The 53,039-nt window shown below is 72.1% G+C and carries 43 protein-coding genes; 17 read left to right on the top strand and 26 right to left on the bottom strand.

Translation table 11 applies throughout. The features are described from left to right. A partial coding sequence (locus tag VFZ92_RS07325; protein ID WP_330875029.1) for a non-ribosomal peptide synthetase occupies positions 1-981 on the top strand: 981 nt, incomplete at its 5' end. 53 nt (positions 982-1,034) lie between these two features. Here VFZ92_RS07325 and VFZ92_RS07330 read toward each other — a convergent pair. The 12 genes from VFZ92_RS07330 to pabB form a co-directional block, all read right to left on the bottom strand. Next, positions 1,035-2,045, bottom strand: a complete 1,011-nt coding sequence (locus VFZ92_RS07330; RefSeq protein ID WP_330875030.1) for a 3-oxoacyl-[acyl-carrier-protein] synthase III C-terminal domain-containing protein — start codon at positions 2,043-2,045, stop codon at positions 1,035-1,037. 14 nt (positions 2,046-2,059) lie between these two features. Beyond that, positions 2,060-4,132 carry a 2-oxo acid dehydrogenase subunit E2 gene (locus VFZ92_RS07335; RefSeq protein ID WP_330875031.1) on the bottom strand — a complete coding sequence of 691 codons (2,073 nt, stop codon included), beginning with the start codon at positions 4,130-4,132 and terminating at the stop codon, positions 2,060-2,062. Next, complete coding sequence (locus VFZ92_RS07340; RefSeq protein WP_330875032.1) at positions 4,129-4,359, bottom strand: acyl carrier protein; 231 nt, start codon at positions 4,357-4,359, stop codon at positions 4,129-4,131. The genes VFZ92_RS07335 and VFZ92_RS07340 overlap by 4 nt, the downstream gene beginning before the upstream one ends. Continuing rightward, positions 4,356-5,267, bottom strand: coding sequence for a thiamine pyrophosphate-dependent dehydrogenase E1 component subunit alpha (locus VFZ92_RS07345; protein ID WP_330875033.1), 912 nt, complete (start codon positions 5,265-5,267; stop codon positions 4,356-4,358). The genes VFZ92_RS07340 and VFZ92_RS07345 overlap by 4 nt, the downstream gene beginning before the upstream one ends. 2 nt (positions 5,268-5,269) lie before the next feature. Continuing rightward, a complete protein-coding gene (locus VFZ92_RS07350) occupies positions 5,270-6,091 on the bottom strand; it encodes a DUF5602 domain-containing protein (RefSeq protein ID WP_330875034.1) in 822 nt (273 codons plus the stop codon). 19 nt (positions 6,092-6,110) lie between these two features. After that, the gene (locus VFZ92_RS07355; protein WP_330875035.1) at positions 6,111-6,845 is read right to left on the bottom strand and encodes a class I SAM-dependent methyltransferase; all 735 of its coding nucleotides are present in this window, start codon (positions 6,843-6,845) and stop codon (positions 6,111-6,113) included. 69 nt (positions 6,846-6,914) lie between these two features. Beyond that, positions 6,915-8,372 carry an FAD-dependent monooxygenase gene (locus VFZ92_RS07360; RefSeq protein ID WP_330875036.1) on the bottom strand — a complete coding sequence of 486 codons (1,458 nt, stop codon included), beginning with the start codon at positions 8,370-8,372 and terminating at the stop codon, positions 6,915-6,917. Between the two features lie 12 nt (positions 8,373-8,384). Further along, the gene (locus VFZ92_RS07365; RefSeq protein ID WP_330875037.1) at positions 8,385-10,196 is read right to left on the bottom strand and encodes an ABC transporter ATP-binding protein; all 1,812 of its coding nucleotides are present in this window, start codon (positions 10,194-10,196) and stop codon (positions 8,385-8,387) included. Further along, a complete protein-coding gene (locus VFZ92_RS07370) occupies positions 10,193-11,971 on the bottom strand; it encodes an ABC transporter ATP-binding protein (RefSeq protein WP_330875038.1) in 1,779 nt (592 codons plus the stop codon). The genes VFZ92_RS07365 and VFZ92_RS07370 overlap by 4 nt, the downstream gene beginning before the upstream one ends. Continuing rightward, complete coding sequence (locus VFZ92_RS07375; protein WP_330875039.1) at positions 11,968-12,408, bottom strand: DoxX family protein; 441 nt, start codon at positions 12,406-12,408, stop codon at positions 11,968-11,970. Before VFZ92_RS07375 ends, VFZ92_RS07370 begins: the two co-directional genes overlap by 4 nt. Positions 12,409-12,437: 29 nt before the next feature. Next, positions 12,438-13,904, bottom strand: coding sequence for a 4-hydroxyphenylacetate 3-hydroxylase family protein (locus VFZ92_RS07380; RefSeq protein WP_330875040.1), 1,467 nt, complete (start codon positions 13,902-13,904; stop codon positions 12,438-12,440). After that, positions 13,901-15,985: an aminodeoxychorismate synthase component I gene (pabB, locus tag VFZ92_RS07385; protein ID WP_330875041.1), complete on the bottom strand. Its 2,085-nt coding sequence runs from the start codon at positions 15,983-15,985 to the stop codon at positions 13,901-13,903. The genes VFZ92_RS07380 and pabB overlap by 4 nt, the downstream gene beginning before the upstream one ends. 190 nt (positions 15,986-16,175) lie before the next feature. Here pabB and VFZ92_RS07390 point away from each other — a divergent pair, with 190 nt between their 5' ends. The 3 genes from VFZ92_RS07390 to VFZ92_RS07400 all read left to right on the top strand — a co-directional run bounded on the left by VFZ92_RS07390 (position 16,176) and on the right by VFZ92_RS07400 (position 20,214). Continuing rightward, positions 16,176-16,865 carry a GPR1/FUN34/YaaH family transporter gene (locus tag VFZ92_RS07390; RefSeq protein ID WP_330875042.1) on the top strand — a complete coding sequence of 230 codons (690 nt, stop codon included), beginning with the start codon at positions 16,176-16,178 and terminating at the stop codon, positions 16,863-16,865. Positions 16,866-17,076: 211 nt separating this feature from the next. Then, complete coding sequence (locus VFZ92_RS07395) at positions 17,077-18,618, top strand: FAD-binding oxidoreductase (protein ID WP_330875043.1); 1,542 nt, start codon at positions 17,077-17,079, stop codon at positions 18,616-18,618. Between the two features lie 99 nt (positions 18,619-18,717). Beyond that, positions 18,718-20,214: an MFS transporter gene (locus tag VFZ92_RS07400; protein ID WP_330875044.1), complete on the top strand. Its 1,497-nt coding sequence runs from the start codon at positions 18,718-18,720 to the stop codon at positions 20,212-20,214. A gap of 69 nt (positions 20,215-20,283) precedes the next feature. On the opposite strand, the gene VFZ92_RS07405 is transcribed toward VFZ92_RS07400, so the two are convergent. Then, positions 20,284-21,078 carry an arylamine N-acetyltransferase family protein gene (locus tag VFZ92_RS07405; protein ID WP_330875045.1) on the bottom strand — a complete coding sequence of 265 codons (795 nt, stop codon included), beginning with the start codon at positions 21,076-21,078 and terminating at the stop codon, positions 20,284-20,286. 89 nt (positions 21,079-21,167) lie between these two features. Here VFZ92_RS07405 and VFZ92_RS07410 point away from each other — a divergent pair, with 89 nt between their 5' ends. The 4 genes from VFZ92_RS07410 to VFZ92_RS07425 are packed head-to-tail and all read left to right on the top strand — an operon-like array spanning position 21,168 to position 24,953. Next, positions 21,168-22,079: an SDR family oxidoreductase gene (locus VFZ92_RS07410; RefSeq protein ID WP_330875046.1), complete on the top strand. Its 912-nt coding sequence runs from the start codon at positions 21,168-21,170 to the stop codon at positions 22,077-22,079. Between the two features lie 44 nt (positions 22,080-22,123). After that, positions 22,124-22,930, top strand: coding sequence for an aminotransferase class I/II-fold pyridoxal phosphate-dependent enzyme (locus VFZ92_RS07415; protein WP_330875047.1), 807 nt, complete (start codon positions 22,124-22,126; stop codon positions 22,928-22,930). After that, positions 22,927-24,516 (top strand): acyl-CoA mutase large subunit family protein, encoded by a 1,590-nt coding sequence (locus VFZ92_RS07420; RefSeq protein ID WP_330875048.1) that lies wholly within the window; start codon positions 22,927-22,929, stop codon positions 24,514-24,516. The genes VFZ92_RS07415 and VFZ92_RS07420 overlap by 4 nt, the downstream gene beginning before the upstream one ends. Beyond that, positions 24,510-24,953 carry a cobalamin B12-binding domain-containing protein gene (locus VFZ92_RS07425; RefSeq protein WP_330875049.1) on the top strand — a complete coding sequence of 148 codons (444 nt, stop codon included), beginning with the start codon at positions 24,510-24,512 and terminating at the stop codon, positions 24,951-24,953. The genes VFZ92_RS07420 and VFZ92_RS07425 overlap by 7 nt, the downstream gene beginning before the upstream one ends. Positions 24,954-24,969: 16 nt before the next feature. On the opposite strand, the gene VFZ92_RS07430 is transcribed toward VFZ92_RS07425, so the two are convergent. The 8 genes from VFZ92_RS07430 to VFZ92_RS07465 all read right to left on the bottom strand — a co-directional run bounded on the left by VFZ92_RS07430 (position 24,970) and on the right by VFZ92_RS07465 (position 36,368). After that, positions 24,970-28,080, bottom strand: a complete 3,111-nt coding sequence (locus tag VFZ92_RS07430; RefSeq protein WP_330875050.1) for an ATP-binding protein — start codon at positions 28,078-28,080, stop codon at positions 24,970-24,972. Positions 28,081-28,188: 108 nt separating this feature from the next. Then, positions 28,189-30,444 (bottom strand): excinuclease ABC subunit UvrA, encoded by a 2,256-nt coding sequence (locus tag VFZ92_RS07435; protein WP_330875051.1) that lies wholly within the window; start codon positions 30,442-30,444, stop codon positions 28,189-28,191. 8 nt (positions 30,445-30,452) lie between these two features. Then, the gene (locus VFZ92_RS07440; protein ID WP_330875052.1) at positions 30,453-31,220 is read right to left on the bottom strand and encodes a cyclase family protein; all 768 of its coding nucleotides are present in this window, start codon (positions 31,218-31,220) and stop codon (positions 30,453-30,455) included. Between the two features lie 2 nt (positions 31,221-31,222). After that, on the bottom strand, positions 31,223-31,624 hold the full coding sequence (locus VFZ92_RS07445) for a Rieske (2Fe-2S) protein (protein WP_330875053.1): 402 nt from the start codon (positions 31,622-31,624) through the stop codon (positions 31,223-31,225). A 19-nt stretch (positions 31,625-31,643) separates the two neighbouring features. Further along, positions 31,644-33,254, bottom strand: coding sequence for an FAD-dependent monooxygenase (locus tag VFZ92_RS07450; RefSeq protein WP_330875054.1), 1,611 nt, complete (start codon positions 33,252-33,254; stop codon positions 31,644-31,646). Then, entirely contained in the window at positions 33,251-34,504 is a 1,254-nt protein-coding gene (locus VFZ92_RS07455; protein WP_330875055.1) for a hypothetical protein, read from the bottom strand. Before VFZ92_RS07455 ends, VFZ92_RS07450 begins: the two co-directional genes overlap by 4 nt. Before the next feature lie 2 nt (positions 34,505-34,506). Then, a complete protein-coding gene (locus VFZ92_RS07460) occupies positions 34,507-35,655 on the bottom strand; it encodes an aminotransferase class V-fold PLP-dependent enzyme (RefSeq protein WP_330875056.1) in 1,149 nt (382 codons plus the stop codon). Continuing rightward, positions 35,652-36,368, bottom strand: coding sequence for a tryptophan 2,3-dioxygenase family protein (locus VFZ92_RS07465; protein ID WP_330875057.1), 717 nt, complete (start codon positions 36,366-36,368; stop codon positions 35,652-35,654). The genes VFZ92_RS07460 and VFZ92_RS07465 overlap by 4 nt, the downstream gene beginning before the upstream one ends. 168 nt (positions 36,369-36,536) lie before the next feature. On the opposite strand from VFZ92_RS07465, the gene VFZ92_RS07470 reads away from it, so the two are divergent. Genes VFZ92_RS07470 through VFZ92_RS07480 form a run of 3 tightly spaced genes read left to right on the top strand, consistent with a single transcriptional unit; the run spans position 36,537 to position 41,308 of the window. Next, on the top strand, positions 36,537-37,625 hold the full coding sequence (locus VFZ92_RS07470) for a glycerophosphodiester phosphodiesterase family protein (protein ID WP_330875058.1): 1,089 nt from the start codon (positions 36,537-36,539) through the stop codon (positions 37,623-37,625). A gap of 48 nt (positions 37,626-37,673) precedes the next feature. Further along, positions 37,674-40,451: an alpha/beta fold hydrolase gene (locus VFZ92_RS07475; RefSeq protein ID WP_414719841.1), complete on the top strand. Its 2,778-nt coding sequence runs from the start codon at positions 37,674-37,676 to the stop codon at positions 40,449-40,451. Then, positions 40,448-41,308: an ABC transporter permease gene (locus VFZ92_RS07480; protein ID WP_330875059.1), complete on the top strand. Its 861-nt coding sequence runs from the start codon at positions 40,448-40,450 to the stop codon at positions 41,306-41,308. Before VFZ92_RS07475 ends, VFZ92_RS07480 begins: the two co-directional genes overlap by 4 nt. A gap of 36 nt (positions 41,309-41,344) precedes the next feature. Here the strand turns inward: VFZ92_RS07480 and VFZ92_RS07485 are convergent, their stop codons facing one another. Beyond that, entirely contained in the window at positions 41,345-41,899 is a 555-nt protein-coding gene (locus VFZ92_RS07485) for a flavin reductase family protein (RefSeq protein ID WP_330875060.1), read from the bottom strand. An 87-nt stretch (positions 41,900-41,986) separates the two neighbouring features. Between VFZ92_RS07485 and VFZ92_RS07490 the strand changes: the two genes are divergently transcribed. The 4 genes from VFZ92_RS07490 to VFZ92_RS07505 all read left to right on the top strand — a co-directional run bounded on the left by VFZ92_RS07490 (position 41,987) and on the right by VFZ92_RS07505 (position 46,379). Beyond that, positions 41,987-43,057, top strand: coding sequence for a GNAT family N-acetyltransferase (locus VFZ92_RS07490; RefSeq protein WP_330875061.1), 1,071 nt, complete (start codon positions 41,987-41,989; stop codon positions 43,055-43,057). Then, entirely contained in the window at positions 43,057-44,286 is a 1,230-nt protein-coding gene (locus VFZ92_RS07495) for an MFS transporter (protein ID WP_330875062.1), read from the top strand. The genes VFZ92_RS07490 and VFZ92_RS07495 overlap by 1 nt, the downstream gene beginning before the upstream one ends. Before the next feature lie 90 nt (positions 44,287-44,376). After that, positions 44,377-45,381 (top strand): aspartyl/asparaginyl beta-hydroxylase domain-containing protein, encoded by a 1,005-nt coding sequence (locus tag VFZ92_RS07500; RefSeq protein WP_330875063.1) that lies wholly within the window; start codon positions 44,377-44,379, stop codon positions 45,379-45,381. Between the two features lie 68 nt (positions 45,382-45,449). Next, positions 45,450-46,379, top strand: a complete 930-nt coding sequence (locus tag VFZ92_RS07505; RefSeq protein WP_330875064.1) for a GNAT family N-acetyltransferase — start codon at positions 45,450-45,452, stop codon at positions 46,377-46,379. Between the two features lie 45 nt (positions 46,380-46,424). On the opposite strand, the gene VFZ92_RS07510 is transcribed toward VFZ92_RS07505, so the two are convergent. Further along, positions 46,425-47,222, bottom strand: a complete 798-nt coding sequence (locus VFZ92_RS07510; RefSeq protein ID WP_330875065.1) for a S1 family peptidase — start codon at positions 47,220-47,222, stop codon at positions 46,425-46,427. 253 nt (positions 47,223-47,475) lie between these two features. Here VFZ92_RS07510 and VFZ92_RS07515 point away from each other — a divergent pair, with 253 nt between their 5' ends. After that, positions 47,476-48,234 (top strand): SDR family oxidoreductase, encoded by a 759-nt coding sequence (locus tag VFZ92_RS07515; RefSeq protein ID WP_330875066.1) that lies wholly within the window; start codon positions 47,476-47,478, stop codon positions 48,232-48,234. Between the two features lie 50 nt (positions 48,235-48,284). Continuing rightward, positions 48,285-50,252 (top strand): alpha-glucuronidase, encoded by a 1,968-nt coding sequence (locus tag VFZ92_RS07520; protein ID WP_330875067.1) that lies wholly within the window; start codon positions 48,285-48,287, stop codon positions 50,250-50,252. Here the strand turns inward: VFZ92_RS07520 and VFZ92_RS07525 are convergent. From VFZ92_RS07525 to VFZ92_RS07535, 3 genes are read right to left on the bottom strand one after another with little or no spacing between them, the layout of a single operon-like run. Next, entirely contained in the window at positions 50,246-50,761 is a 516-nt protein-coding gene (locus tag VFZ92_RS07525) for a beta-galactosidase trimerization domain-containing protein (RefSeq protein ID WP_330875068.1), read from the bottom strand. The genes VFZ92_RS07520 and VFZ92_RS07525 overlap by 7 nt on opposite strands. A 46-nt stretch (positions 50,762-50,807) precedes the next feature. Beyond that, positions 50,808-51,494, bottom strand: coding sequence for a glycosyl transferase (locus tag VFZ92_RS07530; protein ID WP_330875069.1), 687 nt, complete (start codon positions 51,492-51,494; stop codon positions 50,808-50,810). Then, the gene (locus VFZ92_RS07535; protein ID WP_330875070.1) at positions 51,491-53,002 is read right to left on the bottom strand and encodes a GH39 family glycosyl hydrolase; all 1,512 of its coding nucleotides are present in this window, start codon (positions 53,000-53,002) and stop codon (positions 51,491-51,493) included. Before VFZ92_RS07535 ends, VFZ92_RS07530 begins: the two co-directional genes overlap by 4 nt. Positions 53,003-53,039 lie beyond the last annotated feature (37 nt).

Consider the following 53,039-nt stretch of genomic DNA (forward strand, 5'->3'; position numbering starts at 1 on the left):
CCGAACGCCCGCACCATGAACCTCGCCGGCGAAGCGCTCTCCCCCGAACTCGTCCGAGAACTCCACCAACACCCCACCATCCGGACCCTGCACAACCTCTACGGGCCCAGCGAGGACACCACCTACTCCACCCACGCCGTCACCGACCCGAGCCACCACCGCACCCCCATCGGCCGCCCCGTCGACGGCACCCGCGCCCACGTCCTCGACGCGACCCTGCGCCCCGTCCCCATCGGCTCGGTGGGCGAGCTGTACCTCGAAGGCCTCGGCATCACCCGCGGCTACCACGACCGCCCCGCACTCACCGCCGAGCGCTACCTGCCCAACCCCCACGGACCAGGACGCCTCTACCGCACCGGAGACCTCGCCCGCTGGCGCACCGACGGACACCTCGACTACCTCGGCCGCACCGACAACCAGGTCAAGATCCGCGGCCACCGCATCGAACCCGGCGAGATCGAAACCGTCCTCAAAGCACACCCGACCGTCACCGACGCGGTCGTCACCGTCAAGGACGACCACCTGATCGCCCACGTCGTCGGCGAGGTCGACCTCGCCGCGCTGCGCGGCAGCCTGCCCCACCACCTCATCCCCCACCAGGTCATCACCCTCGACGCACTGCCGCTGACCCCCAACGGCAAGGTCGACCGCACCGCGCTGCCCGACCCCACCCCGGTGGCGCCGACCCGGTACGAACCACCCACGACGGCGGCCGAGAAGCTGCTCGCCGACATCTGGGCGGAACTGCTGGACCGGGGCGAGATCGGTGTGCACGACAACTTCTTCACCCTCGGCGGGCACTCGCTGCTCGCGAGCCGCATGGTCAGCCGGGTGACCAGCCGCACCGGCGGCTCGCTGGACCTGCGCCTGGTCTTCGACCACCCGACGGTGGCCGAGCTGGCCGTCCACCTCCCACCGCTGCCGGAACAGCCGCGGAGCACCACGATCCCGCGCCTCCAGCGCACCCTGGGCGGCTCCTGACGCACCGCGGCCCTCCGGCCAGGCCGGAGGGCCGCGACGTGGTGGAGCGGGCGCTACCAGGACAGGATCGCGGACGCCCAGTGCATCCCTCGACCGTTCGCGGCCAGCGCCACCAGGTCACCGGCCACCGGCTCACCGGACTCGTGCAGCGAGGCGAGGACGAACAGGTGGTCGGCCGCGCCGAAGTGGCCGTTCTGGGCGGCCCAGCACAGGTTCGTCCGCTCCACCGGCACACCGACCAGGTCCGCCTGCGCGGTCAGCACCCTCGTGTTGTCGTTGAGCAGCACCAGCCACCGCAGGTCCTCCTCGGTGACGCCTGCCCGCTTGCACGCGCGGTGCACGGCCCGCGCGGTGCGGTCGTCGATCTCCTCCGCGAAGGCGGTGCAGCGTTCGGTGTCGTAGTCGAAGTGCGCCATGACGTCCCACGCGTCGCGCACCGCGGGCACGGGCCCGCCGGGCGCGAACGGCTCGGCGGCCCCGCCGGTGTCCATCCGGAAGAAGTCCGCGTAGGCGCCGTCGGTCTCGGCGTGCGAGGCGAGCCAGCGCAGCGACCGGGCTCCGCGGACGGCGACCGCCGCGGCGGCGCCGTCGGAGAACAGCAGCGAGTGGGTGCCGAGGCGGTTCCAGTAGGCCTCGGCCGTGCGGTTCGCGGCGATCACCACCGCCGTCCGGTAGTCCGGGTGGGTGGCGAACCTGCCCGCCAGCGCGTCGAACGCGGTGACGCCGCCGACGCACCCCTGGTCGACCAGCACCGCTTCCGCGCGGCGCAGTCCGAGCCGGTGCGCGACGGCGGCAGCCGCGTCCCAGTACAGGTACTCGGCGATGTCGGTGACCGCGAGGACCAGCAGGTCCACGTCGCGGGCCTGGAGCCCGGCCGCGGCCAGCGCCGCGGTCCCGGCCTCGGCGGCGAGGTCGGTCAGCCCGACGTCGCCGCCCGCCCGGTGCACGTGGTCGTAGCCGTAGCCGAGCACCCGCTCGACGTCCTCGGTGTACTCGGCCACCACCTCCTTGACGGCGACCTTCTCCCCCTTGGCCGTGCCGAACGCGACCAACCCGTACGTCACCGCGACCTCCCTGTTCAACTGCTGACGAGCTTCTCCAGCCGGTCCGGCTTGCGCAGGCAGTCCGCGACGAAGCGCAGGAACCGCACGGCGTCGGCGCCGTTGACGACCCGGTGGTCGTAGGCGAGGCCGAGCACGACGACCGTCGTGGCCACCGGTGCGCCGTCGTCGAGGACGACCTGGCCGCGCAGCCCGCCGACGGAGACCATGCAGAGCTGCGGCCACATCACGATCGGCTGCACGAGCAGCACGTCGTCGTCGGTGTTGAGGGACACGGTGATCGCGCCACCGGTCAGCTCCGCGGCGGCGAACTCGCCGCGCCACGCCTTCATCCGGAAGTCCATCAGGTCGTCCGAGACGTCCACCAGCGACCGGCCCGCGCAGTCGCGCACGACCGGGGTGTAGAGCCCGTGGCCCGCGTCCAGGGTCACGGCGACGTCGGCGGTGTCGGTGAGGGCCACCGTGCGCTCGTCGACCAGGCTGCCGAACAGGTGCCCGAAGTCGGCGTGCGCCAGGCCGACGGCCTTCACGACGGCGTCCGCGACACCGACGTCGGCGCCGCTCTCGTCGGACAGCCGCCGCAGCCGCTCCAGCAGCGCGTCGACCCGGACCTCGATCGCGGTGAACGCGGCCGGGACCTCGCGGTGCGCGCGGGTGACCACGGCGGCCGTGCCCTGCTGGGCGCGGTCGAGCAGGTGGACGTGCGGGCGGGTCGGGGCCCGCTCGGCGTCCGGCGCCGTGCGGACGGCCTCCGTGCGGACGGCCTCCGTGCGGACGGCCTCCGGGGCCGGTCCGGGGCCGCCGATCTCGGCGAGCAGCGCGCCGAACTCCACCTCGGTCCCCGACGGCACGACGATCCGGAGCACGCCTGCGGCGTCCGCGGCGATCTCCTCGACGGCCTTCGACGTCTCCAGCTCCACCAGGGGCGTGCCGGGTTCGACGGTCGCGCCGTCCTCGACCAGCCAGTCCACCACCAGGTAGGTGGCGTCGTTGTTGTTCAGCTTCGGGGCCGTCACCGGGACACCGGACGCGGCCTCGGGCTCCACGACGACCGGTGCCGTCGTGGGCGTGGAGCGGCGCGCGCCCAGTGCGGCGGTGACCGCCTCCACGATGTGCCGCTCCCCCAGCAGCACCCGCTCCTCCAGGTGCCGGGCGGTCGGGATGATCGAGTCGGCCGACGACAGCCGCAGCACGGGCGCGGCCAGCCTGGACCACAGCCGCTCGTGCAGCACGGCGGCGACGTCCGCGCCCCACGTGCCACCGGCGGTGCTCTCCTCCGCGACGACCACGAGCCCGGCGCCCGCCACCAGGTCCAGCACCGGATCGACGTCGAGGGGGTGCAGCAGGCCGGGCACCAGCAGGTGGACCGAGATCCCCCGCGCGCGCAGCGCGTGCGCCGCGGCGACGGCTCGGTGGGCCACGCCGCCGGGGCACAGGAGCACCACGTCGGCGGGCGCGCCGTCGACCGGTGTCACGTGCGCCCAGCCGGGGGCCGCGCCGACGAGGGCGAAGCGGAGGTCGGCGTCGACCACGCCGTCGCGGTAGAGCCGCCGGGTGTAGAGGACCTTGTCCTCGAACAGCATCGACGGCCCGTGGTCCAGCGCGTGCGCGACCAGCGGGTAGGCCTCGTGGAACGGGGTGGTCTCGTACAGCGCCAGGTTGGGGATGCCGATGAAGTGCTTCTGCACGCTCTGGCTGTGCGTCGGGCCGTAGCCGCGGTTGCCGCCGACCGGGCAGCGCAGCAGCACCCGCATCGGCTTGCGCCCGCCGTACATGGTGACGGACTTCGACACGAGGTTGAGCACCTGGTCGAACATGAGCGCGGCGAAGTCGCCGAACATGGCCTCCAGCACCACCTGGTCGCCCGACAGCGCGAGACCTCCCGCCACACCGGCGATCCCGGCCTCGCTCAGCGGCGTCGACAGCACCCGGTCCGGGTGGCTCGTCGAGAGGCCCCTGGTGACCTTGAAGGCCCCGCCGTACGGGTCGACGACGTCCTCGCCGAGCAGGTACAGGTCCGCGCGCTCGTCGAAGAGCCTGTGCAGGGCCGAGTTCAGGCTCTCCACCACGCGGGGCGCGAGCTCGGTCATGGCGTGATCCCCCTGTCCGACAGCACGTCCCGCAGCGCGCGCACCGAACGGCAGGACCGCGCCTCGCGCGGGGTGAGCCGGACGCCGTACGCCTTCTCCACCCCGACCACGATCTCGACGTGCCGCAGGCTGCTCCACGCGGCCGTGGTCGCCGTGCCGGTGTCGTCGTCGACCGCGTCCACGGGCACCCGGAGCACGGTCGCCACCAGGTTGACCAGCTCGCTCATCGGACCGCTCCCGCCTCCGCCAGGTCCGCCCACGTCGAGGGCGGACGCGCCTCCACCTCGGCGACCAGCCGGTCGACCTCGGTCCTGACCCGCTCGTCGACGGCCGTGAACCGCGGGCCGAGCGCGGTGGCCAGCTCCGCGTACCAGTCGGCGGCCCGCAGGGCCTCGACCTCCTGCGCGGAACGGGTGTCGTCGCCCTTGCTGTGCGGTCCGAGCCTGCGGGTGGTGAACTGCACGACCGCGGGCCGGTGCTCGTGCCGGACCCGGTCGACGACCGGGGCCAGCTCGGCGCGGATCGCCGGGATGTCGTGCGTGGTGATCTCGGTGAAGTCCAGGCCGAACGCCCGCACGCGGTCGCCGATGGTGCCCGCCAGCTGCGCGGTGGTCGGTGTGGACTGCGCGATCCCGTTGTGCTCCACCACGACCAGCACCGGCACCCGCCACAGCGCCGCCATGTTGAGCGCCTCGTAGACCGCGCCCTCGCCCCAGGTGCCGTCGCCGATGTAGGCGGCGGCCACCCGGTTCGCGCCGGTGCGCTTGTAGTGCAGGCCCATGCCCACCGCGAGCGGCAGGCTCTGGCCCTGCACCCCGGTGGACAGGAACCCGTCCCGGTGGACGTGCTGGCTGCCGCCGACGCCGGAGCACACCGCCCCGGCCCGGCCCATGATCTCGGCCAGCATCCCCGCGGGATCGCGGAAGTGGGCGAGGTAGTGGCCGTGGCCGCGGTGGTTGCTCAGCACGAAGTCGCCGTCGAGCAGCGGCGCCAGCGCCACCGGGACGTACTCCTGACCGAGGCACGTGTGGGTCGTGCCGTTGACCTTGCCCTCGCCGAACACGCGGAGCAGCGCCAGCTCGAAGTGCCGGATGCCGACCAGCAGTTCCACGTCCCCGTCGGACAAGGCGTCCATCGTCAGGACGCCTGTCGCTTCACCATGCGGCCGATGGAGACCACGTACTCGTCGGTCGGCTGGTCGTAGCGGATGGTGTAGTCGGTCGGGTAGTAGCCGTCGAACTGCACGGCGGCGGGCTGCTTGACCGGCGCGGTGACGTCCGGCTTGGTCAGCAGGAACTTCCGGGTGGCCAGCGGCTCCAGGAAGATCTGCTTGCCGTCCCACGACCCGTGCACGAACACCTCGGTGAACTCCGGCTTGCCGGGGCCGAACTCGCGGTTCTTGTCGAGCCAGTGCAGGCCCATGCCGGGCACGGTCTTCTCGACCGGGTCGCCGGGTTCGGCGATGTAGTCGACCGCCACGTACTTCGGGTCCAGCAGCTTGTTCGCCTTCGCGGGCTGACCCTTCGGGTCGATGGTCGCCATCGCCTCGTTGGCGTCGATCGTGTAGAAGTGGAACGCGATCTGCGGCTCGCCGAACAGCTCGGCGGGCTTGCGGCCCTTGGGGTACCAGTTCACCATCGCGTTCTTCACGACGGTCGGGCCCGCCTCGTCCGGGAAGCTGACCATCCAGTGCGACGGCGCCTCGCCCTGCGGCAGGCCGTCCAGCGCCGCGGCGGTCAGCCGGATGCCCATCTCGGTGGGGTTGCCGGACTTGTCGATGGTGACGTAGGGCTTCATCATGCCGAGCCCGAGCGCCACGGTGTCGCCGAGGACCGTCATGTCCCCGTTCTCCGCGGTGCTGGCCCTGCTGGGCGCGCACCCCGCGATCCCCGCCGCGGCGGTGCCGACCGCGAGGATCATCGCGAGGCCGCGGCGTGCTCGTCTGCGTGACGTGGTCATTGACGCTGTCCCTTCCAGCTCAGTTGGTGCCGTAGACGGAGATGTGGCGCAGGTCGCCCGGCGTGTAGTCGGCCTTCTCCCAGTCGGAGTACCGCTCCAGCAGCCGCAGTCCCGCCTCGTCCGCCATCTCGTCGAGCTCGACGGCGGTGTAGTACCGGAACTTGACCGGGTAGAGCTGGATCCCGTGGGGCGTGAGCAGGACGTTCTGGATGCTGAGCACCTGCTCGTCCGGCTCGCGCATCGCCGCGCTGAGCACCACGTGGGTGACGTCGAGCAGCGACGTCGTGACGTACTGGTCGTGGGTGAAGCGGGTGTCGTCGACCTCCATCGACTCCACCACGAGACGGCCACCGGGGGCGAGCTGCTTGCGCGCGGACTGGAGGAACCGCCGCTGCGCGTCGGCGCGCAGGAGCGAGCCGAACGTGCCCTGGGCGAGGTACACCAGCGAGAACTGCCTGCCGAAGTCGACGTCGTTCATGTCGCCCACCTCGACGGTCACCTTGTCGGCGCCCGGCTTGGCCCTGAGCTGGTCGACCATCTCCTTGCTGATGTCCACGCCGTAGAGCTCGACGCCCGACTCCGCCAGGGGGATCCCGATGCGGCCGGTGCCGATGCCCGGCTCCAGCACCGGGCCGTCGCCGACGTAGCCGCGCAGGAAGCCGACGATGCCCGCGACCTCCTGGGGGTCGTCGTTGACGATGTCGAACACCGCAGCGATCGCGTTGCCGTACGACTCCGCGGAATAGTTCTGCATGATGCTGCGTCCCCTAACGTTTCGGTGGCTCTGCGTTTCCCGTACCCACGAGTGTTCGCGGGGGGACTCTCAGACCTCTCTCGACGCGTACCGCCGCGCGGGCTCGCCGCACCAGCGGCGCAGCGCCGCGTCCAGCTCGGGTCCGGCGGCCCCACCGGCCCACGCGACGTGGCCGTCGGGGCGCACCAGCACCACGGGGGGACAGCGCCTGGCGAGGGGTTCGGTCAGCCGCACCGCGTTCACCCGGTCCGCCCACGGCCCGGCCTCCGCGCCGATCAGCACGAAACGACCGTCCCGGAAGGACTCGAACAGCCGTCCGCCGGTCACCGGCCGGTCCGGCACCCGCCGCCCGACCCACGAACCCCGCCCGTCGCCGGGGTAGCGCAGGGTGAGCCCGGCGAGGTGCTCCAGGTTCATCCGCTGCAACGCCTTGACGCGCACCAGCTTCATCACCGCCCACCTGATCAGCCTGGCGCCCGCGCCGTTCGACGTCTCGAAGCGGAACGAGAGGTCGGTCTTGCGCAGCGTCTCGGCGGCGATCGGGTACCGCTCGGCCTCGTAGCTGTCGAGCAGTCCCGGCGGCGCCCAGCCCTCGATCTCGGCGCGCAGCTTCCAGCCGAGGTTGAACGCGTCCTGGATGCCGGTCTGCAACCCCTGGCCGCCCGACGGGATGTGCGTGTGCGCGGCGTCCCCCGCGAGCAGCACGCGGCCGACGCGGTAGCTCTTGGCGTGCCGCTGGGAGCTGCGGAACCGGGACAGCCACACGGGGTCGTGCGGTTCCACGTCCATCCCCAGTATGGCCGTGCAGCTCTCCCGCAGGTCCTCAAGCGGGAGCGGGAGGTCCGCGGGCAGCTTCATCTTCTCGTGGTCGAAGACGATCACCCGGAACGTGTCGTCGCGGAACGGGAACACCGCGACCATGCCGCGCTTGGTGATCCGCGCGAACGCGGGCGGCGACGGCGGGTTCCCGAGCCTGCAATCGCCCATGATCACGGAGTCGTCGTAGTTCCAGCCGTCGAAGTCCACGCCGATCGCGGCGCGGACGGTGCTGTTGACCCCGTCGCAGCCCACCAGGTAGTCGGCGCGTTCGACCGCGGTCGTGCCGTCCGCGCCGCGCACGTCGACCTCGACGCCCGTGTCGTCCTGCCGGAGCCCGACGACCTCGACACCGGTGCGCAGCACGGCGCCCGCCCTCACCGCGGCGTCCTGGAGCACGCCCTCGGTGCGGTGCTGCGGGATGATGAGGCTGTAGGGGAAGCGGGTGTCGAGCAGGCCGTAGTCCAGGTAGCCCGTCTCGTCGCCGACCGGCGGGTTCGGGCACGGCCTCCCGTGCTCCAGCACCCCCTCCACCCGGCCCCGCATGTCCAGCAGCTCCATCGTCCGGGGCTCCATGGTGAACGCGCGCGACAGCTCCGCGCGCGTGCCCCGCTTCTCCAGGACGTGGCAGTCGATCCCGGCCTCGGCCAGTTCCGCGGCCAGCGCGAGGCCGGTGGGCCCCGCGCCGACGACGATCACCCGTGGCGACAACGCGATCACTCCTTAGGCTGTGGGGGTCCGGTAGTGCATCCGCATGTCCGCGGACGACTCCAGCAGGTCGGCGAGCGGGCCCGCCGCGATCACGCGGCCGTCCTTGAGCAGCAGCACCTGGTCGGCGCGCTCCAGCACCGCGGGCCGGTGGGAGACCGCGAGGCACGTGGTGGACGTCGCGAAGATGCGCCGCCACAGCTCCTGCTCGGTCTCCACGTCCAGCGCGCTGGACAGGTCGTCCATCACCAGCAGGGACGGTTCCCGCGCGAACATCCGCGCGGCGGCGGTGCGCTGGACCTGGCCGCCGGACAGCCGCACCCCGCGCACGCCGATCTCCGTCTCCAGACCGTCGTCGAGGCGCTCCAGGTCGGGGCCGAGCACGGCGGTGTGCACCGCGCGGTCGACCCGGCCGTCGTCGGGCAGGCCGAGCAGGACGTTCTCCCTGATCGTCCCGGACAGCAGCGTCGGGTTCTGCGGCGTGTACGCCACCCGCGGCGGCACCATGAAGTCGCCGGGGTCGTCGACCCGCTCGCCGTTCCAGCGGATCTCGCCGTCCTGCACGGAGTACAGGCCGAGCACGCCGCGCAGCAGCGTCGTCTTCCCGGACCCGACCTCCCCGGTCACCACCGTCACGGTGCCCGGTCTGATCGTCAGCGACACGTCGCGCACCCCGCGTCCGGAGCCGGGGAAAACGTGGGTCAGCGACCGGACCTCCAGCTCCCGCAGCGGTTCCACCACCGGGAGGGGGTCCGCCGGCGGCGGCTCCGCCTTCAGGTGCAGGGGGTGGTGGTCGACCAGCGTCATCGGCGGGGCGCCCTGGAGCAGGTCCGCCGCGCGCACGAACGACACCCCGGACTGCTGGTAGGTGCGGACCAGGTAGCCCATGAAGTACGTGTACTCGGCGACCTGCATCAGGTAGGTCGCGAAGAGCACGAAGTCGCCGGTGGTGAAGTCGCCGGACCGCATCTGGCCCGCCGCCACCAGCAGGACGAGACCGGCGCCGAGGCTCGCGGTGCTGTTGAACACCGAGTCGATCGCGAGGCTCTGCACCTTGTCGCGGATCATCGCGGTCTTGCGCACCCGGTTGTCGCCGCGCAGCCGCTCGACGACCTCGTCCTTCTTGTCCGCCGCCTTGATCGCGCGGACCGCGACCACGATCTCACCGATGGTGCCGGTGACCCGCGCCGTCGCCTCGCGGCTCTGCTCGCGGACCCGGTACGCCCGCGCCCTGGCGAACTGCGCCAGCGCCAGCACGACCGCGAGCGGCACCATGACGATGACGGTGATCGTGACGTCGACGGTGAGCAGGATGGCGAGGCCGCCGACGGCGAAGATGATGCCCGCCAGCATGTCGAAGCCCCAGCCGCCCATGAGCGCGATGGCGTCGCTGTCGTCGCGGACCGTCGAGATGCTCTCGCCGACGGTCTTCGGCATCGCCTGCGCCCCCGGCAGCTTGAACACGCGGTCGAGCAGGTTGCGCTGCACCAGGCCGCGCGCCCGCAGGTACCAGCCCGCCCAGGCGACGGTGGCGCCGATGATGGCCGTGCACCGGGCGAGCCCACCCGCGACGATGATCGCCACGACCGTCCACACGGTGGTGCCCGGCGCCGCCCGCCCCTCCAGGACGTCGAACAGCAGCTTGCCCAGCACGCCGGGCAGCAGCGGCCACAGGTGGAACACCACCCACCCGGCCGCGGCCAGCAGGTAGCGCCACGGGCTGTAGGTGATCAGCCGCCAGAGGAACGCGAGCGTCGGCGGGATCGCCGCCCTGTCCTTCGCGGCCCTGTCCTTCGTGGACCGCGCCCTCGTCGTCGTCCGGCTCATCGCAGCACCTGCCCGATGCGGTGGAGCTCGGCGAGCCGGGACCCCGGATCGCCGAGCAGGTCGGAGGTGGCGCCGCTCTCGACGACGGCGCCGCGGTCCAGCACGAGCACGCGGTCGGCGCGCAGGATGGTGTCCAGCCGGTGCGCGATGACGATCGCGGTGCGGCCCGCGAGCATCCGGTCCAGCGCACGTTCGAGCATCGCCTCGGTGACCAGGTCGAGCTTGCTCGACGGCTCGTCGAGGATGATCAGACCGGGATCCTTGAGGAACACCCTCGCGAGGGCGAGCAGCTGCGCCTGCCCCGCGGACAGGGTGCTCGGCGAGATCCGCGACGACAGCCCGTCGGGCAGCGTGGCGAGCCACGGCCGCAGCTCCAGCTCGTCCATGATCGCGAGCAGCCGGTCGTCGTCGACGGTGGTGTCGAAGAAGGTCAGGTTGTCGCGCAGGGAGGCGTCGAACACCTGGACGTCCTGCGTGACGAGCCCGACCTGGCTGCGCAGCGAGGTGAGCGTGGCCTCGCGGACGTCGACCCCGCCGAGCAGCACCCGGCCCTCGACCGGGTCGTACATCCGCGACAGCAGGTGCGCGACGGTGCTCTTGCCCGCGCCGGTGCGCCCGACCAGGCCGAGGGTCTCCCCCGGCGCCACGTCGAACGACAGACCCTCCACGACCTTCTCGCGCTCGGCCCCGTCGGTGGAGTAGCCGAACCCCACGTGCTCGAAGCGCACGGACAGCGCCCCGCGCGGCAGCGGTTCCGTGCCGTCGACCACGGTGGACCGGTGGCCGAACAGCTCGGCGATGCGGCGGATCGCGGCGCCGGCCTGCTGGAGGTTCTGCACCTGGAGGCGCAGCACCTCGATGGGCGTGGTCAGCATCGTCGCGTACGCGACGACGAGGTAGACGCCGGAGAACGAGATGGTCCCGTTGCGGTAGAAGATCCCGCCGTAGCCGAAGGCGAACGCCATGCAGGCGGTGAACACCAGCGACAGCACCACCCAGATCGCGCTGCCCCAGCCCTCGGCGCGGACCTTCACCGGCAGCCACGCCCTGAGGTGGCGGTGGAACCGCGCCAGCGCGTGACCGGTGGCGGCGGACGAGCGCAGGTCCTCGGTCGCGCGCACGGACTCGCTGACGTAGCCGAAGAACCGGGCGCTCTGCTCGCGGTCGTCCTCCCACTTGACCGTGGCGACGGCGGCGACCTTGGCCAGCCCGTACAACCCGACCAGCGTCACCGCGGCGAACGTCAGCCCGATGCGCCAGTCCAGGAACGTCAGCGCGGTCAGGATGCCGATCACCAGCAGCACGCTGCCGACGAGGTGCACGATCAGGCTGGAGAAGAACTCGGCGACCTGGTTCACGTCGCCGTCGATCCGCTCGATCAGCTCACCGGGCGAGCGCGACTCGTGGAAGCTCAGGTCGAGGTCCAGGACGTGCGCGGCGAGGTCCTCCCGTGCGGCGTTGGTCGCCGTCCACGAGACCCGCTCGCTCGCGTACGCGGCGATGACCCTGCCGACCTGCCGGAACGCGGCCACCCCGAGGAACAGCAGCGCGATGGCGACGAGCGCGCTCTCCGGGCGGCCGAGCTGGACGGACTCGATGAAGTGCGCGACGATCCGCGGCTCGGCGATCTCCAGGAGGATGGAGAGCACCAGCAGCACGATCATCACCACGACGCTCGCGCGCTGCGGCCCGAGGTAGGCGCGCAGCAGCGACAGGTGGGTGACGGGGCCCGCCCCCGGCCGCCAGGAGCGGCGGCCGGGTACCGGACCGCTCACGGCCGCCTGCGCTGCCGGAGCACGGCGTCCAGCGCGAACGAACCGGGGCCGAACACGGCGATGAGCAGGAAGATCCAGCTGAACATCGCGGCCAGCTCACCGCCGTTGGCCAGCGGCCACAGCCCGCCCATCGGGACGTGCACGACGAAGTAGGCGAACGCCATCGCACCCGAGGCGAGCACGGCGGCGGGCCTGGTGAACAGGCCGAGCAGCACGAGGACGCCGGTGACGAAGGGGATCGCCGATCCCCAGAAGTCCGGCCACGTCGGGAACGAGACCGAGCCGCCCTGGCCGTCGATGCCGCCGAAGGCGCCGAACAGGCCCATGCAGCCGTGCAGGATGAACAGGAACGACATGACCACCCGGAACCCGGCGAGCATCCGGCTCTGGGACGTGGTCGTGGTGCCGGTGACTGGCCGGACTTCGGTGGCGGTCATCGCGGTGTCCTCTCGGGTAGGGGGTGGTGTCACAGGTCGTCGAGGCCGTAGCCGTCGAGGCACCGGCGTGCCAGCGCCGCGTACGCGTCGGGGTCGCCCTCGCGGACGATCGTGGGGAGGTAGACGTGCGGCGAGCCGTGGTAGAAGCGCTCGTACTGGTCGTGGCGTCCGGCGAACTCGCTGCCGAGCGCGTCCCACGCGAGCTTGAGCAGCTTGATCCGCGACTCGGAGTCGTGGCCGGGCGAGCGGACGTACTTCGCCAGCAGCGCGGCCACCTCCGGGTGCCGCAGGTCCCGGAAGGACGACGGGAGCTGGATCAGCCCTCCGCCCGCGAGGAGCTTGATCTCGGCGAGCACCCTGGGGTACAGGTCGGGGCCGACGGCCAGCTGCGCGCACGACATCTCGCGGCTGGGCATCACCGCGCCACCACCACCCGGCACCGGCTCCGCGCCGTCCTCGATGGCGACCGCGATGGCCTTCGCGGTGTTGAGCCACGTCATGAGCTTGCCGATCTGCATCCGCACCGGCGGCAGGTCGTAGGTGTTGTTGGCCCGCGCCACCAGGATCGCGACGCCGGTGAGGAATTCGAGCTTGGTCCACAGGCGGATGGCGCCGTGGTGCACGAAGCTGACGAACGCGGGCGTCCTCCAGAACTGCTGGTGGCACTTGTCCGGCTCGCGGTAGACGAAGACCCGTTCCCACGGCACGAAGACGTCGTCGAACACCACCAGTGCGTCGTTCTCGTCGAACCGGCTGGAGAGCGGGTAGTCGAACACGCTCGTCGCGCGGGCCTCGTAGGACGTGCGGCTGACGAACTTCACGCCGGGTGTGGCGACCTGGACGGAGAAGCTGAGCGCGTAGTCGGCCTCGGCGGGCGACATCCGCTGGGTGACGCCGACCAGGATCTCGTCGGCGAACGCGGCGGCGGTGCCGATCATCTTGGCGCCCCGCACCACGATCCCGTCGCCGCGCTCGGAGACGACCCGCAGGCACAGGTCGTCCTCCTCCTGCTCCGACGGCGGCTTGGTGCGGTCGATCTGGGGGTTCACCAGGGTGTGCGCCTGGTAGAGGTCGTTCTCGGCCATCCGCCGCCAGTGCGCGACCACGTTGGCGGAGCCGTCGAACTCGCCGCCCGCGAAGACCTCCGGCACGGTCGCGAAGCCCGCGACCGCGGACGCCATGTAGTCCGGCGAGCGGCCGAAGAAGCCGAACGTCGCCTCGGACCACACCTTGAACGCCCTGCCCTTGGCCCGCAGCTCGTCCTTCGAGGTCGGGATCAGGTGCGCCCTCAGCACCTTCTCGGTCGACCCCGGCAGCGGCGCGGTGAGCACGTCCTCGTACCGCTCGTCGTGGGTGAGGTCGTACAGGCCCGCGATCGAGCCGAGCGACCGGCGGAAGGCCGGGTGCGTCGTCACGTCGTCGACCTGCTCGCCGTCCAGCCAGATCACCCGGCCGTCCCGCAGCGATTCGAGGTACTCCTTGCCGGTGCGCGTCATCGCGGTGTCTCCATCAGGTGAGGTAGCGGGGCCACCCGGCTGAGGTCGACGCCGAGTCCGCGCATCGGGGCGCGCGCCTTGAGCAGCATCTCGTCGAACTCGTCGGACGGGTCGGAGTCGAGCACGATCGCGCCGCCCGCGCCGATGCACAGGTTCTCCCCGTCGGAGACGGCGGTGCGGATGACGATGTTGAGGTCGGCGGTGCCGTCGCGGTCGAGGAAGCCGATGGAGCCGGAGAAGATGCCGCGCGGCGTGCTCTCCAGCTGGTCGAGGATCTCCATCGTGCGCAGCTTCGGCGCGCCGGTCATCGAGCCGCCGGGGAAGCACGCCCGCACGCAGGCGATGGTGTCGACGTCCTCGCGCAGGGTTCCGCGCACGGTGGACACGAGCTGGTGGACCGTCGCGTAGCTCTCGACCGCCATGTACCGGGGCACGTGCACGGAGCCGATCTCGCAGACCCGGCCGAGGTCGTTGCGCAGCAGGTCGACGATCATCAGGTTCTCGGCGCGGACCTTGGGGTCCTCGGTCAGGCTCGCGCGCGACCGCTCGTCCTGCTCCGGGTCGGCGCCGCGCGCCGAGGTCCCCTTGATGGGCTTGGACTCCACCGTCCGGTCGCGGCCGACGCGCAGGAACCGCTCGGGCGAGGAGCACAGCACCGTGATCCCGCCCAGGCGCAGGAAAGCGGCCTGCGGCGCGGGGTTCGTGCGGCGCTGCACCAGGTACAGCTCCAGCGGGTCGACGTCGAGCGGCAGGGTGGTGCGGGTGGTCAGGCAGATCTCGTAGCTCTCCCCCGCGTGCAACTGGTGCCTGCACGCCTCGACGTTGTCGAGGTAGTCCTGCCGGTGCCGCAGCAGTCCGGGACCGGGGTCGTAGTCGAGGTCGAACGGCTGCCGGGTCTCCGGCAGCGGCACCACGTCGGCGAGCCTGCTCTCGGCGTCGTCGAGCCACAGCTCGGCGGTCGGGTCGTCGGCGCGGCGCGCCAACGCGATCAGGTGGGTGCGGCGCAGCTCGTGGTCGACGACCACGAGCCGGGTGGTCGACATCCACACGGCGTCCGGGGTGGTCGAGCGGTGCCGGTTCGGCGACCCCAGCTCGCCCTTCAGCTCGTAGCCGAAGTAGCCGACGTAGCCGGACGTGAGGTCGAACGGCAGGTCGGGAACACCGTCCACGGGTTCGGCGAGCCGGGCGCGCAGCACGTCGAACACCGACCCGCCCTCGTCGCCGACGCGGTAGGTCAGCACCTCGCCGGACGGCCCCTCCGGCGCGCCGAGGAAGGAGAAGCGCGACAGGCCGGGCTCGACGCGGCTGCTGTCCAGCCAGAACGCGTGGTCGAGGTGGGCGAACAGCTCCGTGAACGCGCCCGCCGTGTCGACCTCCCGGTCGATCTCGCGGTGGCGCAGGCGCCAGCGCGCCGCCTCCGGAGCCACTCGCGCGGCGGGCACGGGCCGCGACACGGGTAGCACGAGGGGTGTGCCGAGCGCCTTCCCCTGTTCCGCCAGCGTCTTCGCCGCGACCCTGCCGAAGTTCTCGATCAGGGCGGCGCCGTGCTCGGAGGCGATGGACTCGGGGTGGAACTGCACGCCCCACATCGGCCGGTCGCGGTGCCGCAGGCCCATCAGCACGCCGTCCTCGGCCCACGCCGTCGGCTCCAGCACCGCGGGCAGGTCCTGGGCGGGCACGCACAGCGAGTGGTAGCGCACGGCCACGAAGTCCTGCGGCAGCCCGTCGAACAGACCCGCCCCGTTGTGCCGCACGCGCGTCAGGTGCCCGTGCCGCGGCTGGGGCGCGCCCACCACGTCGGCGCCCGCGAGCAGGGCGATGGCCTGGTGGCCGAGGCACACGCCCAGCAGCGGGACGTTCGTGTGCCGCAGCAGGTCCCGCACCGCGCCGAGGTCCCGCTCGCGGCCGGGGTGCCCCGGACCGGGCGAGACCACGACCGCGTCGAAGTCGTCGACCGCGAGCGTCGCCCAGCGCGCGTCGTCGTTGGTCACCACCACCGGGGGCGTGCCGTAAACGCCGGCCATCAACTGGAAGAGGTTGTAGGTGTACGAATCGTGGTTGTCGATGAGCAGCGTGCGCATACAACCCCCATTTCAGCCTGGTTATCGGCGTGCCACCTTGGGCAGTAAATTGGAGGCGCGCACGCGGGAACAAGACCGCAAGAGCGTCGTGAGAGCAGCGCAAGACCCTTTCGAATGCGCGCGCTTACTGAAGTGATAACAGGCCGGTCTAGCTTTCGGTTCGCCAGATGTCGAGCAACCGGAGAGTCTCATGACCACAACGGCAATTCCGTCCCAGACCACGAACGGGCACGCGGTCGAGACCGCGCCCGCTCCCGCACCGGCCAAGGTGCCGTCGTCCTCCAGCGCGAGCCCCGCGCTGCTGGGCTTCCCGGCCTTCGCGATCGCGGCGCTGTCGCTCGCGCTGTTCCTCACGGGCTTCAACCAGACCACGATCCCCAGCACGCTCGCCGCGCCGCTGCCGATCATGATCCTGGCCAGCGGTCTGCTGTTCGCCGCCACCGCGTGGGCGATCCGCCGCGACGAAGGCGTCATGGCCTCGATGTTCGGCCTGTTCGGCACCTTCTGGCTCAGCTTCTCGGTGCTGGTCCTCGGCCTGCTGAACAACTGGTTCGGCAAGCTCCCCGAGCCCGCCCAGCGCGGCGCGCAGGCCAACTTCCTGCTGATCTGGTTCGTCACCATGGTCGTCATGACCTTCGCGACGCTGCGGCTCCAGAAGGTCTACACGCTGCTGTTCGTGCTCATCGACTTCTCGCTGATCACGCTGTTCTCCGCGGTCAGCATCGCCCGTCCGGGCGCGGGCGGCGACCCGTTCATCCTGCACCCCGGCGTCGTGGCGCTGTTCGTGATGCCGGTCGTCGGCATGTACCTCTTCGCGAGCGCCGTCAACTCCGCTCTCGGCGGCAAGTCCTTCCCCATGGGAAAGCCGTTCAAGCGCTGACCCAGCAGTGTCGGAAAGGTCTGAGGAAGAAGCTGAACCGGTGGTCTCACTCGATCTCGGCGGCGGGATTCGGAAAACTTCCGCCGCCGAGGTCGGAGGGGTCGCGTTCGGCGCACAGGAAACACCGCTCCACGTCATCGAGAGGCGAGAAATGAACGGACTGACCCGTCGAGGATTCCTGGCAGGTACGGCGATCGGCGGTGCGAGCCTGGTGACGGGTACGTCGGTCGCGGCCGCGAGCGCCAAGCCGGCCGCAGGTGACTGCGGCCCCTTCGGTCCGGTCACCATCCCGACCGGCGACCCCCGCTACAAGAGCATCCAGCAGGCCCACAACACCCGGTACACCGGCGCTCCCGACTACGCGAAGGTCGTGGGCACCCCGCGACAGGTCCTCGACGCGGTCGGCGAGGCGGTGGCGAACAACAAGCGGCTCGCGGTCCGCTCGGGCGGGCACTGCATGGAGGACTTCACCACCACGCCGGACATCAAGGCGCTCATCGACCTCTCGCAGCTCGACGAGGTGTACTACGACGAGGCCAAGCGCGCCTTCGCCGTCGAGCCGGGCGCCACGATCGGCAAGGTCGCCGAGACGCTGTTCAAGGGCTGGGGCGTGATGATCCCCGGCACGGGCTGCGCGGCCGTCGGCGTCGGCGGGCACATCCCCGGCGGCGGCTACGGGTTCTTCTCCCGCCGCCACGGGCTCACGGTCGACCACCTGCACGCCGTCGAGGTCGTGACGGTGGACGCCTCCGGGACGCCCCGGCTGATCACCGCGACGCGCGAGGCCAACGATCCCAACCGCGACCTGTGGTGGGCGCACACGGGCGGTGGCGGCGGCAACTTCGGCGTGGCCACGCGCTACTGGTTCCGCACGCCGGGCGTCTCGTCCACCGACCCCTCCAAGCTGCTGCCCAAGACCGGCAACCAGCGGGCCAGGATGCTCATGTGGTCCTGGGACTCCATGTCGGAGCAGGCCTTCGTCACGCTGATCCGCAACTACTGCGCCTGGTTCGAGCAGAACAGCGCTCCGGGGTCGCCCAACACCAAGGTCTGGGGAACCCTGTTCGCGAACCACGCCTCGGCCGGGACGATCGGGATGCTCGCGGGCGTCGAGGACACCGTCCCCGGCGGCGAGGCGATGCTGAACGCGCACTTCGACACGATCACCGCGGGCGTCGGCGTCCCGCCGATGTCGGACTTCGGCGAGGTCACCTCGTGGCTCGACCCGCGCAACTGGGTCAGCGACCCGGCGGGCAGGCAGAAGAACAAGACGGCGGACCTGCGCAAGGGCTACACCGAGCAGCAGATCTCCGCGATGTACCGGCACCTCACCGACACCAACTACGCGAACCCCAACGCGCTGGTGAACATCACCGGCTTCGGCGGCGCGATCAACGGCGTGGCCCCCGACGCGACCGCCGCGGTGCACCGCGACTCGATCCTGCGCGTCTACTTCACCGCGGGCGGCTGGACCGGGGAGTGGGAGGACCAGACCAACATGACCTGGATCCGCAACCTCTACCGCGACGTCTACGCCGACACCGGCGGCGTGCCCGTCCCCAACGCGATCAACGGCGGCGCGTTCATCAACTACGCCGACAGCGACCTGCGCGACCCCGCGTGGAACACCTCCGGCGTCCCGTGGCACACCCTGTACTACCGGGACAACTACCCGCGGCTCCAGCGGATCAAGAAGCGCTACGACCCGCGCAACGTGTTCAAGCACGGAATGTCGATCGTCCCGGCGTCCTAGCCGGTGACCGCCGTCCCCGCCGGGCCCCAACCCGGCGGGGACCGCTGCTCTCCCCACCCCCGTCAGTCCACGAGGAGCCCCCCTTCACAAGGAGCCGCCATGTCCGCGAAACCGTTGGTCGAAGGCCAACCCGCACGAATCAGGGGCCGCACGGCGGTCGCGCTCGCCGTCGTGGTCAGCTTCTGGGGGCTCATCCTCGTCGACGAGATGGTCGTCAACATCTCGCTGGCCCAGATCGCCGAGGGCCTCCAGCTGACGCAGACCGAACTGGGCTGGGTCGTCAACGCCTACCTGCTCCCGTTCGGCGGTCTGCTGCTCCTCGGGGGCAGGCTCGGCGACATCCTGGGCAAGCGCCGGGTCTTCATCGCGGGCACGGCGCTCTACACGGTGGGCTGCCTGGCCCGCGCCGTCTCCCCGGACGCGTGGGCGCTCATCACCGCGAGGGCCGTGCAGGGCACCGGCGCGGCGCTGGCCACGCCCTGCGTCCTGGCGCTGATCCTCAACACGTTCGGCGAGGGTCCGCTGCGGCGCAGGGCGATCGGCGTCTACACGATCGCGGGCGGCACGGGTGCCGCGGTCGGCCTGCTGGTCGCGGGCGCGCTCGGCTCCGTCGGGTCGTGGCAGGCGCAGATGCTGCTGGCGGGCGTGATCGGGCTGGCCCTGCTGGTGGCCACGCCCGCGGTGGTCGAGGAGACTCCGCGCCAGTCCGGCAGGCTGGACGTGCCCGGCGGGCTGCTGTCGTCGCTGGGGCTGGTGGCGCTGGTCTACGCGCTGGCGAACTCGACGGGCGACGGCTGGCGCAGCGGCCCGGTGATCGCGTGCTTCGTCGGCGGGCTGGTGCTGATCGGGCTCTTCGTGCTCGTCACCAGGCGCACCGCGGAACCGCTGCTGGACCTCGGCCTGTTCGGCGACCGGACCCGCGTCGGCGCCTACCTGGTGCTGCTGCTGATGCCGGGCACCCAGATCGGCATCTTCTTCTTCCTCAGCCAGTACCTCCAGATGTTCCTCGGCTACTCCGCGATGTCCGTGGCGCTGGCGTTCCTGGTCGTGTCGGTCGGCATGGTCGGCGCGGCCGGGCAGGCGGCCCGGCTGGAGCCGAGGCTGGGCGCCAGGGCGGTCGTCGTGGTCGGCGCGCTGATGCTGCTGGCCGCCAACGCGTGGCTCGTGCGGATGGGTCCGGGTGACGGCTTCTGGACCGCCGTGCTGCCGTCCCTGCTGCTCGTGGGTGCCGGGCTGGCGTTCACGATCATCCCGGCCACGATCCGCGCGACCTCCGGGGTCGAGGACGAGGGGTCCGGATCGGCCTCCAGCGTGGTGAACGCCGTGCAGAACGTCGGCTCGTCGCTCTCGCTGGCGATCATCGTGGCGGTCGCGGCGACGGCCGGTGCCGCCGCGGCGGCGAGCCCGCCGTCCGACCTCCCGCCGGAGGCGCTGGACGGGTTCGTGTTCGGCGAGTCGATGACGGCGGGCTTCGCGACGGGCGCCGTGTTCGCGGCCGCCGCCGCGCTCGCCGCGCTGCTCATCCGGTCCCGGCGCGCGGCCGGGGTGGTCGTCGAGCCGAGCCCGGAACCCGCGGAGAGTCACACGACCAGGTGATTCCGCGGTCGAGCGAACGGCCCCTGGAAGAACTTCCAGGGGCCGTTCGCCGTGCCGGGGGTCGTCGCGTCAGTGCGCGCCGAGCGCCTCCGGCACCCGGCGGAACGCCGACGGCGGGCGGTCGAGGTCGATGCCGAACGTGGTGCGGTAGACCTCGACGAGCTCCGGCTCGTCCAGGGTCCGCTCGGTCGTCGTGCCCCGGTCGGTGGTGATCAGCCTGTTGCCGTGCAGCGTGACCCGGCCGGTCGGGGTCTTCAGCGAGCACAGGTCCATGGTGTTCCAGAACGACTCGGGCGACGCGTGGTGCCAGTCCCACGAGGGCTGGAAGTCGCACCAGCGCCGCGGGTGCGCCTCCACCCGGTACTTGGGCGCGCCGTCGAACAGCACGTCGACGTCGCCGTACGGGGCCTCGACCACGCGGAACTCGCCCGCCGGATCGACCTGGGGCTCGTCGGTGTCCATCCGCAGCGGGAACACGTACCCCTGGCCGAACCCGACGTCGAGCATCCACGGGCTGTCGAGGTCGACCCGCAGGACGAGGTGGTCGAGCGCGAACATCGGCTCGCCGTCGGGCTTGAACGGCGCGGCGGCCAGCAGCGTCACCCGGTACCCGAGCGCGCGCAGCAGCGCGCCGAAGGCCCCGTTCAGCTCGTAGCAGCCACCGCCCCGCCGCAGCCGGACGATCTTGTCGACGTACACGTCCTCGTCCAGCTCCACCGGCGTGCCCATCCGGGTGTAGATGTTCTCGAACGGCACCGCGTAGAGGTGCCGTTCGTGCAGTTCCCGCAGCGTGTCGAGATCCGCCGCGCCGGGCATCGGCGCACCGATGCGTTCCAGGTAGTCGCGCACCATCCGCTGGTCCATGCCCCGATGGTGCCAACGCGCACGCGCGCGCCCCGCCCGCGAAGACCGGCTCGAGCGCGAGTTGAGAGGACGCCGATACGGTCGACCGCATGACTCAACCCTTGACAGGCAAAGTCGCGCTGGTGGCCGGAGGGACCCGCGGTGCGGGTCGCGGCATCGCCGTCCAGCTCGGTGCGGCCGGAGCGACCGTCTACGTCACCGGTCGGACGACCCGCTCCGAGAAGTCGGAGATGAACCGCCCCGAGACGATCGAGGAGACGGCCGAGCAGGTCACCGCGGCGGGCGGTGTCGGCATCCCGGTGCGGGTCGACCACCTCGTGCCGGACGAGGTGCGGGACCTGGTCGAGCGGATCGACGCCGAGCAGGGCGCGCTGCACGTCCTGGTGAACGACATCTGGGGCACCACGGCGGTGGAGTGGCAGAAGGCGGTGTGGGAGTCCGACCTGGAGAACGGCCTGCACACGCTGCGGCTCGCCGTGGACACGCACGCCATCACCAGCCACTTCGCGCTCCCTCTGCTGATCAAGTCGCCCGGCGGGCTCGTCGTGGAGGTGACCGACGGGACCGACGAGTACAACTCGGTCAACTACCGGAACTCCTTCTTCTACGACCTCGCCAAGGGCGCGGTGAGCCGGATGGCCTTCGCGCTGGCGCACGAGGTCGCCCCGCACGGGGCGACGGCCGTCCTGCTCACCCCCGGCTGGCTGCGCTCGGAGTTCATGCTCGGCGAGTTCGGCGTGACCGAGGAGAACTGGCGGGACGCGACGAAGTTCCAGCCGCACTTCGCGATCTCGGAGAGCCCGGCGTACGTGGGGCGCGCGGTGGCCGCGCTGGCCGCCGACCCGGACGTGGCCCGCTGGAACGGCCGGTCGCTCTCCAGCGGACAGCTGGCGCGGGTGTACGGGTTCACCGACCTCGACGGCAGCCGGCCCGACGCGTGGCGCTACATGGTCGAGGTGCAGGACCCCGGCAAGCCCGCCGACACCACCGGCTACCGCTGACCGGCGAAGACCGCGCTGAGAGGCGTCCGCGCTACTTTCGGCTGGTGAGGAGCCTAGTCGAGAGCATCGCAGCCCATCACTTCGTCGACGAGGACCGGATCGTCGTGGCAGGCGGCACCGACGAACTCGTCCTCCTGCTGGCCAGGACGCGGGGTCCGGTCCTCGTCGGCGGCCACACGTCCCACGCCCGCCACCTCCGCGCGGCCGGGGTCCCCGTGGTGGAACTGCCCCTGCTGGACTACCGCGTTCCCGCGGCCGAGCTGTGCCTCCGGTTCGAGAGGGGCGTCGGGCTCGCGTTCGTGAGCAACCCCCACGACCTGACCGGCACGGTGCTCAGCGCGGGGTCGGTGCGCCGGATCTGCGCGGCGGCCCGGCACAACGGCGCGCTCGTGGTGTTCGACGAGACCTGCGCGGAGTACGCGCTGGGCCCCGACTTCACCTCCGCCCGCTGGTGGGCGTCCCACGGCCGCGGCGTCTGCGTGCTGCGGTCGTTCCCCGAGGTGCCGGTCGGCTACCTGATCGGCGACCCGGCCGTGGTCGAGCGGCTCGGCGGCCCCGCGGTCGGGGCGGCGGGCCGGTCGGCCGCGTTCGACGCGCTGCCGGACCGGGAGTCCCTCTCCCGCGCGAGGGAGGACAACCGCGCCGCCCGCGCGCTGCTGTGCCGCGGCCTCGCCGAACTGGGCATCGAGTTCATCCCGTCCTCGGCCGACTTCGTGCTGGCCAGGATGCCGGGACGGTCCGACCTGGCCGATGTCGGGTTGGCCGACCACGTCCGGATCCCGGTCGGCCGGGTGGACGAGGTCGCCCACCTGATCGAAGACCTCGGCGGACGGATCGGGGCGGCGCGATGACGCGGGAGACGACCACGGCCAGCGGTGTCCCGCTCCCGCCGTTCGTGGGACCCGAGGACGTGGCACCGGGGCTGGCGGAGCGGCTGGGCGAGCCCGGCGGGTTCCCGTTCACCAGGGGCATCCGCCCGACGATGTACCGCGAGCGCCCGTGGACGATCCGGCAGCTCGCCGGTTTCGGAACGGCGCGGGACACCAACGTCCGCTACCGGATGCTGCTCGACGGCGGCTCGACCGGGATCAACGGCGTGTTCGACTACCCCAGCCTGCGGGCGTTCGACTCCGACGAGCCGCGGGCGGGCGCCGACGTCGGGCGGGGCGGTGTCGCCGTCGACGTGCGCGACGACTTCGACGTGCTGTTCAAGGGCATCCCGCTGGACGAGGTCAGCGTGTCGCTGGTGTCGTCGCAGCCGATCGGCGCCGTCGCCCACCTGGCGATGTTCGTCCGGTCCGCGGAGCGCCAGGGCTTCGACCGGCGGCGGCTGGCGGGCACGAGCCAGAACGACTTCCTGATGGAGACCGCCATCACCATCGCGCCGGAAGCGCTGCCCCCGGCGGGTTCCTTCCGGTTGGCGTGCGACCTGGCGGACTTCGCGCTGCGCGAGATGCCGCGCTGGAACCCCGTCAGCGTGAGCGGGTACAACTACCGCGAGGCGGGCGCCGACGCGACGCTGGAGATGGCGCTCTGCCTCGCCCACGGCCAGGCCGTGGCCCGCGAACTGGTGCGGCGCGGCCACCGCCCGGAGGCCGCCCTGTCCCGGATCTCGTTCTTCCTGTGCGCCCACAACGACTTCTTCGAGGAGGTCGCGAAGTACCGGGCGCTGCGCCGGATGTGGGCGCGGTGGGTCCGCGACGAGTTCGGCGTGACCGACCCGCGCGCGCAGCTCTTCCGCTACCACGTGCAGACCTCCGGCGTGACCAACGCCGCCCGCCACGCGCACGTCAACATCGCCCGCAGCGCGCTCCAGGGCCTGGCGGCGGTGTGCGGCGGCACGCAGTCGCTGCACCTCAACGGTTACGACGAGGCCGTGTGCATCCCGAGCGAGCACGCCGCGCTGACCGCGCTGCGCACGCAGCACGTGCTGCTGCACGAGACCGGTGTCGCCAAGGTCGCGGACCCGTTGGGCGGCAGCCACCTCGTCGAGTACCTCACCGACTCGCTGGAGCACCGGGCGGCCGAGGTGCTGCGGGTGATCGACGGGCTGGGCGGCGTCGTCGCCGCGACCGAGCGGGGCTGGGTGCACTCCGAGCTGGCGAGCACCGCGTACGCCGACCAGATGGCGATCGAGACCGGCGACTCGCTCGTGGTCGGCGTCAACACCCACCTCGACGGCGACGACGAGGAGATGGCGCTGTTCGAACTGCCCAGCGGCAGCCTGGAGCGGCAGACCGCGCAACTGGAGGCCGTCCGCGCCCGACGTGACGCGCGCGCCGCCTCCGCCGCGCTGCGCGCGGTCGCCGAGGCCTGCCGCGACGGGCGGAACACGATGCCGCCGGTGCTCGCCGCCGTCGACGCCGACGTGACCCTCGGCGAACTCGGCGGGCTGTTCCGCGACGAGCTGGGACGATGGGAGTTTCCGCTGTGGTAGCAGCACTTCAGGGCCGCAAGGCGATCGTCGCCAAGCTGGGCATGGACGCGCACTGGCGCGGCGCCATCGTCGTGGCCAAGGCCCTGCGGGACGCCGGGATGGACGTGGTCTACCTGGGCCACACCACCGCCGCCGACCTGGTCGCCGCCGCGGAGCAGGAGGACCCGGTGCTCGTGGGCCTGTCCACCCTGTCCGGCAACCACCTCGACGAGTGCGCGCTCGTGATGACCGCCTTCCGCGCCGCGGGCCTGCACGACGTGGTCGTCGTGGTCGGCGGCACCATCCCCCCGCGCGACCAGGCACGGCTGCGGGAACTCGGGGTGGACCAGGTGTTCGGCGTCGGCAGCCCGCTCACGCACATCGTGGACCAGGTGTCCACCCTGGTCGCCGCCCGCGAACCCCTCCGCCTGGCGGTCGAGGCCCCGAGGAGCGGCTGATCCGTTGCGGCGGGTACTACCGCGGGTGCGGGGCTGTCTTCACCTCGACCGCGTCGAGCACCACGCCCATGGTGGACCGGTTCTCCATGAAGTTCTCCGTCAACACGGTGATGTTGTACCTGGTCACACCATCCGGAACGGCGACGGGCTCCTCGTGTCGCGGGACCTCCTCGAACAGCACGGAGAACTCCTCGAGGAGTCGGGGATGCGCCTCCAGCAACCTGCTGAGCGCTCTGTGCTGGAGCCGCACCACCGACCTGGTCTTCCGCGCCCAGTCGGCGATGAGGGAAACGGCTTCGTAGGGCAGTGCGGCGCCGTGCTCGACCAGGACTCGGCTCATCAGCTCGACAGCCGCGTCCAAGCGAGGTGAGGGCTCAAACCTGGTCGGAAGAAGCAGGTTGACCCCGTGACCGGGGAACAGCGAATCGAGCGCACCGCTGATGAGGACATCGACGTTCTCGGACGGATCGTCGAACCTGCTCGATGTGAGAAGCGCGTCGTTCACGGCGGACCCGTATCGAAGTCTCCGCAGCCGGTCCTCGTCCCCGGTCAGCCGCACGTGGGACATGTCCGCCGTGATCCCACCGCCGAAGGCGTGGTCCAGCGTGATCGAGTCGACGCGCCGGTTGAGCGTGCTCACCAGGTCCTGCCAGCTCAGGACGTCGAGCCCCGCACGCCACAGGTCGACGGTCGAACGCCAGTGGTCCTGGTCGTCCTCACCGGGCCACACCTCGTCCAGCGGCACCTCGCCGTCACCGAGCACGACGCGCAGCAGCACCAGGTTCGCCGAGTACGCGGCGAGTTCGCGGACGTGGTCCACGGGCAGCGGGCGGTAGTTCGCGAACCGGTCGGACCGGTGCCGCTTGCGGTGGTTCACCAGCAGGTCCCTGACCATGCGGGTGATGGCGCGCCGACGCTCGGGGGGAAGCTCTTCGACCAACTCCTGGAGGAACGTCAGGATCGTCCGACGGTTGCTCAGGGGTTGGTGCGACGTCACCGCGAACAGCAGGTCGTCGTAGTCGCGGTCCCGACGCCGACCGCCCGACGGCAGTTGCTGGACGACCACTCCGAGCAGGTGCCGGGCGACGAGGTACTCGCCGAAGGTGGCGTGCAGGAACTCGTAGCTCTTCTCGCTCAGCCGCTGCACGTGCTGGTTCGTCTCGTCCACGTGCACGAAGAAGAACTGCCCGATGGTCCACTTCGCGGCGGTGGACTCCCGGCCGTCTCCCTCGCTGAACGCCGCGGCGTCCGCTGCGAGTTCGGCCTCGGTGATGTTCTGCCGCCCCCTGTTGACCATGCCCAGCGCCACGATCCCGAGCCGCCACAGGTGGTCGTCGACGGCTTCCTCGAAGTCCTCCTCGGAACGGTCGCCGAACGGACGGGTGACCTCACGGCGGGCGAAGGACTCCAGCAGGTGCCCGTACAGCGCGGCCTTGGACAGGTCCGCGCCCAAGCTCGTCGCGTTCGGGTCGGCGGAGTAGAGGGCCAGCATGAACAGCAGCAGGGGCTGCTCGACCAGGTCGCGGTGGACCATCGCGGTGTCGACGTCCAGCGGCCGGAAGGTGCCTGCCCGCGCGCCTGCCCGGTTGGCGTCGTTCCAGACGTCGAGCCACGCCGTGACCTGTTCCTCGTCGAACTCCTCCAGCCGCACCACGGGCGAGCGGTGCGGAATGGTGACCCGGTCGGCGACGACCGTGCGGGAGGTGACGACCACGACCACGGGATGCCCCATGTCCGCTTCCCGCTGCTGGAAGCGGACCACCTCCTGGAGGTAGCCCGCGCGCCTGCTGGAGGAGGCCTGGAGCAGCTCGTCCAGGCCGTCCAGCAGGACGACCCGGACCGTGCTCGCGCTCTGCTCCACCAGCACCGGCCAGCTCACCCGCCCGTGGGTGGTCGCGTGCAACGCCTGTTCGACCTGGTCGTACACCGGCGCGTCGACGTCCACGCGGCGCAGCGGCACGCGCACCACCGTGTACTCCGACAGCGGCAGGCGCGCCGCGAGGACCTGCGTCAGCAGCGACTTGCCCGCGCCGGGGTGGCCGAGCAGCAACAGGGGCCACTCCGCACCGTCCGGTGACGTGAGGTGAGCGGCGAGGAGGACGTCCAGGTCGTCGCCGACCGGCTGGTCCCGCCACCACCGGTCGTCCCACGGAGCCGAGTCGGACGACGGCCGGTCGCAGACTCGGTAGCGCGGGTTCACGTGGATCCGACCGACGGTCGGGAACTCGATGTCGTCGCGGTGCTCGGACTGGTCGTCGGGCACGATCCGCTGGCCGAGCACCGACGTGTTCGCCCGGTGGAGGGTCGTGCGGGAGTCCGGCACGGCCGGTGCCTCCGGTGGCGGGTCCAGGCTGAGCAGCCGTTCGACCCTGGCCAGTGCGGCACCGTGGTGGTCGAGCGCCGCAGCGAGCTCACCGCGGGTGCCGCGCACCTCGTCGCGGGTGGCGGCGTGCTCCCCGAACGACGCCCACACCAGGAATTCGGGCACGTCGGCCGCCATGCGGAGGTAGTGCTCGCGGTACTCGGCGGTCGCGTCCACCACGACCGCCGCGAAGTCGACGCCGCCGTGCCACTCCTGCAAGCCGTCCAGGAAGGACGTGGCGCGCTCCGCGAGTTCGCGCAGCCAGGCCGTGACGGCGGCGGTGTTCTCCTCGAATCCCCGCCTGGCCGACGGGGCGGGCACGGCGGCGGCGTAGAGCTGGTCCACCAGCTTGCCGCCGTGCTCGCCGTCCCAGCCGGCCACCAGGCCGACCTGGTCGCCGGTCGTGAGTTCCAGCGCCTCGAACGCCCGGTCCCCCAGGTGGTTCCGGAGCGCTTCGAAGAAGGACGTCACCACGAGCACGGTGTGCGCGGCCGCGATCAGCTGACGCCGCTCGTAGCCCGCGGTGCCGAGCCGCCGCTGGGACACCGCGCGGAGCGCGTCCCCGGCCAGCGTGAACGCCTGGTTCTTCTGGTCGACGGAGCCCCACACGGCCGCGGCGACACCCGCCGGACCGAGGATGCCGACGGCCGGTGCGGCGAGGACGACGCCGCCGAGCGCGCGGTCCACCGCCTTCAGCCACGGCGGGTCGTCGCTGCCGAGGATCCGCAACGCGCCGCGATAGGTCAGGGGGTGGTCCTTGGGCATGGATGCTCCGCACTCCAGCGCGCCGTCCGTGGGTCACCGAACCTATCACCGCCCCCGCACAGGACAGGTTTTCCGCACTATTGCGTAAACACGTTGTGCCGCAACGGATCAGCGGCGCAGGTACTTCCTCAGGTGCTGCGCCGTGTACGTGTCGGCGTCGGCGACCAGTTCCGCGGGCGTGCCGGTGAACACGACCCGGCCACCGTCGTGCCCCGCGCCGGGACCGATGTCGATCAGCCAGTCGGCGTGGGCCATGACGGCCTGGTGGTGTTCGACCACGACGACCGTGCTGCCGCCGTCGACCAGGCGGTCGAGGAGGGCGAGGAGCTGGTCGACGTCGGCCAGGTGCAGGCCCGCGGTGGGTTCGTCGAGGACGTAGGTCGCGGCGCCCTCGCCCATGTGGATGGCGAGCTTGAGGCGCTGCCGTTCGCCGCCGGACAGGGTGTTCAGCGGCTGGCCGAGGCGCAGGTAGCCGAGGCCGACGTCGGCGAGGCGGGCCAGGACCGCGTGGACCCTGCCGGACGGGAAGAACTCCAGCGCCTCGGCGACCGGCATGGCGAGCACCTGGCTGATGTTCTTGCCCCGCAGCGTGTGCGCGAGCACCTCGGCCGTGTACCGCTTGCCGCCGCAGTCCTCGCACACCGACGACACGCCCGCCATCATCGCGAGGTCGGTGTAGATGACGCCGAGGCCCTTGCACCTCGGGCAGGCGCCCTCGGAGTTCGCGCTGAACAGGGCGGCCTTCACCTTGTTGGCCTTGGCGAAGGAGGTCCGGATCGGGTCCAGCATCCCGGTGTAGGTGGCCGGGTTGCTGCGCCGCGACCCGCGGATCGCCGACTGGTCCACCACGACCACGTCGTCGCGCTTCCCCAGCGAGCCGTGGACCAGCGACGTCTTGCCCGCGCCGGACACGCCGGTGACCACGGTGAGCACGCCGAGCGGGATGTCCACGGACACGTCGCGGAGGTTGTGCAGCGACGCCCCGGTGATGGGCAACCGACCGGACGGCTCGCGCGGTGCGGAGCGCAGCTCGACGCGGTGGTCCAGGTACCGGCCGGTCACCGTGTCCGAGGCCCGCAGACCCGCCACGTCACCGGTGTAGCACACGTGGCCGCCCGCCGACCCCGCGCCGGGTCCGAGGTCGACGACGTGGTCGGCGATCTCGACGACCTCGGGCTTGTGCTCGACGACGAGCACCGTGTTCCCGTTGTCCCGCAGCCGGAGCAGGAGCCCGTTCATCCGCTGCACGTCGTGCGGGTGCAGGCCGACGGTCGGCTCGTCGAAGACGTAGGTGACGTCGCTGAGGCTGGATCCCAGGTGCCGCACGGTCTTCACCCGCTGCGCCTCGCCGCCGGACAGGGTGGACGACTCGCGGTCCAGGCTCAGGTAGCCGAGGCCGATCTCCACCAGCGAGTCCAACGTGGACGACAGCGCGGCCAGCACCGGGCCGACCGACGGGGTGTCGAGGTCGCGGACGAACGCGGCGAGGTCGTCGACCTGCATCGCCGCGCACTCGGCGATGTTGCGCCCGGCGATCCGCGACGACAGCGCGGCCGGGTTCAGCCGGGTCCCGTCGCACGAGCGGCAGTGGGTGAACGTCGCGATCTTGTCGACGTAGGCGCGCAGGTCGGGGCGCAGCGCGTCGCGGTCCTTGGTCAGGAAGTGGCGGCGCATCTTCACCAGCAGGCCCTCGTAGGTGGCCTTGCTGTCGCCCTTCCGCATCTTCGTCGCGGGCCGCTCCAGCAGGTCGTCCCACTCCTGCTCGGTGAAGTCGGCGAGCTTCTTGTCCGGGTCGAAGTAACCCGATCCGGTGATGATCTGCCAGTACCACGAGCCGATCCCGGTGTGCGGTGCCGTGATCGCGCCCTCGTTCAGCGACTTCCGGCGGTCCAGCACGGCGTCCACGTCGATGTCCGAGACGTACCCGTGCCCCTCGCAGACCGGGCACGCGCCCTCGGGGGTGTTGAAGCTGAACGCGCTGGACGGGCCGATGTGCGGGTCGCCGAGCCTGCTGAACACGACCCGCAGCATCGTCTGGGCGTCGGTCGCGGTGCCGACGGTCGACCGCGAGTTCGACCCCATCCGCTCCTGGTCGACCACCAGCGCCACGCTCAGGTTCCTCAGCGCGTCGACGTCCGGCCTGCTCATCGACGGCAGGTGGCCCTGGACGTACGCGGTGTAGGTCTCGTTGAGCAGCCTGCGCGACTCGGCCGCGATCGTGCCGAACACCAGCGACGACTTCCCGGAACCGGACACACCGGTGAAGACGGTGAGCCTCCGCTTCGGGATGTCGAGCGAGACGTCCGCCAGGTTGTTGTGCCGCGCACCGCGGACCTCGATCACGTTGTGGCTGTCGGAACCCATGCCGGACATCATGAGGGTCGTTCGACCAGCGCGAGGACACGGGTGGGGCTGCCCGAACCGCGAACGATCGGCAGCGGGCCCGCCACCAGCACGGCGCCGGTGGGCGGCAGCAGGGCCAGGTTGCGGAGCTGGGTCAGGCCGTACTTGCCCGCGCCGTGGAAGAACCAGTGGCACGGGTAGGGCCGGTCGAACTCGCCCGCCAGCCCCGCGTCCGTGCCGACGGTCTCGACCCCGATGCCGGTCAGCGGCGTCTCCTCGGCCAGCCAGCGCGCGCACTCCTGGTCGACGCCGGGCGTGTGCCCGTCGTTGAGGAACCGGGCCGGATCGTCCCGGTAGGCGTCCCAGCCGGTGCGGTAGAGCAGCCAGCCGCCGTCCGGGAGCGGGCCGTGCTCGGCCTGCCACCGCTCGACGTCGTCCCTGCGCAGCAGGAAGTCCGGGTCGGCGGCGGCGCGCGCGGAGAGGTCCAGCACCGCCGCGGGGCCGACCAGCCGGGCGGGCGGCACCTCCGACACGTCCTGCGACCCCTTGCCGGACAGCCAGTGCACCGGCGCGTCGAAGTGGGTGCCGGTGTGCTCGGACAGCCGGATGTTGTTCCAGTACACCGTCGGCCCGGCCGCGTCGTAGTCGCTGATGACCTCGCGGGAGAACGGCCACGGCTGGCCGCGGTCCGGTGGCAGCGCGATGATCGGCGTCCGCTCGGACAGCGGCGCCGTGAGGTCGACGACCTCGACGGCACCGCCGCGCAGCGCCCCCACCAGGTCCGTGAGCACGCCCATCGCTACACCGTCCGGATGTCGTCGCCGTCGAACTCGACGTCGAACTGCGGCAGCGGCTGCTTGGCCGGTCCGCCGGTGACGGACCCGTCGGCCATGGAGAACGTGCTGTGGTGGCAGTCGCAGTTGATCGTCCCGTTGCCGAAGCCGGTGATGGCGCAGCCGCGGTGCGTGCAGACCGACGAGAAGGCCTTGAACACGCCCTCCTGGGGTTGGACGACGACCACGCCCTGTTCAGCGAAGATCTGCCCGCCGCCGACCGGGATGTCCGACGCGGTGCCCAGCGGCGTGCCGGGCGGCGGCGGCTCCGCGGTGCGGACGACCTCGCCGCAGGCCGCCACCGCGGTACCCGCGATCACCGCACCGGTGCCCGCGATCACCGCGCGCCTGCTGTAGGTGTTGCCCATGTCCGGTTCCCCTCCACGTTCACGACGGTTCAGCGACCCTGTCGACCAGCTCCGACCCGACGATGCCCGCGGCCGCTCGAAGAGCGCTCGGGAACGACTCGCCCGACCGGTCCCGCGCCGCGAGGTGGCCGTCGGGACGGACCAGCCACCACCCGGTGCCGTAGGCGTCCACCGCGTCGTCCACGGCCGTGGCGACGGTGATCTCCGGGCTCAGGCCGTCGACCGGCGCACCCGGCGGCAGGACGGCCACCAGGCGGGCCGGGACGTCCCACGGCCGGGCCCACGCGGCCTCCGCGACGGCGGCGGCCCCCTGCCCGGTGGAGGCGAAGACCAGTCCGACGAAGCCCCCGCCGAGCAGCGTGCGCAGCCGGGTCGGCACGCCCTCGACCACCACCCGGCAGTCCGGGGCGAACGCGCCCAGCAGCGGGTGCCCGGTCTCCACCAGCGGCGACCCGGTGTAGGTGAAGGGTTCGGCCATCCGCCCGCTGTTGACGTGCTTGCGCGCCAGTCCGAGGGACCGGGACAGCGTCAGCAGCACCGCGCGCGTCCAGCGGCGGATCCTGTTCGGCGGCACCATGAACCGGATGGTGGCCTCGGTGACGCGCAGGTTCTCCTCGGCCGCCGCGTAGCGCTCGCCGTGGTAGGTCTCCAGCAGCTCCTCACCCGCGGTGCCCGCGCGGACCAGCGCGATCTTCCACGCGAGGTTGTCGGCGTCCTGGATGCCGCTGTTCATGCCGCGCGACCCGTACGGCGGCAGCGCGTGCGCGGCGTCGCCCGCGAACAGCACCCGCCCCACCCTCAGCCGGTCGACGACCCGCTGGTGGAACCGGTACGTGCTGACCCAGTCGACCTCGTACGGGACGTCGCCGATGACGGCGCGGACCCGCTGGTCGAACCGGCCGTCGGCGCGTTCGGCCTCGATGTCGGCGTCGGGCGGCAGCTGCCAGTCGATCCGCCAGACGTCGTCGGGCTGCGGGTGCATCACGAGCTGGCGGCCGGGGTTGAACACCGGGTCGTAGTGGAAGTGCCGCTCCTTGGCCAGCGGCAGCCGGGCCCTGATGTCGGTGATCAGGAACCGGTCCCGGTGCGTGTACCCGGTCCACTCCACGCCCATCAGCTCCCGCAGTCCACTCCGGACACCGTCGCACGCGACCAGGTGGGAGAAGACCAGATCCTCCTCGCCCAGCGCGGTGGACACCCGCGCGGTGACGGAGCCCGCGTCCTGCGAGACGCCCGTGACCCGGTGCCCCCAGCGCACGTCGCACAGCGGTTCCGCCTCCGCCGCCGCGGCGAGCACCTGCTCGATGCGGTGCTGGGAGATGTTGACGAACGGGCCGAAACCCGGTCCGCGCGGGTACTCCGCGGCCCGGATCTCCCGGTTGCGCACGTAGGTGCGGGCGACCGTCCACGTGACGCCCTCGTCCGCGATGGTCTCGGCGCACCCGACCTTGTCGAGCACCTCCAGCACGTCGCCCTGGATCAGGCACGCCTTGGAGCCCTGCTTCACCAGTTCGGGATCGGCCTCCAGCACCACGGTGGGAACCCCGAGCCCGGCCAGCCGCAGCGCGGCCACCAGTCCCACCGGTCCCGCGCCGACGATGCCGACCGGTGGTCTCATGAGGGTGGTCACGGTGCCCCCGTAGTCTCGTTGTCGACCTTCTCGTCCACCTCGACCGCGTGGAAGACGGGGATGTCCCGCACGGCGCGGAGGTAGGGGGTGCCCTCGGTGTACCCGGTGCCCGGCACGTCGCCGAGCATCCGCACCGCGAGCCGGTAGTGCGTCCTCCGCCAGCGCAGCATCGCGCGGGCGAACGAGTTCATGGCCTCCGCCAGCGGTTTGCGCGCGTCCTCCGCGACCACGTCGGACTCGCACATCCGCCGGTAGGCCTCGTCGAGCGTCGGCTGGTCGCCGAGCACCCGCGCCCGCACGTCGGGCACGGAGCGGTAGGCCGCCGACTCCACCCGGTCGCCGTCCGGCCTGCGGCACAGCGACTCGACGAGCTTGTAGTTGCGGGACTGGATCGCGCTGGCGCCCTCGGTGAAGTTCCGGAACGTCCGGAACGACTCGACCTGCATGGTCGCCAGCATCGAGAACAGCGGTGACGACTCGCGCAGCGCGACCTCCGAGCTGCTCATGAAGTGCACGGCCCGTTCGATCTCGCCCTCCCCCAGCGCCGCGACGGCACCGCGGATCTGCGTGGCCAGCAGGGAGAACGTGGTCTCGAACGCCTGGAGCGACCGGAGGAACAGGTACTCGTCGTGCAGGGTGTGCACGGGCAGGATGCTCAGCTGCACGGCCCTGCGCTCCGCGTACGACATGTCGCCGCGCACCGCGGCGCACGCCTGGCGGGCGAGGTCACCGGGCTCGGTGGCGGTGAGCCCGGCGTCCAGCGACATCCGGGCGAGCGCGGGCAGGATCACCCTCAGCCCGTGCCGGAAGCGCTTGCGCACCACGACCCCGTCCGGCCGGGCCTGTGGCAGCAGCGTGGTGCGCCCGTCCGCGGCGGACAGCTCGAAGGCCAGCGCGTCCGCCACCAGCTGGGCGGTGAGCCGGTCGCACCGCGTCCTGGCGAACGGCGCCTGCTCGACCGGGTCGTCCGCGCCGGGGAGCTGGAGCAGCGGCAGCGCCAGGTAGGACGGGTAGTCGTAGCGCTTGTCCGGCTTGTCCAGCGCGGTGCCCAGGAACGACACCAGCGTCTGCACGTGGGACCACGGGCCGCCCAGTTCGGGGAGCAGGTCGCGCACGTTCGCGAGCAGCTCCAGCAGTTCCGGCGCGACGAAGTGCTTCCCGGCGCTGTGGTACTCGCGGACCACGGCTCCGTAGGGGAACCGCTTGACGTCCGGTGCGCGCAGCCAGGAGTTCAGTTCGGCGGTGGACATGGCTACCGCCCCGCTCTGGTCGAGGAGCGCAGGTCGCCGAGCACCGAGCACAGCGCCGCCACGTCGTCGGAGTCGTTGTAGTAGTGGAAGGACAGCCGGACCACGTCGCCCCGCGGGCTCACCGAGACGTTGCGGGCGGCCAGCGCGCGGGCCAGCGCGCCGGGATCCGGGTCCACCAGACCGATGTGCGCGCCGCGCCGCTCGGGCGGCAGGACGCGCACCTCTTCTCCCTGTCCGCCCAGCATCTCCGCGGCCAGCTCCGTCAGTTGCAGCACGTGCATACGCACCTCCGCGAGGTCGAGCGCTCCGATCAGGCCAAGGGCGGCGTTCGCCGCGTAGCAGGCGGGGACCGCCGGGGTGCCGGTCTCGAACCTGGTCGCGGCCGCCGGGAAGTCGAGGACGGCGGGGTCGAACGCGAACGGGTCCACCCGGCCGAACCAGCCCGTGAGCCGGGGGTCGCGGTCGGTGAGGTCCGGTGACCGCACGTAGAGGAAGGCGAGCCCCGGCAGGCCGGGCAGGTACTTCATGGCGCCCGCCACCAGGAAGTCGCAGTCGAGTTCGCCGACGTCCACGGGCTGCACGCCGACCGCCTGGTAGGCGTCGACGAACACCGCGGCACCCGCCGCGCGGGCGGCGCGGGTCACGTCGCCGACCGGCGACCGCAGTCCGCGCCCGTAGGTCACCAGCGGCACGGACACCAGCCTGGTGCGCCGGTCGACCAGCCCCGCCTGGTCCACGGGGTCGACCGCGTGCACGACGTCGGCGCCGCGCGGGCGCTGCGCCAGCCACACGTGCGAGAGCGAGGGGAACTCCTCGACGGTCGAGACGATCCTCCCGCGCCGCGAGTAGTCCAGTGTGGACGCGACCTGGTAGGCGCCGGTGGAGGCGTTGGGCACCAGCGCGACCTGGTCGGCGCTCGCGCCGATGAGGGCGGCGAACCCCTCGCGGGCGCCGCGGACCTGCTCCTCGAACTGCTCCCACGCCCCGCCGCCGCCGGTCATGTCGTCGGCCATCCGCAGCAGCGCGCGGTCCAGGTCGTCCGACCGCGCGCCGAGGCTGCAACTGGACAGGTGCGTCCTGCGCCCCAGCACCGGGAAGCGGGCGCGGAACGCGGTCGCGGTGACGGCGCCACCCGCCGTCGTGGCGGTCATGTCCGCGCCTCGGGGGGCTCGGCCATCGGCCCGGTCAGGGTCAGCTCGGTGCGGACGTCCCACAGCTCGGGGAAGAACTTGTAGGAGATCAGCTTCGCCAGCACGTCGACGGGGGTGCCCTGGGTGCCGACGACCTGGTGGCCGATCACGCGGGTGGCCATCTTGTAGTGCTGCACGCGCCACAGCGAGATCCGCTCGTCCCAGTCGATCATCGCCTCGGCGAGCCGCTGCTCCGCGCTGTCGACCTTGCTGCGGTACAGGTCCGCGAGGTCGATGCCGCGCCGCTGGACGAGGTCGCGGAAGACGCTCCCGAGGTGGCGGCTGCGCCGCTGCACGGACTTCCACCCCGGCGAGTCGGCGCCGGAACCGTGCCCCAGCACGGTCCTGATGGTCTGGAAGTCCCAAGGGGACAGGTGTCGCATCATCTCCAGCTGGTCGGTGACGAGCACGACGCCGAGCGACGCCCTGCCCAGCAGGCGGATGGCGGTGTCGAGGTTGTCCACGCCGATGCAGTCGGCGGCTTCCGCCACCTCGGCGCAGGCGAGCTTCAACCACAGCTCGGTGGACTGGTGCACGACCTGGAACAGCAGCTCGTCGCGGTGCACGACCTCGTCGGCACCGCGCTGCAACGACAGCAGGGTGTCGGTGCGCATGTACCGCGCGTAGTCGTCGCCGCCTTCGCCGGCCAGCACCTGCTGGGAGTAGTCCTTCATGTGGCGAACCTCTACTGTCGCGCAGCCTGGTGGACGATCACGACGGCGACGCTACGGAGCCCACCTATCATCCGGGTCTTCACCGGGCTCTCATCCGATTGCCCGCTCTCCTTGCGCACCACAGGATTGCCCCGACGAAGCCGTTCCAGCGCACGCCAGGAGAACACCATGACGAGCATCCCGTCCCCCGCACGGGCCGCCGCGGCCACCGCGGCCGTGCTGCTGCTCCACTTCGGCCTCGCGGCCCCGTCGGCGGCCACCGGGCCCACCGGCACGGCCCACGAGGCACGGCAGGGCCACGGCGCGCCGCTGGTGATCGGGCACCGGGGTTCCGCCGGGTACCGCCCCGAGCACACGGCCGCGTCCTACGAGCTGGCCGCCCGGATGGGCGCGGACTACCTCGAACCCGACCTGGTGTCCACGAAGGACGGTGTGCTGGTGTCCCGGCACGAGAACGAGATCGGGCAGTCGACCGACGTCGCCGACCACCCCGCGTTCGCCGACCGGAAGACCACCAAGACCGTCGACGGGTGGGAGATGACCGGCTGGTTCACCGAGGACTTCACCCTGGCCGAGCTGAAGACCCTGCGCGCCAAGGAGGCCCGTCCCGAGCTGCGCCCGGCGAACGCGGTCCACGACGGCCGGTACCCGATCATGACCTTCCAGGAGGTCGTCGACCTGAGCAGGACCCTGTCGCGCAGGCTCGGCCGCACGATCGGCGTCTACCCGGAGACCAAGCACTCGGCGTACTTCGCCTCGCTCGGCCTCCCGCTCGAACCCGCGCTCGTGCGCACCCTGGACGCCAACGGCCTGAACCGGCCCAACGCCAAGGTGTTCGTGCAGTCCTTCGAGGTCGACAACCTCAGGCGGCTCGACGCGCAGCTGCGGGTGCCGCTGGTCCAGCTCGTCTGGAGCGCGGACCAGGTGACCCCCGAGCGGCTGCGCGAGATCGCCGGGTACGCCGACGCGGTGGGCGCCGAGCAGACCATGGTCATCCCCTGGCGGGAGGACGGGACGCTGGGCGGCCCGACCGCGCTGGTCCGCCAGGCGCACCGGCTCGGGCTGGCCGTCCACGTCTACACCTTCGCCGCCGAGAACGAGTTCCTGCCCGCGGCCTACCGGTCGTCGGCGAACCCCGCGGACCACGGCAGGCTGGCCGACGAGCTGACGGCCTACTTCGCGGCCGGGGTCGACGGCGTGTTCAGCGACCACGTCGACGTCGCCGTGGCCGCGCGGCGGGCGCACGGGCACCGGTGACCGCTCGGCAAGACCCGGTTGATACGGGGCCCGCCTAGCGTCGTCCCCGTGAAGATCCGTTGGCAGGTCACGTGGTCGCGCGGCAGGCTGGTCGCGCTCGGTGCCGTCGTCGCGGTGCTGCTGGGCACGACGGTGGTGTGGGTGTCGGGCGGCGACCCGACGACCCGCCCGCTCCGGGTGGAGGAGGGCTTCGTCGAGGTCCCGGCGGCACCCGGTTCGGCGGAACGGGTGTCGCTGGAGACGAGCCTGTTCCTCCCCGAGCGCACGCCCGCGCCCGCGGTGCTGCTCGCGCACGGGTTCGGCGGCGACAAGCACAGCGTCGACACCGACGCCCGCGAGCTGGCCGAGGCCGGGTTCGTGGTGCAGACCTACTCCGCGCGCGGTTTCGGCCGCAGCACGGGGAAGATCGGGCTGAACGCCCCCGACGCCGAGGTCGCCGACGCCCGCGCGCTCGTCGACCGGCTGGCCGCTCGACCCGACGTCGTGCTGGACGGTCCCGGCGACCCGCGGATCGCGGTGTCCGGCGCCTCCTACGGCGGCTCGCTGTCGCTGCTGCTGGCGGGTACCGACCGGCGGGTCGACGCGCTGGTGCCGGTGATCACCTACAACGACCTCGCCCAGGGGCTGCTGCCGAACGCGGTCTCGGAGCGGGAGGTCGACGGCACGACACCGGCTCCCGGCGGGTTCGCCCCCGGCGGCGTGTTCAAGAGCTCGTGGGGCGGCTTCCTCTACTCGATGGGCCTGGACCCGGAGGTGTCGCCGGAGGACGAGCTGCGCCCCGTCGCGGCCCAGCGCGACACCGACCTCGGATCGGTGTGCGGCCGGTTCACCGACGAGGTGTGCCGCGCCTGGACCGAGGTCGCCACGACCGGCACCATGGGTGAGGAGACCCTGCGGCTGCTGAGCACCCTCTCCCCGGCGTCGGTCACCTCCGCCGTCACGGCGCCGACCCTGCTGGTGCAGGGCGAGCAGGACACCCTGTTCGGCCTCGACCACGCCGACGCCAACGCCCGGCAGATCACCGCGGCGGGCGGCGAGGTCCAGGTCGTCTGGTTCGCGGGCGGCCACGACGGCGCCTACCCGGACGAGGGGTTGCGCGGCCGGATCGTCGACTGGCTGCGGTTCCGCCTGCTGCGCGAGGGGGAGAACCCCTTCGGCGCCTTCGAGTACGACGTCCAGGGCGGCATCACGCCGGAGGGCACGCCGTCGGCGCGCACCGTCCGGACCGACTCCTACCCCGGTCTGCACCACGGCTCGACCCGCCGCGAGCAGCTCCGGCTCAGCGGCGACGAGCAGGTGGTCATCACCCCACCGGGCGGACTGCCCGCCGCGATCAGCGGGATGCCCGCGCTCAACGGACGTCTGGGCCAGACGTCGTGGATGGCGTCGCTGTTCAGCATGGACCTGCCGGGGCAGCAGGCGACCTTCACGTCGGGGCCGGTGGACGCGCAGCTGCTGGCGGCGGGCGCGGCCACGGTGCGGCTGCGGGTCTCCGCGGTCGGGCCGCCCGGTGACGGCGTGCTGTTCCTGAAGGTCTACGACAAGGACCCCAACGGCACCAGGACGCTGCCCGGCAACGCGGTCGCCCCGGTGCGCCTGCCGCCGCTGCCCGCCGACGGCTCGCCCGTCGAGGTCGACGTCGCTCTGGCGGGCATCGTGCGCCCCTTCGAGAACGGCCACGAACTCCAGCTGTCGGTCGCGACCACGGACCAGACCTACCGCACGCCCACCACGCCCGCGGCCTACCGGGTGTCGCTGGCGGGCCCGGTGGAGGTTCCCGTCGTGCCCGCGGTCCCGCTGGGGTCGGCGCTGCCCGTGGCCCAGCTGGCGGGCATCGGCGCCGTGCTCGCCGCGGTCGCGCTGCTGGCGGTCGTCGCCCGCGTGCGGCGGCGGCACGGGCGCGACGTCGACCCGGACCTGGTGGACACCCCGCTGGTGATCGACAGGCTGACGAAGGCGTACACCAGCGGCGTGACCGCGGTCGACGGGCTGTCGTTCCGGGTGGAGCGCGGCCAGGTCCTCGGCCTGCTCGGCCCGAACGGCGCGGGCAAGACGACCACGCTGCGGATGCTGATGGGCCTCATCACGCCGACCGGCGGCACGATCAGGGTGTTCGGCAGCCTCGTCACGCCCGGCGCGGCGGTGCTGTCGCGGATCGGCTCGTTCGTGGAGAGCGCGGGCTTCCTGCCGCACCTGTCCGGTGTGGAGAACCTGCGGGCGTACTGGGCGGCCACCGGCCGTCCCGCGGACGAGGCCCACCTGGACGAGGCGCTGGAGATCGCCGGGCTCGGCGACGCGGCGCACCGGCTGGTGAAGACCTACAGCCAGGGGATGCGGCAGCGGCTCGCCATCGCGCAGGCGATGCTGGGCCTGCCGGACCTGCTGGTGCTCGACGAGCCCGCCAACGGGCTGGACCCGCCGCAGATCCACGCGATGCGCGACGTGCTGCGCCGCTACGCGGCGGCGGGCCGAACGGTGCTGGTGTCCTCGCACCTGCTCGCCGAGGTGGAGCAGACCGCGACGCACGTCGTCGTGGTCCACCACGGGCACGTGATCGCGGCCGGGACGGTCGACGAGATCGCCTCGGCGGGCGGTGCCGCGAGCTTCGCGGTCGACCGGCCGGGTCTGGCCGCGACCGCGCTCGCCGCGGTCCCCGGCGTGACCGACGTGGACGTGGACGGCGGCGAGGTGCACGCGGTGCTGAACGGCGTGCCGTGCGGTGACGCCGTGGCGGCGCTGGTCGGGGCGGGCGTCTCGGTCGAGCGCGCCGGACCGAGGCGGCGGCTGGAAGACGCGTTCCTGCAACTGGTCGGAGAAGGATCATGAGCGAGGTTCAGGACATCGACGCGGTGCCGGGCTACCGGTCGTCGCGGACGCTCCGGCTCGGGGTCGAGCTGCGCAGGCAGCTCCGCCGCAGGCGGACCAAGCTGCTGCTCGGCATGGTCGTGGTGCTGCCGGTGGTGCTGGTGATCGCGTTCGGGATGGGTGAGGAGCCCGACCCCGACCGCCGCGGCGGCACCTTCGCCGACCTGGCGGTGGTGAGCGCGCCGAACTTCGTGGTGTTCGGGTTCTTCGTCGCGGGCTCGTTCCTGCTGCCGCTGGTGGTCGCGGTGCTCTTCGGCGAGACGGTCGCGGGCGAGGCGTCCTGGTCGAGCCTCAAGTACCTGCTCTCGATCCCGGTGCCGAGGCTGCGGCTGCTGCGGCAGAAGGCGCTGGCCGCCGGGGCGCTGTCGGCGCTCGCGCTGGTGCTCTTCCCGGCGACGGCGCTGCTGGTGGGCGTGATCTGGTACGGCGTCGGCGACGCGACCAGCCCGACCGGGGACGCGGTCCCCTTCGGCACGAGCGTGGTGGCGATGGCGATCACGACGGCGTACGTCGTGGTGCAGCTGAGCTGGATCGCCGGGTTCACGCTGTTCCTGTCGGTGTCGCTCGACGCACCGCTCGGCGCGGTCGGCGGTGGCGTGCTGGCGGTGGTCCTGTCGCAGATCCTGGACTCGATCACCGCGCTCGGCGGCGTCCGCGACTACCTGCCGACGCACCACGCGTTCGACTGGATCGACGTCTTCTCCACCACCGTCGACTGGACGGACATGGCCAACGGCGCGCTGCTCTCGCTCGGGTACACGGCCCTGTTCGGCGCGCTGGCCGCGTGGCGCTTCGCCCGCAAGGACATCACGAGCTGACCCCGCGGGGTGTCCTGGAGCCCGGCGGACCGGGCTTCAGGACACCCTGCGGATCGCCTGCGCGGGGCCGCGCCGGTGCCACACCAGACCGCCGCCGTCGCCGCTGTCGGGGTCGACGACCTCCACCACCCGACCGAGCAGGATCGTGTGGTCACCGCCGTCGCGCACCCCGCCCGGCGAGCAGATGATCCGCACCCGCACGTCGGTCAGCTCGGGCACGCAGCCGTGGCGCACGTTCTGCCCGGCGAACCGGTCGACCGGCGAGGCGAATCGCCGCGCCAATTCCTGTTGGCCCGGTTCGAGGACGTGCAGACAAATGCGCTCGGAATCGACGACCATGTCGTGGCTGAAATTCGCCCGGTTCAGGCACACCAGCACGAGAGGAGGTGACACCGACACCGAGCACACCGCGTTGACGGTGAGGCCGATGAGCGTTCCGGTCGGCCCGTAGCAGGTCAGGATGGCAAGGGGGGCGGGAAGCTGAGCCATCGCCCGACGGAAGGTCGCCACGTCGACAGAAGGCTGGTCATCCCGTTCAACAATGATTGAAGGCTCCACACCGCCACGGTAGGCGCGCGTCGTATCAGCCAACTCTCAACGATCGCGCACGCGCCGAGAATGACGTGAGACCGAGGTGAGACCGGCGCTGAATACCTTTCGCACAGGGAGGTACGCGGCATGACGATCACACACATCGGCCAGGGGACCGGATGGTTGCAGTCCGATCGACTGCCCGACCGGGTCGTGGCGAGCAGCCTGTACGACTCGGCGGGCTGGCTGCGCACGTGGGAGACCAACCCCGTCGAGCGGCGCACGCGGCACACCTACATCAGCGCGGAAGTGGCGGGCGGGGCGTCCGTCGTCCCGCTCTACGAAGTGACCCTGTCGCCGTTCTGGCACGGCTACGAGGTGCAGTGCGACCTCATCGGCCGGTTCGGCTCGCCCATCGTCTTCGCCGGGTCCACGTACTCCATGTACGGCAAGCGCGGGCACGTGCCCGCCGAGCTGGCCCGCGGCGCGCACGCGACCGCGATGGAGTGGATCTCCGGCGGTGACGCCGAGCTGCTGGTAGTGCCCAACCTCACCGCCGAGGGCGTCGACGACTGGCTGGCCGCCGTCGGACCGCCGGTCGGCAAGGTGCTGCTGGAGCGCACGTACAGCTGCGACACGGCGGGCACGTTCACCGACCACCTGGTCACCAAGCTGCCCAACAAGATCAAGCGGGACGTCGAGCGGCGGCTGCGCCGCTCCGAGGAGCGCGGCCTGCGCGTGCGGATGGTCGAGGGCCCCGACGCGCACGACCTGGTGCGCCACGCCTACCCGCTGACCGTCGACACCAGCGACAAGAACGACTGGCCCGCGCTGTTCACCGAGGACGCGCTGAACTCGATGCTGCGGGTGCCCGGAGCCATGATGCTCGCCGCCGAGGTCGACGGCAGGCTGGTCGGCGCGTTCTTCGCGTTCCGGCACGGCGACGAGGTCACCTACATGTGCGGGGGCGTCGAGTACGCCGGCCTCAAGGAGCTGAGCACGTACGTGGCGCTCATGTACGGCGGCACGAAGTGGGCCTACGACAACGGCATGCGCCGGATCGAGTGGGGCCGCGACAACTACAGGTTCAAGGAGAAGCACGGTTTGACCGGCACCGACCTCTGGGCGCTCGTCTACGCCCCGGAAGCCCGCCCCGACCTCGTCCCGGCGCTGAACGGCATGCACGACCTGCTGTCGGCCTACATCGAGGGCACGTGATGGGCCCCGGACAGCGCCGAGCCGCGCTGCTGCTCATCGCGGTCATCAGCGTCAACGCGTCGTACACGGTGCTGATCCCGTTCGTCCCCGACCTCGAGGACCGGGTGGGGGCGAGCCCCGCGGTCATCGCGCTGATGTTCGCGCTGTTCGCGGCCACCAAGACGCTGGCCCAACCCGTCGGCGGCTGGTGGGTGGACCGCTGGCGCGCCAACGGTGTCGCGTGCGCCTCCCTGCTCATCGCCACGGCCGGCATCGTGGTCACCGCGTACGCCGGGGACTCCGCCACGCTGCTCGCGGGCCGCGCGCTGTGGGGTGTGGGCGAGGGGCTGGTGTCCCCCGCGCTCTACGCCGGGATGGCCGCGCTGTGCAAGCACTACGACATCTCCACGAGCCGGATGATGGGCAACTTCGGCTCGGCCGCCGTGGCCGGGTTCCTGCTCGGTCCGCTGATCGCCGGGGTGGCCACGCCGCTCGGCCTCGAAGCGCTGTTCCTCGTCGGCGCCGTCATCACGGCCGCCACCGCCTTCGGCCTGCTGAGCGCCATCCCGTCGAAGGCCGTCCTCCCGGCCGAAGAGGACACGTCGATGTCCGTCCCCGTCTCCGGCACCGCTCCGGTGACCAGGTGGTGGATCTGGGTGCTCGTGCTCGGCGGCCTGGACATGTTCACCGCGTTCATCTACTCGGCGCTGGAACCCGTGCTCCCGCTCTACCTCAGCTCCGCGCAGGACAGCTCGGCCAGGTCGGCCATCTCGGTCGTGTTCGTCGCCGGGCTCGCCGCGTCGGGACTGGGCATGTGGCTGCTCGGCCGCTTCGCCGAGCGGCTGCGCCTGGTCACCATGATCCAGATCGGTCTCGGCTTCATGTCCGTCGGCCTCGCCGGTGTGGCCATCAGCGCGAGCACGGTGCCGGTCGCGGCGTGGTTCGTGGTGTTCATGATCGGGTACGCGGCGCTCTTCCTGAGCGCGCGGCGGGGCATCGTCGAGCTGAAGTCGGCCTCGGCCAACCAGGGCAAGGCGTTCGGGCTGTTCGGGTTCATCTCCGACGTCGGCAACATCTTCGGCCCGATCGCGGGCGTCGTGCTCTACCAGCTCACCGGCAGGTTCTCGTTCGTGGTGCTGGGCGGCCTGAGCGGCCTCCTGCTCGCCGCGCTGTTCCTCGCGGCGGGCCGCACCAGGGCGCTGCTGCCGAGCGGCAGGACGACAACACCGGCGCCCGAACCCGTCGGGTGACGTGAGACGGGGAGGAGAAGCACCCGATACCGGCTGCCAACACAGTGGCAGGAGAAGCGAAACCGAGCAGAACCCGGAGATGCCACCACCATGACCGCCCCATACAGGCTGTGCGAGGCCCACGTCGGCACCCACCCGTCCGCCGTCCGACTGCTGCCGACGTTCGACGTGGCGCGGCTGCTCGACGACCTGAAGGTCCTCGACAGCCACCAGTGGTCGTTGCAGACGACGTTCGAGACCACCGGTCCCGCCGAGGAGGCCGACTTCGACTGGCGCGCGCTCCCGTTGCGCAGCCCCACGGGCAGCGAGCTGCGCACCGATCCCGGCGGCGCGGGTCTCGACGACTTCGCCGACACGAAGTGGCTCGCCGAAGCGCCGTACCTGGCCGAGGTCCTCGCCTCGATCCCCGCTCCGCTGCGCTGCGTCCGGCTGCTCGCGCTCGGGCCCGGTGCGCAGAGCGAGCTGCACTTCGACACCAAGATCGGGTTCCCGTGGGCGAACCTCCGCCTGCACGTGCCGCTGATCACCAACCCCGGCGCCACGCTGCTGATGGACGGCGACCTGCACGTGTGGGAGCCCGGCACGTTCTGGTTCGGCGACTTCTGCCGGATGCACCAGGTGGAGAACACCGGCAAGCGCAAGCGCGTCCACATGGTCGTCGACACCACCCTCACCCCCGAGCTGCTGGCGCTGTTCCCGCCGGAGTTCCGGGAGGCGATGGACCCCGAGGACGTGCTCTTCAACAGCCCGGTGGTGCCGCTCGACGACCTGGAGCGCTACCCCTGCGAGTTCACCGTCCCCCTGTCGTTCACCGACTTCGAGGAGGCGGAGGGCGAGTTCACCCGGCCGCAGCAGTACCTCCCGGCGAGCGTGGACGTCGACGGCGACCGGCTGGTGCTCTCGGTGGACGGCAAGCCGACGTTCGGCCTCGTCCACATCGGCGACGGCGAGTTCCGCTTCTCCGGCTGGACCGACGAGCGCACGGTCCAGCTCGTGCTCGACGGTGACCGCCCGACGGTCGTCCTGCGCACCCGCCACGGCGGGCGGGAGCAGCGGCTGGACGTGCACGCCGCCGTCCGCGCCCCCGCCGTCTGACCCACACCACCGAGTCCCGCCGGGCGCGGCTACCGCCCGGCGGGACGCTCCACGTCGAGGAGGCGCGCATGGACGTCAGTACCGACCTCGGGCTGACGACCGGCCTGATCACCGTCCAGGAGGCGCTCGGCGCGGACTGGGGTGCGACGGCCGGGCTGGACCTGGTCCGCGTCGTCGACCCCCCGCCGGACTCCTGGCCCGCCCTGCACGCCGCGGGTTTCCGGGTGCACCCCTCGTGGATCACCTGGACCGCTCCCGTCGGCGCGTCGGAGGACGAGTTCCTGGCGCGGCTGGACGGCAAGGAGCGCCGCAGCATCCGGGCCGGGCAGCGCTTCGCCTCGGAGCGGGGCATCGGGATGAAGGTGGTCACCCCGCTCGACGCGCAGTCGTTCGACGTGTTCCTCGGCCTGTACGAGCCCCAGATCGCGGCGATGCGGCACGGCGTGCCCTACGCCGCGCTGGAGCGCGACGAGATACTGGAGCAGGGCGACGACTACTTCGCCGTGCAGGCGTTCGCGGCGGACGAGCTGGTGGGCTCGTGCGTGTGCCGGATCCGCCGGGACATCTCCACGGTGGTGATCCGCTTCGCGACGACGGCGCCGGGCAGCCGCCAGCAGCGCCTGGTGCGGGCCCTGTACATGAAGGTGTTCCAGACGGCCAGGGAGATGGGCCACGCCGAGATCTCCCTCGGCACCGACCCCGCGCTGTACGGCCACCTGACCAGGCCGGGCCTGTTCTCGTTCAAGAGCGGGCTGGGTTTCACCCCGGTGCCCGCGCGGCTGTTCGGCTCGATGGACGACCCGGACGAGGCCACGATGGCGCTGCGCCTCGACTCGCTCACCGACCCGTCCCTGCTGGTGTCCTACGACGTGGGCGGAACCGGGCGGGCCACGGCACCACCGCTGCGGCTGACCGTGCTGGCGGGCGACCCGGACACCGACACCTCCCCCTACGGCGCGCCGTTCCTGACCGGGGTGGACGTGCTGGCGGTCGGTTGAGCCGGTACGGGGCACCCCTCGTGGATCCGAGGGGTGCCCCGCTCGTCACCCCCTCCGCATCGACGCGACCGCGCCCGCGATCCACCGGGACTCGACCGCGACGGACGTGAACGACGCGTACCTCGCCCCCGGCTTGTCGGAGAACAGCGACACGACACCGACCTGCCGGACACCGCCGCGACCGTCGCCGACCAGCAGCGGCCCGCCGGAATCGCCGTAGTTCACCGCGGCCCGGTTCCCGCTGGCGCAGATCGAACCCGCCCCGTGCGACGGCGGGTTCCACATCACGTCCGCGCCGCAGGCCGAATCCCGTTCGACGACCAGGTGCGCGCCCCTCAACGACGTCGGGGCGGTCCCGTGGTCCGGCGGCGCGTCCGTGTACCCCCAGCCGACCGTGACGGCGTGGTCCCTCGTCGACGGCTCACCACGTCCCAGCCGCACGGTGGGCGCGGACTGCGGCGACGCGAGCAGCACCACGGCGACGTCCCCCCGGTTGTCGACGGTCAGGTCGTACTCGGCCGGGACCCGGCGGTCCACGACGGGGACCCGCTGGGCGCGGGGCCAGCCGGGCACGTCGACACCGACCACGGCGACCAGGTCGGTCGGTCCGGCGTCGGCGACGCAGTGCGCCGCGGTCAGGACGACGTCGGGCGCGATGAGCGTGCCGCCGCAGAAGTGGTCGTCAGGAGCCTCGGCGAAGCGCAGCGACACCATGAAGCGGTACTGCCGGAAGGGCGCGTCGTAGCCGTTGTGGATGGCGAGGGCGGCAGGCGGCGGTGCCACCGCTGCCAGCAGGACCGCCCCGACCACCGCCGCCACGAGGCGGCGGGCCAGAAAGCGCATCGGAACCTCCAGGTGTGGACAACAGGAACCCGGCGTGCCCGCGGTTGACGCACCGCGCACACGTCCGCTCCCCACGGTCGCGCCCCGCGCTCTCCCCCGGCTCTCAGCCGCTCGGCCCGCCCAGCACCCGTTCCGGCTCACGTCGGCAGGATCGGGCAAGGATCCGCGATCTTTGCCCTCACACCCCCGCGGCTCGGAGCGGTTGACTGCCACCACACCGGTCCAGCACGCGAGAAGCGGGGAGAAACCCACCATGAGGATCGCCGTCGTCACCGGCGCCAGCTCCGGGATCGGCCGGAGCGCCGCCGTCCAGATCGCCAAGCGCGGCGCGGGCGCCGTCGTCACCTACGGCAAGAACAAGGAGGGCGCGCTGGACACCGTCGCGGAGATCGAGCGCGGCGGCGGACAGGCCGTCGCCCTACCGCTGGACGTCGGTGACAGCGCGGCCTTCCCCGCGTTCCGCGACTCGGTGGCCGAGGCCCTGCGCGGAACCTGGGGGACGGACGAGTTCCACTACCTGGTGAACAACGCGGGCTTCGGGCAGAGCGCGCCGTTCGAGGACACGACCGAGGAGATGTTCGACGCGCTCACGCGGGTCCTGCTCAAGGGGCCGTACTTCCTCACCCAGGCGCTCCTGCCGATCATGGCGGACGGCGGCGCGATCGTGCACACGGCCAGCAACTCCGGCCTGCCGCACTGCGTGGAGGTCGGCTACTCCGCCTACGGCACGATGAAGGGCGGTCTCATGGTGCTCACCAGGTACATGGCCAAGGAGTTCAGCGGGCGGGGCATCCGGGTCAACTCGGTCGCGCCCGGCGCCACCAGGACGCGGATCGGCGGCGACGCCTTCGACAGGTACCCGGAGGTCATCCCGCCGATCGTCGAGAGGACCGCGCTGGGCCGTCTCGGCGAGCCAGACGACATCGGCCTCGTCATCGCCTCGCTGCTGTCGGACGACTCGCGCTGGGTGACCGCGCAGAACATCGAGGTCTCGGGCGGCTACCACCTCTGACCCGGCGGGCGGCCCTTGCCCGGCCGCGGAACCCTGTTTAAGTTCATTGCATGAACGATTACTCCGTCGCGGCGCTGCCGGAGGGTGTCGACCCGGCCTGGCTGCCGCCGTCCGCGTTCCGCCCGCTCGGTTCCCGCCGGGTGCGGGTCGTCGGGGACGGGCCGCTCGTCGCCACGGTGCGCGGCGAGGTCGCCGCGGCGGTGCGCGACCACGGCGGCGAGGTGGTCGGCGACGGAGCGGTGGACCTGGAACTGGTCGGCACGAACGACTCCGGCGGTGATCCGGAGGCGTTCACCGTGGAGCGCACGGCGACGACCACCACGGTCCGCGCGAGCGGCGCCGGACTGCTCTACGGCCTCCACCACGTCGTCCGCCTGGGTGAAGCAGCTTTCAGCGCCGCCGCGGCGGGGGAGTTCGCCCCCCGCCAGCCGATCCGGATGCTCGACCACTGGGACAACGTCGACGTCCACCCCGTGATGGGCCAGGTCGAACGCGGGTACGCGGGCGGCTCGCTGTTCTACGACGACGGCGCGGTGCGGTCCGACCTGAGCCGGGTGGCCGCCTACGCGCGGCTGCTCGGCTCGATCGGCGTCAACCGGGTCGGTCTCAACAACGTCAACGTGCACCGCACCGAGGCGCGGCTGCTGACCGACCTGCTGCCCGACGTGGTGCGGCTCGCCGACGTGTTCCGCCCGCACGGGATCAGGGTGGGCCTGTCGGTGAGCTTCGCCTCGCCGGTGGTGCTCGGCGGGCTGGCCACGTCGGACCCCCTCGACCCCGAGGTGCGCGACTGGTGGGCCCGCACGACGGCCGCCGTGTACGCCGCGATCCCCGACTTCGCGGGCTACGTCGTCAAGGCCGACTCCGAGGGCCAGCCGGGGCCGTTCGCCTACGGCCGCGACCACGCCGACGGGGCGAACGCGCTGGCACGGGCGGTGAAGCCGTTCGGCGGCACGGTGTTCTGGCGGGCGTTCGTCTACGACCACCACCAGGACTGGCGCGACCGGTCGACGGACAGGGCGCGCGCCGCGCACGACCACTTCGCCCCGCTGGACGGCGGGTTCGACGACAACGTGGTCCTCCAGGTGAAGGCGGGTCCGATCGACTTCCAGCCGCGCGAACCGGTGTCGCCGGTGATCGCGTCCATGCCGAGCACGCGGCTGGCCGCGGAGTTCCAGGTGACCCAGGAGTACACCGGGCAGCAGAAGCACGTCTGCTACCTGGTCCCGCAGTGGCGGGAGGTGCTGGCGTTCCGGCCGTGGGGCGACGGGGGCGGCGCGGTCGCGGACGCGGTGGCCGGGGTGGTGGCCGTGTCGAACGCGGGCACCGACCCGTTCTGGACCGGGCACCCGTTGGCGCAGGCCAACCTCTACGGGTTCGGCAGGCTCGCGTGGGACGACCGGCTGGCGCAGGGTGCCGTGCTGGACGAGTGGATCGGCCTGACGTTCGCCGACGACGGCGTGCGGGAGGCGCTGCACCGGGTGATGGACGACTCGTGGCGCACCTACGAGCGGTACACCGCTCCGCTCGGCGTCGGGTTCATGGTCAACCCCAGCGGCCACTACGGGCCCGCCGTCGACGGCTACGAGTACTCCCGCTGGGGCACCTACCACTTCGCCGACCGCGACGGCGTCGGCGTGGACCGCACGCGGGCGACCGGCACCGGGTTCACCGGCCAGTACCCGGCGCCGTGGCGGGACGTCTACGAATCGCTCGACACCTGCCCGGACGAGCTGCTGCTGTTCTTCCACCACGTCCCGTACGACCACGTCCTGCACTCCGGCACCACCGTGGTCCAGCACATCTACGACACCCACTTCGACGGCCACGACGAGGTCCGCCGCACGGCCGCCACCTGGGCGGCGCTGGAGGGCCGGGTGCCCGCCGCGGTGTTCGACCGCGTCACCGACCTGCTCACCGAGCAGCTCCGGTGCGCGACCGAGTGGCGCGACCAGGTCAACACCTACTTCCACCGCAAGTCCGGCGCACCGGACGGCCGGGGCAGGCGGATCTACTGACAGCGCAGCAGGACCACCGCCGCCGGGTCGAGCACCACCTCGTCCCCGGCGGCGCGGGCCGCGCCCCCCAGCAGGTCGACACCGTCGGCCGGGCAGGGCACGACGACGCGGGAACCGCTGTGGTTCAGCAGGAACAGGTGCCGCACGCCCTCCTCCGTGACGCGCTCGGCGACCTCGACGTCCGGCACGTCGGCCAGCGGTCCGGCGAGCCCGTGCTCGTCCAGCACCGCCCGCACCACCGCGGCCACACCGGGGTCGTCGAGCAGGGTCGCCACGTACCAGGCGCTGCCGCCGCCCCGCGCGGCGCGGGTGACCGCGGGCGTCCCGGCGTAGAAGTCGGCGCCGTAGGTCCCGAGCACCTCCGTGGAGGGCTCCGGCACCACCACCTCGAACACGTGCCGGGCGTCGTGCTCGACCGCCCCGAACCGCACGGGGTTCACGACGTCGGGCCGCTGGGCGTCGGTCTCCTCCACCCGCAGCCCGAGCAGTCCGGCGAACGGTCTCGGCACGTCGGCCACTCCTCGGGGTCGTAGTCGCCGCCGTAGGCGATCCGGCTCACGCGGTGAACCTCCCGGTGGCGTCGCGCAGCACCGGTTCGGCGGTGCGCAGCAGGACGTGCGTGAGGGGTGAGGCGAGCAGGAGGAGGACCCAGTCCGACGTCAGCACCACGGTCCCGGCCGCCGCGACGAGCAGCGACGCCGTGCCGAGCGTGGTGGCCGGGCGGGCGCCGAGGTAGTACCCGGCCAGCCGCACGAGGTCCCGCGTGCGCAGCGAGAGCGCGGACGACAGGACGAGCGCCTGCGCCGACCAGAGCAGGACCGCCAGCCCCACCAGCAGAAGCACCAGGCCGTACCCGGCGGGCACGCCCGCCACGTCCAGGTTCGCCAGGGTGAAGCCCAGCACGGTGAGCACCACCAGCGCGGGCGGCCACCAGCGCAGCACGTCGAGCCAGTTGAGCCGGTAGCCGCGCCAGAAGTGCGCGGCGGGCGACAGGTCGCGGTCGGCGAGGAACACGCGCCAGGCGAAGATCGCCGCCGACAGCGCCGGGGCCACCGGCACGAAGCAGAGGCCGATCAGCGGCGCGTTCCCGCTCCCTCCCGCCAGCAGCACGACCGCCGCGAGCGCCGGGGCCGTCGTGAGCACCACCAGCACCTCGATCACGAGCAGCCAGTAGACGACGGCCGCCGAGCGCGCCAGGAACCCACCGCCGATCTCGGCCGCCGGGTCGGGTGCGGGCCTCACCGCTCGTGCTCCGCGACGAGCCGGTCGTCGGAGGCACCGAGCAGCCGCCGGTCGTCCAGGCCCGCGTACCCCTGCGGGCGCACCGGCAGCACCTCGACGAACGTGACCTCGTGGCGGGCCAGCGGGAGCCGCAGCTCCACCCGCTCGCCGTGGACCGCGACCGACCGGTGCTCGACGGCCGGGCGGGCGCAGTCGCGCAGCAGGTCGAACGTCCTGAGGTCCGGCGACGCGGGTCGGCCGAGTTCCCGCCACGCGGCGAAGGCGTTGCCGTCGTGCTCGTTCACCCGCTCCCGGCGGACGAACGCGCGGGCGGCCCGCACGGGCAGCGACACCCGGACCTCGTGCCGGTCGGGCGCGTCCGGGCCGTCGGTGCCGCCGACCGGCTGCCACGCCAGCACGGTGACCCGGCCGTCGTCGTCGGCGCAGACCAGGTGGTCCTCGCCGCGCGCGAGCACCCACGCGCCCATCCTGGCCAGGAACGCGTAGAGGTGGTAGGTCGGCTTGGGCACCTGGCGGTGGGTCAGCAGGCCGAATCCGCCGTGGAACACCGAGGTGGGCACGTTGTCCTCCTCGAACACGTCGCAGAACGTCCAGTAGGAGTAGGAGTCCACGAGGTCGAGGCCGCCGACGAGGACCGGCGCCAGGTAGGCGGCGTTGTAGGCCGTGTCGTGGATCGGGTTGTCCGGCCGGTAGGAGGTGTTGAACTCCGTGATGTGCACGGGCAGCCCCGCGAGGGCCGTGCCCGCCAGGTGCTTGCGGGGCGCGTCGAACTGGTCGAGCAGCTCCTGCGGCGCGGTCAGCGTCTGGTAGGTGCCGAACGGGATGGGCTGGGCGGGACCGGAGGCGTAGGCGTGCCTGCTGACGAAGTCGACCGGCACGTCCCGGCGCGCCACGAAGTCGGCGAACGGCTCCCACCACCCGTCCGCTCCGGGGGACAGCGCGGGACCGCCCACCTGGAGGCCCGCGTCGACGTCCTTGACGGCCCGCGCGGTGTTCTCGTAGAGCCGGAAGTACGCCTGCTGGTCGGCGTCCTTCCAGAAGTCCACCAGGTTCGGCTCGTTCCACACCTCGACGGGCCACGTGCGCACCTCGTCGAGGCCGTAGCGGTCGACGAGGTGGCGGAGCACGGCCCGCACCAGGGCGGCCCACTCGTCCGGGTCGCGGGGCGGGGTGATGTTGCCCTTCCACCAGAACACCGTGTCCTCGCCGGAGGCGAGCGCCGTCGGCATGAAGCCCAGCTCGACGAACGGCCGGACGCCCAGCTCCAGGTAGCTGTCGAACACCTGGTCCAGGTAGGTGAACGAGTAGCGCACGCTGCCGTCCACCGAGGACTTGCGGTGCACGCCCATGTCGTCGGACAGCAGCCCGTGGCCGCGGATGTGGCGGAAGCCGATGTCGCGCTGGACGAGCGCGAGCGACTCCCGGTAGTCCGACCGCAGGGCCAGGTTGAGCCTCCCGGTGCCCACGCAGTGGCGCCACGAGTCGGACAGGCGATGGGTGGGGTTCACGGGTGCCACTCCCCTGGGTCGGTGCGGGGCGGGGCGG

It is taken from the genome of Umezawaea sp. (assembly GCF_036375055.1).
Classification (GTDB): Bacteria; Actinomycetota; Actinomycetes; order Mycobacteriales; family Pseudonocardiaceae; genus Umezawaea.

Coding starts and splice junctions, on each gene's coding strand:
- VFZ92_RS07465 (WP_330875057.1), bottom strand. CDS start 36,368: ATGAAGGACTACTCCCAGCAGGTGCTGGCCGGCGAAGGCGGCGACGAC.
- VFZ92_RS07380 (WP_330875040.1), bottom strand. CDS start 13,904: ATGACGCGCACCGGCAAGGAGTACCTCGAATCGCTGCGGGACGGCCGG.
- VFZ92_RS07430 (WP_330875050.1), bottom strand. CDS start 28,080: ATGCCCAAGGACCACCCCCTGACCTATCGCGGCGCGTTGCGGATCCTC.
- VFZ92_RS07420 (WP_330875048.1), top strand. CDS start 22,927: ATGACGCGGGAGACGACCACGGCCAGCGGTGTCCCGCTCCCGCCGTTC.
- VFZ92_RS07440 (WP_330875052.1), bottom strand. CDS start 31,220: ATGGGCGTGCTCACGGACCTGGTGGGGGCGCTGCGCGGCGGTGCCGTC.
- VFZ92_RS07460 (WP_330875056.1), bottom strand. CDS start 35,655: ATGACCGCCACGACGGCGGGTGGCGCCGTCACCGCGACCGCGTTCCGC.
- VFZ92_RS07335 (WP_330875031.1), bottom strand. CDS start 4,132: ATGACCGAGCTCGCGCCCCGCGTGGTGGAGAGCCTGAACTCGGCCCTG.
- VFZ92_RS07445 (WP_330875053.1), bottom strand. CDS start 31,624: ATGGGCAACACCTACAGCAGGCGCGCGGTGATCGCGGGCACCGGTGCG.
- VFZ92_RS07405 (WP_330875045.1), bottom strand. CDS start 21,078: ATGGACCAGCGGATGGTGCGCGACTACCTGGAACGCATCGGTGCGCCG.
- VFZ92_RS07355 (WP_330875035.1), bottom strand. CDS start 6,845: ATGCAGAACTATTCCGCGGAGTCGTACGGCAACGCGATCGCTGCGGTG.
- VFZ92_RS07470 (WP_330875058.1), top strand. CDS start 36,537: ATGACGAGCATCCCGTCCCCCGCACGGGCCGCCGCGGCCACCGCGGCC.
- VFZ92_RS07435 (WP_330875051.1), bottom strand. CDS start 30,444: ATGGGTTCCGACAGCCACAACGTGATCGAGGTCCGCGGTGCGCGGCAC.
- VFZ92_RS07375 (WP_330875039.1), bottom strand. CDS start 12,408: ATGACCGCCACCGAAGTCCGGCCAGTCACCGGCACCACGACCACGTCC.
- VFZ92_RS07490 (WP_330875061.1), top strand. CDS start 41,987: ATGACGATCACACACATCGGCCAGGGGACCGGATGGTTGCAGTCCGAT.
- VFZ92_RS07365 (WP_330875037.1), bottom strand. CDS start 10,196: ATGAGCCGGACGACGACGAGGGCGCGGTCCACGAAGGACAGGGCCGCG.
- VFZ92_RS07515 (WP_330875066.1), top strand. CDS start 47,476: ATGAGGATCGCCGTCGTCACCGGCGCCAGCTCCGGGATCGGCCGGAGC.
- VFZ92_RS07455 (WP_330875055.1), bottom strand. CDS start 34,504: ATGTCCACCGCCGAACTGAACTCCTGGCTGCGCGCACCGGACGTCAAG.
- VFZ92_RS07500 (WP_330875063.1), top strand. CDS start 44,377: ATGACCGCCCCATACAGGCTGTGCGAGGCCCACGTCGGCACCCACCCG.
- VFZ92_RS07340 (WP_330875032.1), bottom strand. CDS start 4,359: ATGAGCGAGCTGGTCAACCTGGTGGCGACCGTGCTCCGGGTGCCCGTG.
- VFZ92_RS07345 (WP_330875033.1), bottom strand. CDS start 5,267: ATGGACGCCTTGTCCGACGGGGACGTGGAACTGCTGGTCGGCATCCGG.
- VFZ92_RS07480 (WP_330875059.1), top strand. CDS start 40,448: ATGAGCGAGGTTCAGGACATCGACGCGGTGCCGGGCTACCGGTCGTCG.
- VFZ92_RS07510 (WP_330875065.1), bottom strand. CDS start 47,222: ATGCGCTTTCTGGCCCGCCGCCTCGTGGCGGCGGTGGTCGGGGCGGTC.
- VFZ92_RS07520 (WP_330875067.1), top strand. CDS start 48,285: ATGAACGATTACTCCGTCGCGGCGCTGCCGGAGGGTGTCGACCCGGCC.
- pabB (WP_330875041.1), bottom strand. CDS start 15,985: ATGCGCACGCTGCTCATCGACAACCACGATTCGTACACCTACAACCTC.
- VFZ92_RS07410 (WP_330875046.1), top strand. CDS start 21,168: ATGACTCAACCCTTGACAGGCAAAGTCGCGCTGGTGGCCGGAGGGACC.
- VFZ92_RS07400 (WP_330875044.1), top strand. CDS start 18,718: ATGTCCGCGAAACCGTTGGTCGAAGGCCAACCCGCACGAATCAGGGGC.
- VFZ92_RS07495 (WP_330875062.1), top strand. CDS start 43,057: ATGGGCCCCGGACAGCGCCGAGCCGCGCTGCTGCTCATCGCGGTCATC.
- VFZ92_RS07350 (WP_330875034.1), bottom strand. CDS start 6,091: ATGACCACGTCACGCAGACGAGCACGCCGCGGCCTCGCGATGATCCTC.
- VFZ92_RS07390 (WP_330875042.1), top strand. CDS start 16,176: ATGACCACAACGGCAATTCCGTCCCAGACCACGAACGGGCACGCGGTC.
- VFZ92_RS07505 (WP_330875064.1), top strand. CDS start 45,450: ATGGACGTCAGTACCGACCTCGGGCTGACGACCGGCCTGATCACCGTC.